Raw genomic sequence first — 57,671 nt, forward strand, 5'->3', positions numbered from 1 at the left:
AAAAAAATCCTCCACCCATATAGGGCGAAGGATTCGCGGTACCACCTAAATTCGAAATATAAATATTTCCTCTTTAAAGATCTAACAATCTCTAGTCTATGGTAACGGAGACTTCCGTGAAGATCTACTATCATTCAATCTTCATGCTTTAGAGTGAATATTACATATAAGCTAATCTGCGGGCTCTCACCATTTCCCACTCTCTTTAAGACTCACTTGATATCTTTCTCTCTTTCATGGCATTTATTATTTTATTAAATGAGATTATATTCTCTTAAAATTTTTTTGTCAAGAAGAATTTTAATTTTATTTTTTAATTTTTTTGAACAATTTTAAAATCTATGTCGATTTCTCCACCTTCAGTAGGACTAGCTAAAAATTTATAATCAACTTTATCTTTTTTTATTGGAGCAGAAGTCTCTCCATCTTTTCCAGCTTCAACAATTACAGGGTATTCTCCATTAATTTTAATTTCCACTGGATATTCACCCTTGTTTTTTATCCAAAAATTCACTTCACTTCCATTGGACTTTTCTAAAGAGCGCTCTTGTTGGAAAGCAGAACCTTTTTGACTTCCATTGTCAACAATGTATAGCTCATTAGATTTTTTGTCAGCTTCTTTACTTTGATTGATGTTTTTCGCAATTTCTTTTTTATTTTTTTCTTCTGCATCCTTTGGATTTTTTGTGCATGCTGATAAGCTTATAAAAGCTAAAGCAACAGCAATAACAGTTAAAATTTTTTTCTTCATTTTAAACCTCCAAATCTTAATTACAAAAAATGCTACAAAAATAATACTTTGTAGCATTAAAAAACAGATATAGAAATTTTAAATTACAAGATTCTTAGAACTTTTAAAGTTAGTCTCTTTGAGCAATTCTATAATCTATGTCTACATTTCCGCCTTCAGTGCAGCTGGCTGTAAACCTATAATTTGAACTAAACCATCCTACTGATGCAGAAGTATGCCCTTGTCCTCCTGGTCCTATAATATCCGCATTACTTCCATTAATTTTTATTACAACAGGATACCTTCCGTTGTTTCTAATCCAAAAATTCACAGTTGAACCATTAGATTTTTTTAAAGAGTATGTTTGAGCAAATGCAGTGCCTATATGATGTCCTGAATCAATAAACATATCGTAAGGTACAATTTCTCTGTTTCCTTGATTATTATATTGTACAATTTTTTCTTTATCTTGATAATTAACTGTGCAAGATTCTTTTGCAAATACAGGGACTGTAAGTAAAATACAACCTAATACTATTGTTGGAACTATAGATTTCTTCATTTTATCCTCATAAAAATATATCTGTTTTTAAACAAATTATATAAATAGTTTATTTATTACCTGTAAAAATATTGTGATGTTTTTGTAAATTTTAAATTTATTTTATTCATTTCTTCTTGATATTACATAAACAATAAAGCAAGTTATTAAAAATACCCCAATGACAAAAATATACTTGTAAATTAAATCTGAAATTATAATCTCAGAAGTAAAGTATCTGTAGACATCAAAGGCCCCCATAATAACTAGTAAGATAAACAAATTTCTAAGTTGATGATTTCCCATAAACAATCTCCCTTATAAAATTTTTAAAATTTAAAACTTGGAGCCATAGATCTTTTGTGAGCTGAATTTTTGTGCATTCTGTCAATTTTTTCTTTGACTTCTTTTTCTGGAACTTTTTCTCCCCTTATATAGGAATCGAGAACATCATAAGAAAAGCCCATTTCATCTTCGTCAGTTTGTCCCACCCAAAGACCTGCTGATGGTTTTTTATTTATTATAAAATCAGGAAGTCCAAGTTCTTTTGCAACTTCAAAAATATCTGTCTTTAAAATATTTACTATTGGCATTAAATCTGCACCAGAGTCGCCATACTTTGTGGAATAACCAAGATACCACTCGCTGGCATTTGATGGACCAAGGACTAAGTAACCCAAGTCTTGTGCATAATAATATAGGGTTGTCATCCTAAGTCTTGGTTTGATATTTGACCTTGCCATCCTATTATCTGAAGTAAAAGATGCTTTCATAAGTTCTTCAAAGGTGCTTGTAAGATCAATTGTCTTTGTTTCAAGATCAAGAGATTCTGCAACTTTTAGGGCATCTTCTCTATCTTTATCTATGCTGTCACAAGGCATAATTAGTCCAAGAGAATTTTCTGGGAAAACTCTTTTTGCAATAGCAGCAACTACTGCTGAATCAATTCCTCCAGATAGTCCAAAGATAAATCCCTTGGCACCAACTTTTTTTGCATAATCTTCTACCCATTTTACTAAATCTTCTGTAACTTTTTTATAATCCATAATATCTCCTAAATTTAATAAATTATTTTTCCATCAATTGTTGGAAGTTCAATCTCTTCTAAGCCTTTACTTTCAAAATTTGCAGATGTAAGGTCCCTAATTTTATCTAAAATAGATTTGTCCTCGCCAATATCAATTGTGACTTCAACCTTATCTGTATAATTTTCTTCTATGATTTTAAAATTTTCATTGGCAAGAAGATTTACAAGAGCACCATGAAAAGTGTAGTCGTAAATTATTTTTGTCCTCATGAAATTTTTCATCACAACTCTTTTTGCATCATCAAGTGCCCTTACAACTGCATCAGTATAAGCACGAACAAGTCCTCCTGCACCTAGTTTTGTCCCCCCAAAGTAACGAGTGACAATGACAAGTATATTTCTCATCTCTTCTTTTTTAAGACTTCAAGCATGGGGATGCCTGCTGTGCCAGAGGGCTCACCATCATCAGAATATCTTTGAGTTAGTCCGTCTTCTCCAATGATATAGGCGTGGCAATTGTGAGTGGCTGATTTCTCTTCTTCTTTTACCTTATCAAGAAAATCAAGGGCTTCTTCTTCGCTTTTTACGAAAATAGCCCTGCCAATGAAAATAGATTTTTTTATCTCAATTTCAGCTTTTCCATTTTTTAAAATCGCCTTATACATTTACAACATAATCCTTTACTTTTTCATATTCCTTTTCTTCAAGTTTAAGGTCTAAATAAATTCCATCATCTTCATAAATGGGCTTTGCATCAAATTTTTCCACTAATTTGTAGAGAAGATCTGTGTCATCATAAGCAAATTTTAATTTCACATCAAAATATTTTTCTTCAAGATTATCTTCTATGATTTTTAAAAGTGCATCCATATTTTTATCATTTTTTGCAGAAATATAAACTTTTTTATCTGGAAGAACTTTTAAAGGTAAATTTATATCGTACAAATTGACCTTGTCCACCTTGTTAAAGACAGTGATAATATTTTTGTCCAAGACATCAATATCTTTTAAAATTGCCATTGTCGTTTTGTACTGAATTTCTAAATCTTCACTTGATGCGTCTATTACGTGAAGAATTAAATCAGAATATTTTATCTCTTCAAGGGTAGACTTAAAGGCTTCGACAATTTTAGTTGGAAGTTTTGAAACAAATCCTACTGTGTCGGAAATTATAAACTCACGACCAGATAATAGTCTTGCCTTTCTTGAAGATGGGTCAAGAGTTTCAAAAAGCATATTTTTTACAGAAACTTCTCCCGAATCTTCTTCCTTTAACCTATTTAAAATCGTGGACTTGCCTGCATTTGTGTATCCAACAAGGGAAACAATGGGAATATTATTATTTATTCTTTTATTTCTCGTTGTATCTCTTGTCTTTTTTGCCTTATCAAGTTTTTCCTTAATCTTGTCGATTTCTCTTTTTAACCTTCTCCTGTCGGTTTCAATAATTTGTTCACCTGGTCCTCTTGTACCAATTCCACCACCAGTTCTTGACCAACCATCAATACCAAGTAGCCTTGGAAGTTGATACTCAAGTCTTGCAAGTTCAACTTGTAACTTAGCCTCATAAGTTGTGGCACGAAGTCCAAAAATATCTAAAATTAAATTTGTCCTGTCAATTACCTTTTTCTTTATTCTTTTCTCCAAGTTTCTCACTTGAATACCAGAAAGCTCGTCATTAAAGACAACAGCATCAACTTCCAAAAGTTTTACCATTTCTTTAATTTCATCAACCTTACCTGATCCAATTAAATATTTTGGATTAAACTTATAAAGATTTTGTGTGACTTCTCCCACGACTTCTGCCCCATCTGCATAGACAAGTTCAGATAACTCTTTCATAGAAGTTTCTAAGCTGTGAGGGTAAGCACCGAGGTTTGTTCCTACAGTTATAACTCTCTCTAATTTTTTATTTGAATTTAAATTCTCTAAATAAACATTATCCATGACTACATTATACTACATATCTAGTGGATAAAAAAATCAGTCTAATAGTATTTAGCTTATTAAAATGTTATAATTGTACAAAGGAGAAAGTATGGAAAACTTAGGAGAATTAAAAAGAAATATTAAAAATTTAGACAAGAAAAACAAAATAAAAATCGGACTTTTAATTTTACTATTGATTTTTGTTTTAATAATTTCATTTTTTTCTGCACTTATTGTTTCAATAATTTCAAAAACTCCTGCCACAGACTTAAATAATTTGAGCTCATCCTTTAATCAAAGCTCCTATATTTATTCTAATGATGGAAATTTAATCGAAAAAATTGAATCTCTTGAGTACAGAAGTCTTATTGACATTGACGACATACCAGAGGACATAAAAAATTCCTTTGTCGCCATTGAAGACCACAGATTTTATAAACACAAAGGTCTAGATCCCATTGGAATTATGTCTTCCATTGCTGCAAATATAAAATCAAGATCTTTAATGCGTGGTGGCTCTACAATTACGCAACAGCTAGTTCGCTCAGTTTATCTTACAAATCAAAAAACTCTTGGCAGAAAAATCCAAGAAGCTTATTTGTCCCTTCGAGTTGAAGAAGCTTTGAATAAAGAAGAAATCCTCGAAGCTTATTTAAACAGAATTAATTTAGGCCAAGGATCTTACGGAATTGAAGCAGCTGCTCAAACTTATTTTTCAAAAAGTGCAGTAGATTTAAATGTAGCAGAAGCGGCTCTATTGGCATCAATCCCAAAATCTCCAGCAAACTATTCACCTTTTAAGTCAGTTCCTGCCGAATATCTTGAAGATGATTTTAGAGTAATAGGAACTCGTGAAGTTGATGGAAAAGACCTTTATATGGTCTTAAATGATGATGCTTTCAAAAGACAAAAAACTGTTTTGATGAGGATGCACGAACTTGGCTACATTGACGATTTAGAATATGAAAGAGCAAAAAACTATGACATTGTGAGTGCTCTTAATCCTCGCAATTTCAAAAACCACACTATGTCTACCTATTCAACTGACTACATAAAAAAAGAAGCTTCAAAATATCTTGCTGATTTTTATAAGATAAGTCTTGATGAGGGTGAACACAAACTATTTACTGGTGGCTACAAGGTTTATTCTACAATTGATGAAGAAATGCAAAAGGATTTAGAAGACAAATATGAAAATTTTCAAAAACTTCTTTTAAATTATTCTGCATCTTCTGGTTCAAGAATGCTGGACTTAAATTTCGATGAATCTAATAATATTATTTTTGGAGATGAAATTTTATATTTTGAAAAAAATAATATTTTAGATGAAAAATTTAATTTTGTTATTCCAAAGTCTGCCTACAATATATCATCTCATGGCGACCTCAAAATTAGGCGTGCCTACTTTAAAGACACAGGTCAAAAAATTGATATAATTGACGCTTATAAAATTTTTGACGACAAAATTTTACGAACTTATGAAATTGGTGGACTAAAAATTGAAGATGGTGCAGCTGAACTCAAAAATAATTATTTAATTATTGACGGTCATTATTTAAAGAACTATCCAGATTTTTATAAAATTGAAAATGATAATTTAATTATTTCAAATAAATATTTTGACTATAATAAGGATCCTGTAATTCAACCTCAATCTGCCATGATTTCTGTAGATAATGAAAGTGGTTTTGTGGATGCAATAATTGGCGGTTTAGATGTTAGAACAAAAAATGCAAAGATTTTAAATCGTGCAACAGACTCTTATAGACAAGCAGGATCTGCCCTCACACCTTTTACTGTCTATCTTCCAGCCCTTGAATCTGGAAAAAAATTATCTGATGTCTACGACGATGTTCCAATGACTGTTGACGGAAACTTTTGGCCACAAAATTACTACGATTCTTTTAAGGGACTTATGACTCTTAGACTGTCTATGGAAAATTCTTCCAATGTCATTGCAGCAAAGCTTCTTCAAGAAATTGGCAAGGAAAATGCCATAGAAGTTTTAAAAAATTTGATGTAATTGATGAAAATAATGAGGATTATTTTATCACTCATGAAGATAATAAAAGAAAAATGATGAAAATTTAGAATCACTTGCCCTTGGAAATATGCAAGTTGGTTTAAGATTGTCTGATTTATCAAAGATGTATCAAACTATTGCCAATGACGGTTTATACAAAGAGGAAACAGCAATTTTAAAAATTGAAGATCCAAGTGGAAATATAATTATAGATAACTCAAACAAAAATAAAAGACTCTTTGACGAAAAGAGTTCCCATCTTTTAAAAGATGTTTTTATAAAAAATACTGATCGTGGAAATGCCAAGAAAGTTCGCATAGGATTAGCTGAAACTGCAGGATATCTTGGACAAAATAAAACTAATTCAGATTATTTTGTAAATGCTTTTACTAAATCTCACACAGTTTCTTTTTGGATTGGAGCTGATTCTCCAAAGATTTCTCTTGCAGCAGATAAATCTCAAGCCATTGATATCTTTAACAAGATGTCAAAAAATTTAGCTGGCAAAGAAAACTTTGATGAAGATCCATCTTATATTGTTACAAGATCTATTTCATCAAAAAGCGGAAAGCTTGCCACAAAAATGAGCGACTATGCTGGAGCATCATACAAGGAAAAATTTATTTCTGGAACTGAACCAAAGGACCACGATGATTTATTTAAAAAATATTTAATTTGTAAGGACTCAAATAAACTTGCAAACCAATATTGTCCAAGCGAATCTGTCCTATACACTGTTCTCTTTGAGAGAAAGGAAGGATATAATGCAAAAGACCATTATGGAATTTATCCTGAGGACTACATGACTATTCCAAAGTCTTACTGTAATATCCACACAAGAGAATGGTATAATGAAAATGGAATGAATGATGAGGATGAAGATGATAATTCTTCAAATAATAGGGATAAAGATAGAATAAAGAAAACAAGTAAAAGAAATAATTAAAATTATTTCAAGGAGGAAATATGAAAAAATTATCTAGTTTAATTAAATTAATTGCATTTTTTAAAGTTTTAAGACCTATAAGAATTAGAAAGAGAAGAAGAAGGAGAAAATTAAGAATGTTATCCTTATTAAATCCAAAAAGAGCTGGAAAAGTTGCCTTTCATGCTGGCAAAATAAGAATGAGACATGAAATAAAAAGATTATTTTATTAATAATAAAAGATAGCCTGTCTACTTTGACGAGCTATCTTTTTTCTTTTTCTTAAATTTTAAAAATTATTTAATCTTTTAAGTATTTCGTATTTCATAAGTGCAAATCTTTTAATAAAATATTAGAACTTTTTCAAAAAATCACAAATTACTTTTCAATCCACTCTTTATTTTTTTCTTTTAATATTTTAAGTATGTTGTCATTTAAAACAGAAATTGTAACATCAATATCATGTTCTTTGACAAAATCTCTAATGGTAAATACAGCAACTTCTGCTGCTTCATCTATTGGATAACCATAGATGCCTGATGATAATAAAGGAAAAACTAGGCTCTTAAAATTATTTTCAACTGCTAAATTTAGTGCAGACTTATATGCTTTTTCAAGAGTTTCCCTTTCAGCTTGGTTTCCATCAAAGTAAATTGGTCCAACTGCGTGAATAATATTTTTAGCCTTTAAATTATATCCCTTTGTTACAACAGATTCACCAGCTTTTATTGGGGCAAGTTTTTTACATTCTTCTTCCAATCTATTGTCGGCTGCTCCTGCAAAAATTTGTCCACAAACTCCTCCGCCTCTTCTAAGATCCTTATTGGCAGCATTAACAATAGCGTCAACTTGGTAATCTAGAATATTTTTCTTTTCAACTTGAAAGCTCATAATACCCCCCTTTCACTTCCTAATTACTATATACCACATTAGATTATTTTTAAAGTAGTTAAGTAAAGTTTTTATAAAAATTTTTAAATAAAATTGCAAAAAAAAGGCCAACATAAGTTAGCCTTAAAATTATTTTGCCTGATTTTTTATATATTTATTTACTGTGTATCTTCTCATGAAAAATACAACTACTGCCAAAATTACAATCCCTATTGGAAGTGTAAGGCTAGGTTTTTCAAGTATGCCTGATATTAAAAAGGCAAGGGCTGATGAAGATCCAACGCTAATTGCATAAGGAAGCTGACTTGAAACGTGAGAAATGTGATCGCATCCTGCTCCTGCTGATGACAAAATTGTTGTATCAGAAATTGGTGAACAGTGATCCCCAAATACTGAGCCAGAGAAAATTGCGGCAAGGACAACTTCAAGATAGTGCATGTGATTTGTGTGCATCAAAATTGGCACCATTATTGGAATTAAAATTCCAAAAGTTCCCCAAGCAGTTCCTGTTGAGAAGGATAGGAAAGCTCCCACTACAAAAATTATTGCAGGTAAAAGCCACATTGGCATTGTTGAGTTAGAAATAAGTGATGCAATGTAAGATCCTGTATTTAAATATTCATCACTTGTTATTCCACCAATAGTCCATGCAAGAGATAAGATTACAATTGCAGATACCATTGTTTTCATACCTTCCACTATTCCCTTCATAAAGTCATCAAATTTTAGAAGTTTTCTTGGAATATAAAGGATAAAAGAAATTAAAATTGCAAAAAATGCTCCAATAACAAGGGACAAGTTTACATTTGCATCTCCAAAGGCTGCAGCTGCACCTATATCCTCAGCGAAAAATCCTCCAGTCTTTAACATCATCATTATAGTCACAAAAATTAAAACTACAATTGGCACTACTAAATCAAAAACTCGTCCATTTTTAGAATATTCATAACCAACATCTTCTTTTTCTATAACTCTTGATGTGTCATTTAGTTCATATTTTTCCATTACTCCTATTTCAATTTCACTTGTACTGAAATACAAAATCATAAGTAGAGTTAAGATTGGATAGGCATTCATTGGTATTGTTGATAAAAATACCCTCATTGGGTTTTCAACACCAGTATCACCAATAACTGCAACAACAGATGCTGCCCAAGATGAAACAGGTGCTAAGATACAAACTGGAGCTGCACATGAGTCAATTATGTGAGCAAGTTTTGCCCTAGATACCTTATTTTCATCTGTTATAGGTTTCATTACTGCACCAACTGTTAGACAGTTAAAATAATCATCAATAAAAATTAAAATACCCAAAAAAGCTGTGGCAAGTTTTGCCATTTTTTTACTCTTTATTTTTGTACTTGCCCATTTACCATAGGCAAAAGAACCGCCTGCCATATTCATTACCATAACAAGAGATCCCAACATTGCTAAGAATACAAGCATAAGTGCGTTGTCACCAAGCTTTGTTCCCATTAAATCAAAAACTGTTTCTAAGGCGACAATAATATTTCCGCCAGCGTAGATAAGTCCTCCAGATATAATTCCAATTAAAAGGGAGGTTATAACTTCCTTTGTTATAAGTGCCAGAGCAATGGCAACTATTGGAGGAATTATCGATAAAATTCCAAATTCCATTTTTTCTCCTTCTTTTATTTATCTTTTTCTCTCATATTTTTCCTGTAAACATCCATTACTTCAGAAAAAATATCTGAGCTTGACTGTGGTGTATAAGTGATAGCATTTGCGCCTGCTTCAATTGTTTCTAGTATATGCTCATCACTATGACCACCAGTTGCGATAATTGGAAACTCATCTCCAAGTATCTTTCTTGTATATTTTACTAGTTCCGCAGTATTTTTGCCACCAGCAATATTTAAAACTCTTGCACCTGCGTCAACTTTTCCCTTTATGTCATCATATTTTGTAATAACAGTGGCAATAACGGCAATATCCAAAACATCAGATATTTGCTTAATATTTTCATTTGTCATAGGTGCATTAACTACAACACCACTTGCTCCCATTAGCTCTGCTTGCATGCCAATGTTTACTGCTCTAAGTCCAGAAGTAGTTCCTCCACCTATTCCAACAAATACTGGAACTGATGCAACTTCCATTATAGCAGAAACAATTTTTAATTGTGGCGTAAAGGGATAAACTGACATAATTGCCTGAGCATTATTGTTTACAATTATGGGAATGTCATTGGTAAACATTAGAGATTTTATTCTCTTTCCCATGAAATTTATTCCACTGGCCCTATAAGTTACTTCAGGAACAGAAACTTGTCTTCTTCTAAGTTCAGTTTCAATTGATGGTACAAATTTCTTTTTCTTATCTATATTTTATTTTCAAAATTTTTTCAATATTTTCCATATTTCCTCCAAAATAATAATATTTATATTAATTTAAAAGTATTTTTGCAAGAATGTCAATTCAAATTTTACTTTATATAAAAATTATGATTATGTGCTATACTTTTCTTAGAAGAACTTTGAAAGGAGTTATAAATTGTCTGGCAAATTAAAAATCCCTGGATTTGAATTTGAAAATTGTAAAAACAAAGTTTCCTATTCAATTTATCATGAAAATAAACCCATAAGATTGACAGAAGAAATGACAAAAAATCTTGAATACTTACTTTGGTATGTACCAAATATAAATTCAACTCAGTCACAAGAAAATGAACTAACCTCTTCTCTTTCTTTTGAAAATTTTGTCTTTGGAATAATAAAAAATTATATGGCTCTAGAAAATAAGGATGTGGCTTTTTTAAATTCCATTGACGATGAAATAGTAAAATTTTATGGCAAAAAAATCTGTCCTCATTCACAAAAAATTATCCTTACGAAACAAGATAACGAATCAAAGACAGACTCTCTTTTGCGTCATATAAGAAATTCACTAGCACATGGGACTTTTAATATAGTTGATGGAATGTTAGTGGGATTTGATTACAAATTTGGAGCCCATGGCAAAAATATTTGTACGGGTATATTTAAAATATTTCCAAAAAATTTATTGAAAGGTCTTTCTAGTTTAGATGAAGAAGTCACAACAGAGAGTCTTGCCCAAATTGCCCTACAAAGAACAGGATACACCCTAGAGCGTTTTAGAAATGAAAGAGAAGATATTTCCTTTGACTTTTATGTAAAGAAGGGCAAAAAGAGATATGCTCTTGAAATAAAAAAATATAAAGATATTGAAGTTTTGCCTGAAGAAGAAGTTAAAAAATTGTTAAATAAATTTTCAAATTTATATGAAAATATAATTCCAGTTTTATTTATCAACACTTCTTTCTTGAAAAAGGAAACTAAGGAAAAATTGAAAAATGAAAAAGTTATAATTTTGGACATAAAAAATATTTTAAAAATGTTAGATGGAAGAGATATTCTAGCTGAAATAGATGAATTAAAATAGGATGCCGAGTAAATCAGCATCCTTAATTTTTTATAAAATAAATTGTAACAAATATGCCAATAATGTTGGCAAGGTAAAATTTCTTCTCACGAGTCTTGTGATGAAAAATTTTCATTCCAATAAGTCCACCAAATCCTGCCATGATTGAAAGGGTCAAGAGAGTTTTTTCACTTATTCTCCACAAATCGTGCTTTGCCTTGTACTTGTCTATGCCGTACAAAATAAAGTTTATTAGGTTTAAAATTAAAAATATATAATTATTTTCCAAACAAATCATCCTCAACTCATAATCTATAATTTTATAATATCACAAATTGAGAATTAAAAATAAACTATTTTATGTGAAACTTCATTCCATCATTTCAAATTTAGCAGCACCTCCTTCAAATTTTTCATTTTTTAGTTTTTCAATTAAGTTGTCAAAGTCTTCTTGGCTCTTCTTATAATCATCTACTTCTTTCCCATACTTGATTTTCAAAGCTTCATTGGCAAGGTCCTTGTCAATGAAACGAAAGTATAAGTCTTCTCCTGAATACCTAACTTCTTCTGCATCAGTTAAGATAAGTAGGATCACTCCATTTATAAATCCTGTCTTGAAGGACTCATCTTTGCTTATATCCGACTCTCCACTTACTTTAATTTCTAGATTCTTATTTCTTACCTTATAATCTTCAAGCTTATAAGGTCTCCAGTCAATGCTTCCAACTAATTTATTTAGTCCCCCTTCATCAGATAAATCTGTCTTCATAGAGTAGAGAGATCTATTCTCGCAAGCAGTAAGGAAAAGCATCAAAGCTACTAAGACAAATAAAAATTTAAAATATTTTTTCATAAATATCGCTCCCTATTTATTACTTTATCTAATTATATAACAAAATTATTTTTTTTCAAAAAATTTCATAAAAAATCTGCCAAGTTTCCCTGGCAGATAAATAAATTTTATTAAAATACAGAAACGTAAGAATCTTTTTTATCTAAGATAAGCATGTGACCAGGTGCGTGAGTAATCATAATTTCTGGTTTAGACGCCATAGCAACAGCTTGAGGTGTTACTCCACAAGCCCAAAATACTGGCACTTCTCCTTCTTTAATTTCACTTCTTTCGCCAAAATCTGGTTTGTCTATATCTTTTATTCCAATAACTGATGGGTCACCAATATGAATTGGAGCACCATGTGTTGCTGGGAATCTTGCAGTAACAGTTGTCGCCCTTACAATATCCTTATATGGAATTGGTCTCATTGATACAACTGTATTTCCATGGAAAATTCCAGCAGATTCTGTTTCTATGTTTGTTATATACATTGGAACGTTGTGCTCGTCTTCAATGTGTCTTACTGGCACATCTGCTTCAAGCATTGCCTTTTCAAAAGAGAAAGAACATCCTATGACAAAAGTAACAAAGTCATCTTGCCATACATCTTTTAGGTCCTTAACTTCTTCTACAAATTCACCATTTTTATAAATCCTATATCTTGGCACATCAGTCCTAATATCAGCTCCATCAGCCATAATTTTTGTTAAAGGACTTCCTTCGTCTAAAACTTCAAGAATTGGACATGGTTTTGGATTTCTTTGTGCAAAAAGTAAGAAGTCATAGGCATATTTTTTTGGAAGAATTGCAAGATTTGCTTGTAAATATCCTTCACTCATACCTGAAGTTGGAAGGTCAACTTCTCCCTTTCTAATGAGTTCTCTAACTTCTTTGGGATGCATTTTTCCTAGTTCACTTAATTTCATATTACAGACTCCTTCTTTATTGTTTCAAATTTATTCCTGTAATCTAAAGTTAATTTTTGAGCCTCTTCTATTGTAACTTCTTGGAAAAGAATCTTATCCAAGAAAGACACTTGTGCAAGCTTTGGAAGGTCTGGAGTTATTACATTTGCAATTTTTGTATAACCTCCAGTAGTTTGTCTATCTGCAACAAGAATAATTGGTTGACCATTAGCTGGAACTTGAATTGAGCCAAAGTTAGTACCATCAGAAATAATATCTGCAGTTTCTTTGTGTTCTATTGCAGTTCCTTTAAGTCTAATTCCCATTCTGTCAAAATCTTTAGTCACTTGGTAACCACCTGATCTACATAGATCGTGGATTCCCTTTTCTGTAAAGTAGTCATCTTGAGGTCCAAGAACAACTCTTAAAACATTACAGTGATTAAACTTAGGAAGATACTTTTCTGGTATTCTTCTCATTGTTTTTTCTTTGGACTTTTTAATATCAAGAGTATCTTTTGCCTTTAAAGCTCTACCACTAATTCCACCCATCTTTGTCTTTATGTGAGTTGACTTAGATCCATTTACTAGTGGAACATCAATAGATCCACCAAAAGCAATATATCCCCTTACACCTTCATTTACTTTTCCAAATTGTAGAGTGTCTCCAGCCTTAACCTTAATTGTTTCAAACATTGGAGCTGGTGTGCCATTTATCTTTGGATTCATATCTGAACCTGTTATTGCAAGTGTCAAATCTTCGTTAAACTTTAAAGTTGGTCCAAAATATGTCATTTCAAGAACAGCTTCATCAAGATTATTTCCAACTAATATATTTGCAAGTCTAAAGTTGTAATCATCCATGACACCTGATGTAGGAATACCTAATTCTTGATAGCCATATCTACCAGAATCTTGAATTGTTGTGAGAATTCCACCATTCATTACATCGATACTACTCATGAAGATCACCTCTCTTTACTTTCTTAATTGAAACTTTAAATGTGTCATTTTCCACTTCTTTTTTAATTCTGTCATATTCTTTTTGGTCAATTGGGACATATCTAATATAGTCACCAGCTTGTATAAATACAGGTGGTTCCTTAGTGTCATCAAAAAGTTTAAGTGGAGTTCTTCCTATTAGTTGCCATCCTCCAGGAGATTCTAGTGGATACATACCAGTTTGAGAGCCTGCTATACCTACAGAACCTGGATCAATTTTAAGTCTAGGACTTTTTAATCTTGGAGTTGCAATTCTTTCGTCAAGTCCACCAAGATAAGTAAATCCTGGGATAAAGCCCATCATGTAAACTAAATAATCTGTTCCAGAGTGAATTTTTATAACTTCTTCTTCTGATAATTTTGCATTTTTAGCAACAAAATCAATATCTGGACCATATTCTCCACCATAAAGTGTAGGGATTTCAATTAGTCTAACTTCATCACTTTGTTTATTTGAATCAGCCTTGCTAAGTCCCTTTAGGATATCCATCATTTCACCATAGGAAATTTTTACAGGGTCATAGTTAATTAAGATAGACCTATAAGTTGGTAAAATATCTAGGATTCCATCAATATTTTTTTTCTTTAAATTTTCTACAACTGCTGCAATTCTGGCATTAATTTCTTTTTCAATAGTGTCGCCAAATTCCATAACTATGGCAGAATCACCAGCAGTTAGAAATTTTATTTTATCATACATTTTTTGCTCCTAACGTCATCTCTTTACTTAACCAAATAGTTTTCCAACGTTTGCTATTACAGTTTGAATTCCCATGAAAGCAGTTACTGCTACTACGATCCATCCTAGAATGTATAATACATTTGAGTGTACATAATCGCCAACGATTTTCTTCTTCTTAGAAGCAAGTAGAATTACTGCAAGTGTGATTGGAAGGATAAATCCGTTAAGTGTACCAACAACTACTAGTAGTGTTTGAGGTTGTCCAATAAAGATAAACATAATTGTAGATAGTACGATAAAGGCAATTGTAACCATGTTTTCGTGATCAGCTACAAATTTAAATAAAGTCTTTAGGAAAGATACAGATGTATAAGCTGCACCTACTACAGAAGTGAAGGCTGCTGCTGCAAATACAAAACCAAATATCTTATAACCAACAACACCTGAAGCAGCTAAGAAAGAAGATGCTGCAATATTGTCAGGATCTATTTGAGCGTTTGTCATCTTAGTAACACCAAGAATAGCAAGGAATAATAAAACTCTTACTATAAAAGCAACACCAATACCAAGTGATGCTGATTTATTTACTTCTGAAAGATTTTCTTCTCCTGTGATTCCAGCGTCAATAAGTCTGTGTCCACCTGAGAATATAATATAGCCACCAACAGTTCCACCTATAAGTGTAAGAGTTGGAGAAACAATGCTATTAAATCCACCAACAGGGTTAACTGAAGCTTTAAGAGCTTCTCCAACAGGAGGTTGTGTTTTAATTGCTACAAAGGCAATTAAGATAATCATAAGTGCTCCAAGCACTTGAGTTACTCTATCCATAATTGAAGATGCAGATTTTGATGAGAATAAAATAATACCGATAACACCACCAATTGCTGCTCCAATTTTTACATCAATGCCAAAGATAACATTAAGTCCAAGTCCAGCTCCACCAACGTTACCAATGTTAAATGCCAAGCCACCTAGGGCTACAAGAAAGGCAATTACATAACCAAGTCCTGGCAAAACATTGTTGGCAATGTCTTGACCTCTCATCTTAGAAACTGCTATAACTCTCCAAACATTAAGTTGTGCTATATAAGAGAATATAATTGAAATTAAAATTACTGCTGCAAAGTCTGCTCCAATATTTGTAGTAAATGTAGCAGTTTGAGTCATAAATCCTGGTCCTACGGCAGAAGTTGCCATTAGGAATGCCGCACCTAAAAGAACGGACATATTAGTTTTATTTTTACTCATTTTGTCCTCCTAATATTATAAGAAACTAATTAAAGGTTTTATTTCAATACCTTCAGCCTTTAAACCTTCGCGGATATTTTTAACAAATTCTAGAGCTTCTGGATTATCTCCGTGAACACAAATTGAATCTGCAACTATATCGATTTCCTTACCATTTGCAGTTACAACTTTGTTTTCTTTTATCATTTTTACCACTCTAGGAATTGCTTCCTTTGGATCTTTTACAAAAGCTCCTGGTAGAGATCTATTTACTAAAGTTCCGTCTTCGTTGTATCCCCTGTCAGCGAAAACTTCTTGAGCAACTCTAAGTCCTCTTCTCTTACCTTCTTTAGCTATGTATGAACCACTTAGAACCATTAAAATTAAGTCCTTATCGAATTCTTCAACTGCATCTAAGATTGCGTTTGCAAGCTCTTCGTCATTACAAGCTGTGTTGTAAAATGCACCGTGAAGTTTCATATGTTGAAGTTTTTTTCCATGAGCTTTGGCAAAGGCACTAAGAGCTCCAACTTGATAAAGCATATATGCTCTTGCTTCTTCAGGCTTTACTGCCATTTTTCTTCTACCAAATCCCATTAAATCTGGGTATCCTGGGTGAGCGCCAATTTCAACACCATTATCAGCAGCTGCCTTGCATGTTGCATCCATAATTAGTGGATCTCCAGCGTGGTAGCCACAAGCGCAGTTAATACTAGTAACATATTTTACAATCTCTTGGTCCATTCCCATCTTATAGGCACCAAATGATTCACCGATGTCACTGTTTAAATCTACAAAGTATTGCATCTATTTCCTCCTTTTTCTAAATAAACTATTGCAATAACGTATTTAAATTATAATCTAAAAAATACAATTATGCAAACATTTTCTTTTCTAAAAGTTCTGTATTTTGTGTAGATTTTCTATAAAAAAAGAGGCTTAAAGCCTCTTTTACACAATTTCATCTAGTATCTTGATAATGTGTTTTTTATATTCAATAAATTTTTTATCTTCAAAAAAATTCTCATCAAAATTTTCTTGTACTTCAATTTCATCAACTATTGTTCCTGGATTTTTGCCTAAAATATAAATTCTATCTGATATCTTTATTGCTTCTTCTATATCATGGCTTATAAAAATTGTGGAAATTCCCATTTCACTAATAATATTTTTGTACCACTTGTGTATTGACGCCTTAGTTATTGCATCTAGGGCAGAAAAAGGTTCATCCAGTAAAGCAACTTCTTTTGAAAAAACATAAGTCCTAAGAAGAGCTGCACGCTGAGCCATTCCACCAGATAGCTGAGCAGGATATTTTTCTTCATATCCATTAAGTCCAAAGTCTTTAAAGAGGCCACGAACTTTTTCACGAGCAACTTTTTTCTTCTCTCCCCTTAAAACTAGAGGCAGCGATACATTGTCAATTATTGTCATGTAGGGAAGAAGCATGTCCTTTTGAAGCATATAGGAAATTCTTCCTGCACTAGATGTCACATCTTCTCCCTTTAAATAAACTTTGCCAGAGTCAGCTTTTAATAGACCAGCAATTATATTAAATAAAGTTGTCTTTCCACTTCCAGAAACTCCAACAAGAGAGACTAATTCCCCCTTATTTAATTTTATATTGATGTCTTTTAGGACCTCTTTTCCATTAAAAGATTTATTGATATTTTCAACTCTTAAAATTTCTAATTTTTCGCTCATTTTAATTTTTCTGGATTTGCAAAATCGTTAGTGAAGCCAAAGTCCTTTGGAATTTCTCTATCAATTAATTTATTTTCCCACAACCATTGGTAGAAATTATTCCATCTTTCTGCATCAATCTCACCAAAGTATTTGGCATCATCTTGATATTTATCTGCAAGATATTCCATTCCTTGTTGTACAAGATCTTTATCTAGTTCTGGATTAATTTTAACTAAAATTTCTGCTGCTTCTTTTGGATTTTCCTTTGCATAATCATAGCCCTTTGTAAAAGCACGCATAAATCTCTTTGCCACATCTTCCTTATCCTTTAAGAAGTCATTATTTGTAATTAGAATTGGTGTGTAATAGTCAAAAACTGGACTGATATCTCTAAAGGCAAAATAATTTATTGGCACATTGTCCTTTGCTGCAAGAACTCCATCAACTTGATAGAAAACCCAAACAGATTCGATTTTTCCGCTAATTGCTTGAACTGCATTTACAACATTTTCTGGTAGAAGTTCAACTTTTGAAAAGTCTCCGCCATCATCTGTTATAACTTGTCTTAAAATTGCTTGTTCAATTGGAAGTCTCCAAGTCGCATAATTGTGTCCCTCCATGTCCTTTGGTCTTTCTATTCCAGTTTCTTTAAGAGAAATAATACCAGAAGTGTTGTGATTAATGATAGCAGCTACAGCTGTAACTGGAAGCGGCTCTTCGCTGGCAAAAGCTGGTGCAATTGTATCTTGGTAAGATACACCAAAGTCAGCCTTTCCTGATGCAACAAGAGCTTCTGCACCATTTGCTGGTGGTTGATTTACTTCAACTTCTATTCCTTCTTCTTCAAAAAGTCCCTTGTCCATGGCAACATAAAGACCTGCGTGATTTACATTTGGTTCCCAATCTAGCAGGAAGCTCACTTTTTCTTTTGGAAGATCTTTTGCATCTTCTGCTTTTTTATCTTCCTTCTTTCCACATCCTGTTAAAGCTATTCCCACTAAAAATAAAATTAATAATTTTCTTAAATTTTTCATTCTTCCTCCGTCCACGGCATGACTTTTCTTTGAATAAAAGTAACTAGCTTCATCAAAAAAAGTGAAATTGCCGAAATTAAAAAAATAACTGCAAACATCTTGTCAAAGGAGTAATTTTTTTGAACCCTGATCATATATACTCCAAGTCCCTTGTAACCACCTAGCCATTCAGCTATCACAGCTCCTACCACTGAATAAGATACAGCAATTTTAAGAGCAGCAAAAAAATTCGTCAGGCTCTCAGGAAATTTAATGTACTTGTAAATTTCATACTTGCCTGCTCCCATGGCCTTTAAAAGATTAATCTTATCTGGGTCAACTTGTTTAAAGGCTTCTAAAAGAGAAACTGCTATGGGAAAGAAAGTTCCAATGACTATTAGGGCAATTTTTGGTTTTACACCATAGCCCATCCAGAGAACAAGCAGTGGTGCAATGGCAACTGTGGGAACAGTTTGACTAATTACTAAAATTGGATAAAAGGCAGCATACATTGTGTCCGATAAATCCATTAATAGCGCAACTATAAATCCCAAGCTAAGTCCCACAAAAAGTCCCAAAAAAGCTTCAGTAAGTGTAGTAGTCATGTGAGAAGAAATTGTTGGAAAGTCTGTCACAAAGGCCTTTATAACATCAAAAGGCTTTGGAAGCATAAACCTTGAGACAATTTCTCTACTTGTGACAAAGTGCCAAAGGACTAAAATAATTACTATCAAAGAAGCTGCTGAGATATTATCCTTGATACTTGCCTGTTTTTTCTTCAATTGTCAAAATCCCTTTCTCAGAATAAAAAGTCTTAGAATAACAAGCTACTTGTTCTGAAATTTCTCCTGATAATTTTACACAGTTTTTTAAAATTTCAAAGGCCTTGTCAAAGTCATCGAGTTCTATAACTGTTTCAAAGGGAGTAACTACATAAGTTACATTTTCACTTTGGATATATTCTATAACCTTATCTACTACTTCAACAATAGATTCTGATGTTCCTTCTTTTGTAGTAGGTAAAATTTGTATTGCTATTGAAATTTTCATATTAACCTCCTTGTTAAAAAATACAATAAAAAAAGCCTCCACAAATAGAGGCAGCTTTCCCTAGACAGCATTACCTGTCCCGGTTCAAAGGGTTTAAGGATAAACCTAATCTCAGCATGCGCTCCCCTGACAAGTTAATTATAGACATATAAGTTATTTATTACAAGCTAATTGAAATTTCATAAAAAAAGTAGGCAAAATGCCTACCTAAAATTATAATTTATTCAAAAACCTTTAAAATTTCTTCAATTGCTTTTTTTTCTTTTGCTTCTGCTTCTTCTTCAATTTTGCCAAAAGGCATTTCTGCAATAAGTTCCCAAGAAGCAGGAAGATTATAATCTTCTTTTACCCAAGAATCTATAACTGGATTGTAGTGTTGATTGCTTGCTCCAATATTTTCATCACGAAGGGCTTGCCATAGATTTAATTCAAGCATAGCAGCTGAATGATGACCCCAAGTTTCAAAATATTCTTTATAGGATGGAATATCTTTTTCTTGCTTTTTTATTTCATCAGTATCAATGAAAAATAGGGCAGTTCCCTTGGCGTGATAAAAACCGTGAAACTTTTCTTCTTTAATTTTGTTGTCAAAAGTTTCATTTACCTTATTCCAAAATTCCTTAGATTTTTCATCGAATAATAAAACAATTCTTGTCGTTTGAGAATTCATGTGGGAAGGAGTTACATTCATTACATCTTCCACAAGATATTTTATTTCTTCGTTGGAAAGGTCTACATCTTCTGACAAGTTGTAATAAGACCTTCTCTTTTTAATTATTTCTATATAGTTTTTCATAATTCACCTCTTGCTAAATTAATAACTTAATATGATGATACCCTAAACTAGATTATTCTAACCTGCCACCCTTGGTGTATAGATTGTAATAGTAGCCTTTTTTATCCATTAGCTCTTTATGAGAACCTCTTTCCACAATACCTTCCTTTGTCATCACAAGGATTAAATCTGCATTTTGAACAGTAGTAAGTCTATGGGCAATAGTAAGTGTTGTCCTTCCCTTTGATAATTTTTCTATAGAATCTTGAACAACAACTTCACTTTTATTGTCAAGAGCTGAAGTTGCTTCATCCAAAATTAAGATTGGAGGATTTTTTAAGAAAACCCTAGCTATAGAAATTCTTTGTTTTTGTCCTCCAGAAAGTTTAACTCCCCTTTCACCAACATAGGTGTCAAATCCATCTGGCAAGTTTTTTATAAATTCATAAGCACCAGCAAGTTTTGCAGCTTTTACAACTTCTCTATCACTAGCGCCTTCTTTTCCATAGGCAATATTATCTCTAACAGATCCAGAAAATAAATAAACATCTTGTTGGACTATTCCAATATTTTCTCTAAGAGATTTTATTTTTACATCACGAACATCAAATCCGTCCACTTTCACTGATCCCTTATCCACATCATAAAATCTTGGTATCAAATTGCAAATAGTAGTCTTACCTGCACCACTAGGTCCAACTATGGCAAGTTTTTGACCTGGAGAAATTCTAACTGAAAAATCATTTAGGACTTTTTCTTCTCCCTTACCATAAGAAAAGTCTACATGATCAAAGGAAATTTCACCTCTTAAACTTTTTATTTCAAGAGCGTCACTATTATCTTTTATGTCAGATTCTATTGCCATAATTTCTGTAAATCTTTCTATACCTGTCATTCCCTTTTGGAATTGTTCAGTAAACTCAATAATTCTTCTAACAGTGGCAATAAGAGATTGGACATACATTACATAGACAATCAAATCTTCTGGACCAATTTCTCCCTTCATTAAGAAATATCCACCAGAAATTATTAAAATGAGATACATTAGCCCGTCAAAAATCCTGTTTACCGTGTTAAATCCAGCCATAGACTTGTAATATCTCTTTTTAATGCCCAAAAATTTGTTGTTTTCTTTATTGAATTTTTCATTTTCCAAATCTTCTTTAGCAAAAGATTTTACAACTCTTATACCTAGAAGAGAGTCTTCTATACTAGAGTTTAAATTTCCTACGTGAACTCTTTGATCTTTTTGAGCTTTTCTCATTTTATTTCTAAAATGACCAGAAAAATATATCATAAGTGGAATCATAATATAAATAAGAAGAGTCATTTTTACATTGAAGTTTAGGAGAATAATAAGTGAAATAATTATCTTAATGGCTCCAATAAAATATTCTTCTGGACAGTGATGGGCAAATTCTGTTATATCAAATAAATCGTTGGTGATTCTTGACATAATAACTCCAACCTTGGTTTCATTGTAAAAAGTATCTGATAGACTTTGAAGATGGGAATACAAGTCCTTTCTCATATCAGTTTCTATTTTGGCACCCATAATGTGTCCAATACTTGTCATAAAATATTGAGCAATTACTTCCACAATTTTTATTCCTACATATATAAGTGATAATTTTAGGATAAAATCAAATGTGATGGAAAGAATGTCTTCCATACCTCTATTTGTCAAAGCTCTTAATATCAGTGGCAAGATCATTTCACTTGCAGTTGTAAGTCCTGCACACAATAAATCTAAAAAAAGAGTAAATCTATATTTATAAAAATAGGGCAAAACTTTTTTTATTAAATTTTTATTTTTCATATTTCCTCCCCTTAATCTTATTTTTTCTATTGCACTATACATAATAACACAAAAACTAAATTCTTTGGAATACTAGAAATCAAGCTTACTTGACATAAAATTTCAAACAAATTATAATTTGATAAGACTTATAAAGGAGATTTTAAATTGGAAAATAAAAGTAGCGAAAGCAGCACAGGTTCAAGAATTGCAAAGTCAACTCTTGCCATCACAGGCTTTCTTTTAATAGGAAAAATTTTCGGCTTTTTTAGAGAATCACTGACAGCCTATGTCTTTGGTGCCGGCACTGAAATGGATGCCTTTTCTCTTGCACAAGCTGCGACAGCAATGATTGCAGGTTTTGTAACACAAGCAATAGCCACAACTTATATACCTTCTGCCCAAAAAGCAGAAAGCGACCATGGACCAAGTAGAAAAAATTATTTCACAAATAACTTATTGATGGTTACATCTCTTGTTTCCTTTGTCCTAATAATTCTTGGAATTCTTTTTCCAAATCAAATTGCACTTTTAACTGCATCACAAGCTGATCCAGAAACTTACGCCATTGTAGTAAAATTAATCCAAGTTGGAATGCCAGTGGTTTTATTTTCATCTTGGGTCGGTGTAATGGAAGGCTACCTTCAACACGGTGGCAAATTTGCCGCAACAGGTGCCATTGCCATTCCACTTAATTTAACTTATATAATTTATCTTGCAATTTTCTCCCATCACGTTGGCATAATGGGACTAACAATTGCATCAGTCCTTGGAATACTTGCACAATTTTTATTTTTGCTTCCAAACGCAATGAAAATCGGTTACAGACCAAAATTGGTCGCAGACTTTAAGGACGAGTATGTTAGAGAAGCAATAGTCCTTGCCCTTCCAGTTTTCGTTTCTGTATCAGTTAATGACATAAACACAATTGTTAATAGAAACCTTGCATCGGGAATGGGCGAAGGTGCAGCCTCAATTTTATATTATTCAAACAAAATGAATACCATGATAATTGGAATTTTTATAACAGCAATAACTGCCATAGTTTTCCCTATCCTCACAAGAACTTTGGGATCAGGCGACATGAAACTTGGTAAAAAAGTTATGAATGCATCAATAAAAACTGTTTTATTTATAACAGTTCCAGCAACTGTGGGACTAATAATACTTGCAAGACCAATAATAGAAATTGCCTTTGTCCGTGGATATTTTACTGCAGCAGATGGTATTGCAGCAACATCAACACTTAGATGTTATTCTCTATCCTTAATTTCAATTTCTGTTATCAATGTTTTAAATAGAATTTACTATTCTATCGAGGATACAAAGACGCCTTTTTATGTTGGAATAACAAATGTAGCAATTAATGTTGGCCTTAATCTCTTGGTTGCAAGACATTATGGCACTAATGGACTTGCAGCATCTGTTTCCATTGCTACAACAATTGCAGTTTTTATTTCCTTTATCTTGCTGAAAAGAAAAATTGGAAATCTTGGAACAAAATCCTACATCAAAGCCTTGATTAAAACATTTATGGCTTCAATAGCAATGGGTCTTGTGGCACTTTCCTACTTCCCTTACGAAAAGCTTATAATGTCTTTGACATCAGGAGGACTTCAAACTCTATTAAGACTAATATTTTTAATGATAGTAGTATTTATTGCAGCAACAGTTTATGTATTTTTCCTTTACAAATTAGGAGTTCGCGAAGTTCGCGATGTTGTTAATATTGTTAGAGAAAAATTAGAAAATAAAAAGTTAAAAATTTAGAAAATTAATTTAAAAGACTCAAATTTGAAATGCTAATCAATTGTAAATAAAAAATTGATAGCTTCTATTTCAAATTTGAGTCTTTTTTTAAAATTTTTTAGAATTTATTTAATTAAAGTAGTTATTTACTATTTAAGTGGTATAATATAAATAAATTGGAGGTGTTATTATGGGTGGCGTAATTTTTGTTCTTGCCATTGTTGTAATCGTTTGCTTTATTTATTGGAAAAAATCACAAAATAAGAGAATTCCTGAAGGTAAAAAATCAATTGAAAAAGTCAATGAAGCTAATAATTCTAAAAGGGAAAATCTACATAAGACAAGTGATAATTCCAATGGACTTTCTAATAATGAAGATTTAGAAAGAAAAAATAAGAAGGAAGTTTATGATGCTTCAAGAAAAAAAGATCGTGGTAAGAAAAGACGTGAAAAGAAAAAATCTAATGAAATAAAATCTGAAGTTAAGGCTGAAGAAGTAAAAGAAGAAAAACTAAGGCTTATGAAAGTAAAAAAGAAACTAAGATTGAAAATCAAGATATTGATGTAAAAGTTTCTCATGAAGCCGATAAAGTTAAAGAAGATGCTCAAGCTTCAAAAGAAAATTCTGAAGACTTAGGAAAAAATCTTAAAAAAGAAAATCAAATTAAGGCTAAAGAAGTAAAAGAAGAAAAAACTAAGGCTGATGAAAGTAAAAAAGAAACTAGACTCTATAATCAAGATATTGATGTAAAAGTTTCTCATGAAGCCGATAAAGTTAAGGAAGATGCTCAAGCTTCAAAAGAAAATTCTGAAGACTTAGCTAAAGATCTTAATGAAGAAAATCAAGTTAAATCTCAAGAAGTAAAAGAAGAAAAAGTTAAGACCGAAGAAATTAAAAAAGAAAAGATATCCGAGCCAGAAGAAATTAAAAGAGAAAAAGAAAACTTAAAAATTACTAATGAAAAATATTCTGATTTAATATCTTCTCTTAAAAGTAATCCTTGGAAAAAGGAAGACTTAAATACAAAAGTTAAACTAGAAAATACTAGAACTAAAAAAACCATTTCTGAAGAAGAAATAGATAATCTTCCACTAGACAAGATAAAGTCTTCCCTAAGTCCAGAATCTGTATCAGAATTTTTAAATGCAGTTAAAACAAATCCTACAATCTTAAAGAGAAAAGATGACACAGCTTACGAATTTACAAGTAAAGATAAGGATGAAATCGAACTAATTAAAAAGAGATATAATCTTCTTGATAGAGATATTGACAAAATTACTTCTGTCCTCATTTTCGACAAGGACAATTTAAAAGTCAAAGAAGTAAAAGATATTTTAGCTGAAGGAAAAAATAGAATTTACATGGAAACAAAATTTTAGTAGAATATAAAAGTCATAGAAATATGGCTTTTATTTTTTTGCCAAAAATAAATAAAAAATTACAAAGATCCTATTTTTTACTCAAAAATTTAATAAAATTTTTGAATTTTTTTTACTTTTCTAGTTTACAATAGGTCTTGGGAGGAAAAAAATGCATAATAAAAAAAGATTAGAAGAAATAGTGAAATTCTTAAATGAAAACACTAGATTTTTAGAAACTAAAAACTTTATACAACACGGCGACACCACTGTCTATTCCCACCAAATTTCTGTGGCAAAAAAGTCAATTGAGCTAGCAGAAAAATATAATCTTGATGTGGACATGGACTCTATGATAAGGGGAGCTCTTCTTCACGATTACTTCCTCTATGATTGGCACGATGGCAAAAGAGAAAGAATGATTCACGGCTTTACCCATCCCATGAAGGCATATCTAAATGCAAAATCAGAACTAGGCCTTAATAAAATTGAGAGAGATATAATTGTAAAGCACATGTTTCCCCTAACACCGCTCCCTCCAAAATATTTGGAATCTTGGATTGTAACTTACTCTGACAAGTATGTATCCCTTGTTGAAACTCTAAGGGGAATACCTGTAAAAGTTGGACTGGTTCGCCTATGAGAAATCAAGAATTTTATTTAATATTTTTTATTTATTCTTTTATAGGTTGGTGCTGGGAGACTTTTCCTTGCTCTGCTATTGAGCTTAACAAAATTCATAACAGAGGTTTTTTACTCGGTCCTTCATGTCCTATTTATGGAATTGGAGCTAGCCTTTCCTTTGCTTTTTTAAAAAATTTTGAATCAAATCTTACAATTTTTCTGTATTCAGCTTTTTTATCTTGCCTAATTGAATATATAATTGGATATCTTTTGGAAAAGTTTTTTAACAAGAGATGGTGGGATTACAGCAACTATCCCTTCCAAATCAAGAGCAGGGTTTGCCTATATGGACTTTTGATTTTTGGTCTTGCAAATATTTTTATAGTAAAGAAATTAACACCAATACTTGTGTTTTTCTTATCCCTTGCAAGTGATAAGCTTGTAGATTACCTACTTATTTTCTTCTCACTCTTATTTATTTCAGATTTAATTTTAACTTTAAATCATCTCTTAAAGATATTTGAAAGTTTAGACAAAATTTATCTGGCAATTGACAAGAATATAAATGCTTATTTTTCTGAAATAAATGAATCCGAGAGAATTGCAAATCACAAATTATTAGAAGAATCAAAAAAATTCAAGCTAAAACTAATTGATTTAAATTCAAATCTAAAAGAAAGAGAAGAAAATATAAAAAAATTAATTACACAAAAATAAAGACCTCTTTAGTAAAAAATACTTTTTGAGGTCTTTTTCATTACATATAAATTTTTCAAAGTAAAAATTCTATCTTCTAACTGTTCCATCTGTTCCATCAATAGTTATTATATCGCCAGTTTTTATTAGCTCTGTAATGTCCTTTACTCCAACTATGGCAGTTTTATTTAAAGATATAGCAGCCACAGCTCCATTTGATGTAAAACCTGCCTCTTCTGTTACAAATCCTGAAGATTTTTCCATGTAAGGAATCATCCTTCCATCTGTTCCCTTGCAGATAATTATGTCCTTTGTCTTAAAGTTTTCTTTTAACTCTTCAAAAGTATTTGCAACCACTGCCCTCGCCTTTTTCTTCTTCTTGCCAATGGCAGTTCCTCTTCCAAGAATTTCTGAAACATTTTCTATTTTTAGAAGATTTGTAGAACCAGCAATGCCAGTTGGAACTCCTGCTGTTAAAACAACTAGATCTCCCGATTTTAAAAATCCCTTTTTAACGGCAACTTCCATAGATGCATCAATTAAATTATCTGTATCTTTAAAATTTAAAACTTTAACTGGTCTTACTCCCCAAACCAAGCTCAGTTGATTTTTAATTTTTTCAAAGGGAGTTGAAGCAATAATTGGAGTTTCAGGTCTAAATTTTGCAATTGCCCTTGAAGTGTTGCCTGAAGTTGTGGCAGTTATAATTGCATTTGCAGCTAAGTCTCTTGCGATTACACAGGCAGATCTTCCAATAGAATTGGTCATGGAATTTTCCACATCTTTAATTCTATTTTCCAAAATTTCATTGTGATCCACTGTTGATTCTGTGTATTCACAAATTTTTCTCATAGTCACCACTGCTTTTAAAGGATATTTCCCACTTGCAGTTTCTCCAGACAACATCACTGCACTTGTCCCATCAAGGACTGCATTGGCAACGTCATTTGTCTCTGCACGAGTAGGTCTTGGATTTCTTATCATGGAGTCTAACATTTGTGTAGCTGTAATTACAGTCTTGCCAGCAATATTACATTTTTTTATAATTTTCTTTTGAATTATTGGAACAGCTTCTGTTTCTATCTCAACTCCAAGATCTCCTCTTGCCACCATTATTCCATCAGAAACTTCTATTATTTCGTCAATTAATTCAACAGCCTTTTGAGATTCAATTTTGGAAATAATTTTAGTCGTGTAATCTTTTTCTTCTTCAAGAACTTTTCTTATAGCTAAAACATCTTCTCTTGATCTTATAAAAGAGGCAGCTATAAAGTCCACATCTTCTTTTATTCCAAATTTAATATCTTCAATATCTCTTTCTGTTAGGGCTGGAAGTTTTATATCAACTCCAGGTACATTAACTCCCTTGTGAGATGAAATTGTGCCAGAATTTTTCACTTCTGTTATTATTTCTTCTCCTTCAATAGATTTGACAAGAAGTTCCACAAGTCCATCGTCAATTAAAATTTTGTCCCCAATTTTTAAATCCTTGTATAGATCTTTATAGGAAACACTGGCAATTTGCTTGTTGCCAATTAAATCTTTGCTTGTCAAAATAAACTTCTGACCAATTTCTAAGAGAACTTCCCCTTCAATATCTCCAAGTCTTATTTCTGGTCCCTTGGTGTCAAGCATAATTCCAATGGGAAGATCCATTTCACGCCTAATTTTTTAATTCTGTCAATTTTTATCTTGTGTTCTTCATGACTTCCATGAGAAAAATTTAATCTGGCAACATTGACCCCTTCTTCGAAAAGAGCCCTTAAAACTTCTTCACTCTCACTTGCAGGTCCTATTGTCGCTACCATTTTTGTATTTTTCATAATTCACCTCATATAGAAACAGTTTTTAGAATATCTAATAAATCTTGTCTAAAAACTTTTTTCACTTCAAAAATTTCATCAAAAGTCATGGTCATTGCCCTTCCATCTTTAAATCCAAGAGCTAAAGAATTTCCCTTCTTAGCTTCTTTTACTGCAAGATATCCAAGTTGAGATGCCAAAATTCTATCAAAGATAGCTGGCGCACCACCCCTTTGGATATAACCGAGGACAGTTACCTTTGTGTCAATGCCCGTCAGTTCTTGAAAGTCCTTGGCAAATTCAAAGGCAGACCCACAACCTTCAGCCATGATAATTATGTGATGTCTTTTGCCACGATTTTTTCCCATAATTGCCTTTTCTGCAATTTCATTTATATTTGTTTCGATTTCTGGAACAATTATTGACTCTGCACCAGAAGAAACTCCTGCATAAAGGGCAATATCGCCGCACTCACGACCCATTACTTCCACAACATTTGCACGACCATGAGCTTCAGTTGTATCTCTTATATGACTTATAGCTTCTGTGACAGTTTCAACAGCTGTCATAAATCCAATAGTAAAATCTGTATAGGCAAGATCATTATCTATGGAGCAAGGAATCCCAATTACATTTATTCCACAATCCTTTAATTTTTTTGCACCCCTTAGGCTTCCATCTCCTCCAAGGACAATTAGTGCATCAATTTCAAAAATTTTTAGAGAATTTATTGCCTTTTCAAGTCCCTCTTCTGTCATAAATCTATCTGATCTTGAAGTTGATAAAATTGTTCCTCCTCTTTGGATAATATCAGCGACAGATGAAACTTCTAATTTTTCAAATTTTGCATCAATAAGCCCTTCATAGCCACCACTTATTCCATAAACCTCTATCCCTTCAAATATGCAAGTTCTAGTAACTGCTCTTATTGTGGCATTCATGCCAGGAGCATCTCCGCCACTTGTTAAAATTGCAACTCTCATATCCACCTACTTTAAAATAATTTTTTCTCTAGTTTTTGTAAATTCTATTAATTCATTTTGTATTTCATCAAAGGACTTGTCGTCAATCCAAAGATTTGATTCTGTGCCAAAGGCTCTCCTAGTTTCCTCTTCAAAAAATACAACAGGAGTGTTGCCTTCATAGTCCCTTAAAATTCTCTTTATCTTATTTACATTTTCACTTTTCATGGAATTAACTGAAATATATAATTTATTTTTTGTTGGCATCTTCAATCTTGAAATTGTATCCACTAAAATTTTAGGTTCTTCAACTTCAGACTCTTGGAAGTGGCCTTCTACTATAACTATATTTTCATCTTCAATTAAGTCCTTATATCTGGAATAAACATTTGGAAAAATAACAAGTTCAATTGTGCCAAATAAATCTTCTAGAGCTGCAAATGCCATCATTTTATTTGTCTTTGTTATCATTGTCTTCTTGGATTTTAAAATTCCTGCAACTCTTACCCTAGACCTTCTCAAAAGATTTTCCCTATATTTTTCAAAAATTTGATTTGTATTAATGCTTGAATTTTTTTCAATTGCTTCTCTATAAGGATCAAGAGGATGTCCAGATATATACATTCCTATAACTTCTTTTTCCATGTCTAATTTATCTTTTTGTGGGAAATCACGAAGCCTTGGCAAATCTTCTTGAAGGTCTTGATCTTCAAAAAGAGAAAATTGTCCCATCACATTATTTTTTGCAGTATTGGATGAAGATGATAAAATTCCTTCATAAATTGCCAGGTATTGAGCTCTATTTCCCCTAAAATCATCCATAGCACCACATCTTATTAAGGATTCCACAGCTCTTTTATTTATAGCAGACTTATCAATGGCATTAATCCTATCAACAAAATCTTTTAAAGATTTATAGGTTCCCTTTTCTCTTCCCTTAACAATGACATCGATTAAGTTGTCCCCAACATTTTTAACTGCCTTTAAACCAAATCTTATTTTTTTATCTTCAACAGTGAAGTTTTTAAAAGAATAATTAATATTTGGTGGCAAAATTTCTATTCCAAGTCTTTTTATCTCCTCAATATAAAGGCTAACTTGCTTAATGTCATTTGTATAAGTGGAAATCTGTGCTGCCATAAATTCTCTTGGATAATAATATTTTAACCAAGCTGTCCTATAAGCAACTACTGAATAAGCAACAGAGTGGGATTTGTTAAAGGCATAATCTGCAAAATCTATTATCAAATCATAAATTTCATTGGCAGACTTTTCGTCAACTCCATTTGCAATAGCTCCACAAACTCCTTCAGCTGCATTTCCATAAATGAAATTCTGCCTTTCTTCTTCCATTACCTTCATTTTTTTCTTTGATATGGCACGTCTTACTATGTCCGCCCTGCCAAGAGAGTAACCACCAATTTGTTGAACAATTTGCATAACTTGTTCTTGGTAGACTATACAACCATAAGTAGATTTAAGTATTGGTTCAAGTTTTGGATGAATGTAAGAAATTTTACTTTTGTCGTGTTTTGAAGCTACAAATTTTGGAATTTGCTTCATTGGGCCCGGTCTAAAGAGGGCGTTGGCTGCAACAAGATCTGAAAATTCATCTGGTTTTAATTCCTTTAAAAAGGCCCTCATGCCAGAAGATTCAAATTGAAAAACTCCAAGAGTTTCTGATCTTGCAAACATCTTTAAAACGTCTTTATCATCGTAATTAAAATTGTCAAAATTTATAATTTTGCCTTGATTTTCTTTAATTAAATTTATGGCATCTCTTATGACTGTAAGAGTTCTAAGTCCCAAAAAATCCATTTTAAGTAGGCCCAACTCTTCAAGTTCAATCATATTAAATTGAGTGGCAATAATTTTATCATTCCTAGTAAGTGGAACATATTCTGTAAGTTCGTCCTTAGAAATAACTACTCCAGCAGCGTGCGTTGAAGTGTGTCTTGGAAGACCTTCAAGCTTTAGAGCCATGTCAATTAAAAGTTTTGAGTCCTCTTCACTTTCATAAATTCCCCTAAAAGTTTCAGAAACTTCTAGAGCTTTTTCAAGAGTCATATTTAGAGCTTGTGGCACTTGTTTTGCAATATAATCAACTTTTGCATAGGACATATCAAGAGCACGACCCACATCTCTTATGGCATTTCGAGCAGCCATAGTTCCAAAGGTAACAATTTGTGCAACGTGAGAATCTCCATATTTTCTATTTACATATTCTATTACTTCTTCACGTCTTTCATAGCAAAAATCTATATCAATATCGGGCATAGAAACTCTCTCTGGATTTAAAAATCTTTCAAAAAGAAGATCAAATTCAAGAGGATCAACATCAGTTATGCCAAGACAATAGGAAAATAAAGATCCAGCAGCAGAGCCCCTTCCAGGTCCAACTTGAATCTCATGTTTTCTTGCATATCTTATAAAATCCCATACTATTAAAAAGTAATCCACATAGCCCATATTTTTTATGGTATTAAATTCAAATTCAAATCTATTTTTTATTTCATCACTTACATTTTCATAGCGGCTATACATTCCATCTATGGCAAGTTTTTTTAGGATTCTTCGTGAGTATATCCTTCTGGAACAGTGAATTCTGGCAAATGAAGATCGTGAAAAGTTATTTCCACATTACATCTTTTGGCAATTTTTACTGTGTTTTCTAAAGCTTCTTTATTTTCTGGAAAAAGAGCTGCCATTTCATCTGGCGATTTTAAATAAAATTCATCAGATGGGAATTTCATCCTAGATTCATCATTTACAGTCTTGCCTGTTTGGATTGAGAGAAGTACGTCGTGACTTTTTGCGTCTTCCTTATTTAAATAGTGCACATCATTTGAAGCAGTAAGATCTATGGATAATTCCTCTGAAAGTAAAACTAATTCACGATTAACTCTAGCTTGCTCAGGCATACCGTGATCCTGAAGTTCCAAATAAAAATTATCTTCTCCAAAAATTTCTTTATATTCAAGAGCAGCAGCCTTTGCAGCTTCAATATCTCTATTTAAAATTAAATTTTGAACCTCGCCTCCAAGACAGGCAGAAGTTGCAATTACACCCTTTGAATATTTTCTCAAAACATCCTTATCGACTCTTGGCTTATAATAATAACCATCCACATATCCAATGGAAACTATTTTCATAATATTTTTAAAGCCCTCATTATTTTCTGCTAGGAGAATGAGGTGGTATCTCTTATTGGACTTGTCCTTTATTGACATATCCTTTTCAGAAATATAAACCTCACAGCCAAGTATTGGTTTTATTCCAATATCCTTGCAAGCCTTATAAAATGCAATAGCCCCATACATATTTCCATGGTCTGTAAGAGCGACAGCCTCCATGCCAAGTTCTTTAACTCTTTGTGGCAAAAGATTTATTCTTGTAGATCCATCTAAAAGAGAATATTCACTGTGCAAATGTAGGTGGACAAAATTATTCATACAATCATCCTTAATTTATAAAAAGTTTTTAACTCTATATTTTAAAAAACAAAATTCTATTACTAATCTTTAATATATTTTATCAAAGCCCATGGACAAATAAAAGGACATGAAAAAAGAGTTTTGACTAAGCAAAACTCCAATAAATAACATTTTATTTAAATTATAGATTAATAAATTCTTTTTCAACTAATCTGGCAAGTCTTTCCACAGCTTCTTCTTCATCTACCCCATCAGCTTCAATGGAAATTTCTTCGCCTATAAAAGCTCCCAGTGACATTATACCAATAATAGATTTACCATTTACCTTGTCATCGTGAGCTTCAAGATTTATATCAGAAGCAAATTTATTAGCTTCTCTTACAAAAAGTGCAGCGGCTCTAGCATGTAGTCCGTCAGCATTATTAAGCACAACTTTTTTACTTATCATTTCATACACCCCTCAACTTGTTAGCAATTTTCCTAAGTTTTTTAAATCTATAATTAACAGTGGATTTTGAAACCTTTGGATCTAGAGAGTTTGCAATATCATTTAAACTCATAGACCTATTTTCTAGTCTAATCCTAGCAATAGATTTCAAATCATCATCCAAGTTTTCTATCCCTATCTCCCTATCGATGAGCTTAATATCTTCCACTTGATCGTAAGATGACTTAACTGTTTTATTTAAGTTAGCCGTCTCACAATTTACAATTCTGTTTACATTATTTCTCATATCTTTTATAACTCTTATATTTTCGTACTTCAAAACAGAGTTATAGGCACCAATAAGAGATAGAAAATCAGAAATTTGTTCTGAATCTTTAATGTAAACTATGTATTTTTCCTTTCTCATAATAAGCTTGGAATTGAGACCAAATTCATTAATTGTCTCCATCAAAAAATTTGCATTGGATTCGTTTTCAGAAACAAATTCTAAATGATATCCTTTTTGTGGATCTGTAATAGAACCTGAACCCATAAAGGCACCACGTATGTAGGCCTTTTTCTCATTCTTACTTTTTATGAGTAAAGTAGGTGCATAATTTATCATAAATACGCTTGCACCCTTTATATATTTTAACTCATCAAGTAGTAACCTGCAAGACTCATCTTGAGATATATAGATAATAAATATATTTTTTTTAAGTTGCGTGGACTTTACATTTTTTACTTCAACATCAAATCCAAAATATCTTCTTAAAAATGTAAAAATTCTTCTCGCCACAGGAGCATTTTCAGTAATGTACTCCATGGAAATTTTATTATTTTTAAAATTTAAAATCCCACACATGGGTGTGATTCCTGCAAGTTCAGACAAAATTAATTTATAATCAGAAACTTTTATCTTTGCAACTTCATCCTTAACCTCAGATGAAAAACTCATTTCTTCACCCCATTACCAATAAGTTTACTTTATTATACCAGAATTTACTATAATTTGTTTATTTAATTAGATATTTATCTAATATAGGAAATTTATTTTACATAAATCTCAAATTACAAAAATATAAACCTGTGAGCTAAGAGAAGGAGCTAAATTATTTTGCCCTTAACTCTTTTATCACAGGCTTAAAATCTACTTTAAATTATTTTGTTTCTTTTTTATCTTCTACTTTTGTATTTTTATCTGCATTAGCTTTTTTTGCATTTTTGTTATTTTCTGCAGCCTTAGTATTTGATTCTTTAACTTCTTGACCTTCTTTTTCTACTTTACCAAAATTTTGGTATTCTTCTGGAAGTTCAACATCTTTTGAAGTGTCAACGTAAGTTTTTATTTTTGCATCTTTCTTAACTTTGTCAAGATAGTCTTTGAATTTTTCTTGTTGTAGTTCAGCCTTAATTTGATCTTTTATTGCATCAAATTCTAGAGGAGTTTTTTCATCAAGTTTAATTACGTGATATCCAAATTGTGTGTTAACTGGTTCAGAAATGTCTCCTGCCTTCATCTTAGCAACTTCTTGATCAAAAGCTTCTACCATTTGACCAGATGTAAATTCTCCAAGAGAACCACCATTTTGTGCACTTCCTGTATCTTTAGAATTTTCTTTTGCAAGTTTAGCAAAATCTTCGCCCTTTAAAGCTTTCTTTCTCAATACATTAGCTTCTTTTAAATCAGATACTAAAATGTGAGATGCTTTAGCCTTGTAGTAGCTATCTTTATTGTCTTCGTAATGCTTTTTAACTTCTTCTTCTGTTGGTTCAAGATCTTTTAATTTTTCTTGAGTATATTTTCCAACAAGCATTTGATTTTTCATATTTTCAGTTACATATTCCTTTGGAAGACCATTTTCTTCTAAGAATTTGTTGAAGTTTTCTTCTCCACCAAGTTGCATTTGAATTTCTTCAATCTTTTTATTTACTTCTTCATCAGTAACTGTGATTTTAGACTTTTCTGCATCTTGTTTTAAAGCTTCAGTTGTTGTCAAATCATTTATTGCTTGTTCTCTTAGAAGTTCTTCAGTTGTTTTTTTGCCGTCTTCTTGATTTTTAAGAACATCTTCACCATACATTGAAGTTAGTTGATTTACTCTTGCTGCATAAGATTTATAATAATCTTCCATTGGTATGTCAACTCCACCAACTGTTGCAGCTACTCCTTCTTTTTTTCCATTACAAGCAACTAGTGTCCCAGCTAGGGCAATAGCTACTGCTAATTTACCAAATTTTTTAAATTTCATAATTCTCTCCTTATTCTAATTTATTTTTCTCATATAATAATTCCATTATACACTACTTTTTGGAAGTTTTTGTGTCCTTTTTGTGTAAATACAAAATAGTAACTAGTTTTTTCAACTCATCTAGAGGATATTTTAACTTTGTAAGAACAATTTCATTGTCTTCTCCCATGGAATAAGAAATATTTTCAAATTCATTATTTAATTCCATTATGGCATTAAGAGAAACTTCTCCCAGAACTTTAATTCTGTATTCTCCCTTTCTCTCAACAATTGATGACACTTTAGCCTTTTGTGCCTTGTTCTTTAAAAGGGCAATATCCATTAGATTAGAAACTTCATCAGGAAAATCTGAGAACCTGTCAATTAATTCTTCTACAAGATCAGAATAATCTTCTTCGCTTGAAATTACAGAAATCTTTTTATAAATTTCAAGTCTTGTCTTGTCATCTCCTATATAATCTTTTGGTATAAAGGAATCTAATTTTAAATCAATTGTTGTGTCAATTTCTTCTTCCACTTCTATTCCCTTTAGTTTCATGACAGCATCTTTTAGATATTTCATATACAAGTCATAACCAATTTTTTCAATATGACCTGACTGTCTTGAACCAAGTATAGAACCAGACCCTCTTATTTCAAGATCTCTTTCTGCAATTTTGTGACCTGAACCAAACTCTGTGAATTCTTTTATTGCTTGAAGTCTTTTTTGAGCAACTTCAGAAATTGACGTTGACCTGTCATAGGTGAAATAAGCGTAGGCAATTCTTGAGGACCTTCCTATCCTTCCACGAAGCTGATAAAGTTGTGAAAGACCAAGTCTATTTGAATCTGTTATTATCATTGTGTTTGCATTAGGTACATCCATTCCAGTTTCAATAATCGTTGAACAAACTAAGACGTCTATATTTCCCTCTATAAATTCAATCATAGTGTCTTCTAGAGCTTTTTCAGTCATTTGTCCATTTGCCATTGAAAAACTTGCTTCTGGCACAAGTTTTCTAAGTTCCAAAAGTTTATTTTCCATATTGGAAACCTTGTTATAGAGGAAGTAAACTTGTCCGCCTCTCTCAATTTCTTTTAAAATTGCCTCACGAACCATTAAATTGTTGTATTCCAAGACATAAGTTTCAACGGGAAATCTCTCTTCAGGAGGCTCGTCTATTACTGACATATCTCTTATGCCAATCATTGACATTTGTAAAGTTCTTGGGATTGGCGTTGCTGTTAGAGTTAATGTATCTACATTTTCCTTTAACATCCTAAGTTTTTCCTTGTGGCGAACTCCAAATCTTTGCTCTTCATCTATAATTAAAAGTCCCAAGTCCTTAAATTTTACGTCCTTTGAAAGTAGTCTATGAGTCCCAACAATTATGTCAATATTTCCATCTTTTAGACCTTCTAGATCCATTTTTTGGTCCTTCTTGCTTCTGAATCTAGATAAAAGTCCTACACCAACTGGGAAATTTTTAAATCTTTCTTTTATTGTATTGTAATGTTGTTGGGCAAGAATTGTTGTTGGAACTAAAATCGCAACTTGCTTTCCATCAAGAATTGCCTTAAAGGCAGCACGAAGAGCAACTTCTGTCTTTCCATAACCAACATCGGCACATAAAAGTCTATCCATTGGAGATGGTTTTTCCATGTCTTCTTTTATTTCTTCAGCAGACTTCAATTGTCCTGAAGTTTCTTCATAAATAAAAGCGTCTTCAAATTCCCTTTGATATTGAGTGTCCTCGCTAAAGGCAAAGCCCTTTGTATTTTCACGAGTTGCATAAAGTTTTATTAGCTCATCTGCCATATCGTCAATAGATTTTTTTGCTCGAGCCTTTTTCTTTTTCCAGTCAAGAGAATTTAATTTATTTACCTTTGGAGCTCTCTTACCTTCTTGAACATATTTGTAAATTGAATCCAAAGCCTCAATAGGAAGAAATAGTTTATCTTCTCCACCATATTCTATTACAATGTAATCCTTTTTGGATTCCAGAAACTTCAAGTCTTGTTGTTCCAACATATTTTCCAACTCCATGAGCTTCATGGACAACATAATCCCCAATTTTTAAATCTTCAAAATTCAAAGACTTTTTCTTAGAAGTTTTTTTCTTTTTCTTCTTTTTAGAAAAAGATCCATAAATCTCAGAATAATTTATAAAAACTGTCTTCGAATCAGAAAATTCAATTCCATCATTTAAGGCTCCAGTAGTCACTACAATATTCGAAGAAATTTTTTCATTTTTAGTGTTTTTTGCCAAGTGTGGAGAATATCCAAGTTCCACTAAGTGATCAAATAATCTCTTTGATCTTTTTTCCGTTGCACCAAGAAGAATAACTTTAAAATTATTTTTTCCATAATAATCTAAATCTTCTTTAAATAATTTTATCTTGGACATATAATTTGTGACACTTTTTACCTTGATGTTCACAATATCTTGTGGCTTAAACATTTTAGGCGGTTTTAAAAGAGCATTAAAAGTTATTAAAGTCTTTTCATTTAGCCTGTCGACTATGTCCTTATAATTATAAAAAGTATTTTCGTGTGCTTTTGTAACTTCTCCATTTTCTATTAATATAGAAATTTTTTCTCCATTTGCAAGTTCAATTTCATCTTCTCTTTCAAGAATCCTAGTAGGCTCTTCAATTAAAAATAAAAAATCATCTAAGTAGTCCAAGAAAGATCCTACTTCATCTTCATCAATATAAGGAAGGATTAAATCTTTATTTAAAATAGCTTCCTTATTTTCAAGTCTATCCACATATCTAAGGAATTTTTCATTAAGCCTATCCTTTTCCTTGCCAACTAATTTTGTCTTGGAAATATCTTTTTTTATTCTCTCTGCAATTTTTCCCTTGTCCCCACTCTTTAAAATTAAATCTTCTATGGGATAGATTAAAATTTCATCCATCTTTTCTACGGATCTTTGACTTTCTATTTCAAAGGACCTAATAGAGTCAACCTCATCATCAAAGAGTTCTATTCTGTAATTTGCATCTTGTGTTCCAATATCAATTATCGAACCCCTAATAGAAAATTGACCAAGACCTTCAACACTTGGAAATCTTTCGTAACCCATATCTAAAAGTTTATTTGGAAGATCTTCAAGAGATAAAACTTGTCCTTCTCTTATACTTATCTTGTAGCTTGAAAAAATTTCTGGCTTAGATATTTTTGCTGTTAGAGCATTTAAAGTTGTAACAACAATATTTGCCCTTCCGCTTGAAATTTCTGCCATAGCTTCAAGTCTTTTTTTTGTATTTTCTTTTGATTTTGAATCCCTATCATAGAAGAATACATCTTTTTCTGGATAATATACACAGTTTTCATCAGAAATACTTTCTATATCCTCATAAGCCTTTCTAGCAGTCATCCTGTTTTGTGAAATAAGACAAACTTTTTTCCCTTCATCACAAAATGCAGGCGCAAAAAGAGAGAGCACTGCCTCCTCTGAACCAAAGACTGCAGTGTTCCTTGAATTTTTTATTGATTTATCTACTTCTTTAAAAGATTTTAGATTTTTTACACTATTGATTAAAAAATTCAATTTTCACCTCAATAAATGTTGTTGTTATATGAATTCATAGACTTGTCGATACCTGAATCAACTGCTTCTATTATGGCGTCGGCACAGGCATCTATGGCATCTTCTATATGTTTTCTATCCTTTGAAGGAAAATTTGACAGCACAAAACTTGCCAAATCTTCATTTGGGTGTTTCTTTCCAACACCAACTTTAAACCTGGCAAAATCTTTACTTCCTGTTAAATTTACAATTGACTTTAGCCCATTGTGAGTTCCAGCTGAACCATTTTTCTTTATCTTTAGCTGTGCAAAGTCAATGTCTATGTCATCTACTACTACCATTAAATCTTCTGGATTTAACTTATAAAAATTTAAAATTTCTACAATTGACTCTCCGGAATTATTCATAAAAGTATGGGGCTTTAGGAGAATAACCTTCTCACCAGCTATTCTCCCTTCACCTACAAGCCCCTTAAATTTAATCTTATTAACTTTTATATTTAGCTTATCCGCAAGAACATCAATTGTCTTAAACCCCACATTGTGTCTAGTATCTTCATACTTTTTACCGGGATTACCTAGTCCTGCAATTATATACACATAATCACCTTATTCAAACATTTCGCTAACTGATGTTGATGTGTTGATCCTTCTAATTGCTGATGCAAAAATTGGAGCAACAGACACAATATCAATTTTATCTATTTTCTTTTCTTCTGGAAGTTCAATTGTATCAGTGATTACAAATTTTTCAAGAGATGATTTTTCTAATCTTTCAATAGCTGGTCCTGATAAAACTCCGTGAGTTGCAGCACCATAAACATATTTTGCTCCCCTTGCCTTTAAAGCATCAGCAGCCTTAGTAATTGTTCCTGCTGTATCTGCAATGTCATCAACAAGAATTACTGACTTGCCATCAACATCACCAATAATATTCATTACTTCAGATACATTTGCCTTTGGTCTTCTCTTTTCAATAATAGCTATAGGAAGATTTAATTCGTTGGCAAATTTTCTTGTTCTTGTAACTCCACCTAAGTCTGGAGAAACAACAACAAAATCATCTTCATTTACAATATCTTTAAAATATCTTGCAAGATAAGGAACTGCAGTAAGATGGTCAACTGGAATATCAAAATAACCTTGAATTTGTCCTGCGTGAAGATCCATTGCAACAACTCTATCTGCTCCAGCCTTAGTTAAAAGATCAGCAACAAGTTTTGAAGTAATAGGTTCTCTTGCCTTAGTCTTTCTATCTTGTCTTGCATATCCATAATAAGGAATAACTGCATTAATTCTACCAGCAGAAGCTCTTTTTAGTGCATCAATTAAAATTAAAAGTTCCATTAAATTGTCATTAACTGGTGAAGAAGTAGATTGGATAACAAAAAACATCCTTACCTCTTACAGAAACTCCAATATCAATTGAAATTTCTCCATCAGAAAAAGTTGAAACGCTGCAAGCTCCCTTTTCAATTCCCAAGTTTTCACAAATCTTATCTACAAGACTTAAATTGGAATTTCCTGTAAATACTACAATATCTCCATTTACTACTGTACTCATTTTACACTGTCCTCCTATTTGACAAATCCTTTTCTCTCAACCCATCCATCTATATTTTTTTGAGGTGCTCTCTCAAGAGAAAGTTGACCCTTCAAAACATTTTTAGTAATAGTAGAACCTGCAGCAATATAAGCCTCATCTTCTACTTCAATTGGAGCAACTAAATTGGAATTAGAACCAATAAAGGCATTATCCCCAACTTTTGCCCTGAACTTTTCTCTTCCATTGTAGTTTACAAAAACTACTCCACAACCGATGTTGACACCAGATCCCACATCAGCATCACCAATATAAGCAAGATGACTCATCTTGGAACCATCTCCCACATTGGAATTTTTAACTTCAACAAAATTTCCAATCTTACAATTTTCCCCAACTTTAGAATTTGGTCTAAGGTGAGCGAAAGGTCCAACTGTAGTTCCCTTTCCTATGGAAGAATCCTCAATTTCAGATGATCTAATAATTACATATTCTCCAATTGTTGAATTTTTAATTGTGGAAGAATAAATTTCTGTGCCTTCTTTTATTACAGAATTTCTGTCAATGCGAGTGCCAGGATAAATCATGACATCTCTATCTATTTTTGCGCCATATTCAATATAAGTGGACTTAGGATCAATTATCCCAACACCATTTATCATATACTCTTTATTTATTTTCTTTTGCAAAATTTCTGCTGCAACAGATAATTCATATCTAGAATTGACACCTAGAATTTCTCTAGTATCTCTAAGTTTAAAGGAATCAACCTTTTTGCCTTCCTGAACTAGTATACCAAGAGTATCAGTTATATACATTTCATTTGCCGCATTGTCTGTATCAATTTTTGAAAGAGCTGACTTCAGAGAAGAACCCTTGAAAGCAAAAATACCAGAATTAATTTCACGAATTAACTTTTGTTTTTCGCTGGCATCCTTTTCTTCTACTATTGCAACTACATTTGCATTTTCATCCCTTACAATTCGTCCATAATTTGTAGGGTCTTTCATATCAGCAGATAAAACTGTTATATCATTATTTCTCTCTTCGTGATATTTCAAAAAGCAAGAAATAGTTGAGCTAGAAATAATTGGAGTATCTCCATTTAAAATTATAACTGTATCTTCATCTTCTATTTTATCAAGAGCATTCATAACAGCATAGCCAGTACCATAAGGTACATTATCGCCAATTGGTTGCTCAATAAACTCTACATCTTTTTCTTCTTTAAAGGACTCACGAACTTTTTCCTTGTTGTGTCCCACAACCACAAGATTTTTCTCAACTTGAGAATGCTTGCAAGAATTTAGGACATAAAAAAGCATGGGTCTTCCAAGAATTTCATGAAGTACCTTTGGTTTTTTGGACTTCATTCTCGTTCCCTCTCCTGCTGCCAGGATAACTGAAACTTTCATAAAACACCTCTTTTTATTTACTTCTTACATTATAACTAAGATTCACACTTATATTCAAGAATATTTCACAATTAATTTATTTTTAAGTAATAGTTTATATAATTTTTTTACTATCTATATACATTAGCTATTTTTTCTAATATAAAATTCTTTTAAAATTATTTAATTTTTATATTGGAGTGGATGAGAGTCGTCTTAATGCCTCTTCTTTAAAAATTTCCTTTTACTTTTCTAAAAACAAAATTTTTCTTTCCCCTTGACAAACAAAATTTTAAATAGTATAGTCGAAACATATTGATGAGGCGATAAAAATGAAAAACCTAAATAACTTTAAAAATTTCACAAGCCAAGCATTCTGTTGTTGTTCTATAAAAAATTTTATAGGACTTATTTGAATGTGAATCAATATTTTAAACCTTTTATAAAATTTTAAGAAAGCTTTAAGAGTATATGATTTCATATACTCTTTTTTTATTATCTATTTATTTAGAATTACTCAGGAGGAAAAAATGACAAAATTATTAGAAACAGTTGGAAAATCAAAATTAGTGCAATTAGAAAATATTGGAAATGGAAAAATCTTCGTAAAAGTAGAAAAATCTAATCCAGCAGGATCTGTTAAAGATAGAGCTGCCCTTTACATGATAAAAGGAGCAATAGAAGACGGATCCTTAAAAGAAGGTATGGAAATAGTTGAACCTACAAGTGGTAACACAGGTATTGCTATTGCCATGATTGGTCGTGCTCTAGGATATAAGGTTAATATTGTAATGCCTTCTTCAATGTCAATTGAAAGAAGAAATTTAATCGAAGCCTTTGGTGCAAACTTAATATTAACTGGTGAAGGTGGAATGCAAGCTGCTGTAGATAAAGCTAAAGAACTTGTAGCTACAGGAAACTATTTTATGCCAAACCAATTTGAAAATAAATACAATGCCCTTGCTCACGAAGAGACAACTGGTCCAGAAATCTATGAAAATCTTAAAGAAATCTCTGGATTTATTGCAGGAATTGGAACTGGTGGAACTGTAAGTGGTGTTGGAAGATATCTAAAATCTCAAGATGAAAAAATAAAAGTTTGGGGACTTGAACCAGATGAATCAGCTCTCCTTACAAGAGGAGAAGCTGGAATCCACAAGATTCAAGGAATCGGCGCAAACTTTATTCCTGGAGCTTTAGACACAAAAATTCTTGATAAAACAATAACTGTAAAATCAGATGAAGCTATCGAAATGGCTAAAAGACTTTCAAGAGAAGAAGGACTTCTTCTTGGTATATCTGCTGGTGCCAATGTTGTCGGTGCACTTAAAATGCAAGAGGAAATTGGTGGAAATATTGTAACAGTTGCACCTGACACAGCAGAAAGGTATATGTCCACTGAATTATTTAAAAATGAATAATTTTTTTAAAAGATTAAAAGAATACGGGGAATTTATATTAAAAAAAGACCCTGCCTGTAAAAGTTTATTTGAAGCAATTTTCATGTATCCTATTGTTTCTTGCATGATTAGGCACAGAATTGCTCACTACTTTTACGAAAAAAATCACACAAGTCTTGCCAGGTGGATTTCTCAGAGAGCTCGCAAAAAAACTGGAATTGAAATCCATCCTGGTGCAAAAATTGGCAAAAATCTCTTTATTGACCACGGCATGGCTGTGGTCATTGGAGAAACTGCCGAAGTTGGAGACAACTGTCATATGTACCACAACATAACACTAGGTGGAACTGGAAATGAAAAAGAAAAGAAAAGACATCCCACAGTTGGAAACAACGTAATAATTGGAACTGGTGCAACAGTTCTTGGTCCAGTAGTAATTGGTGAAGGAGCAAAAATAGGAGCAGGTGCTCTTGTCTTAACAGATATCCCTGCGAATTCAACTGCTGTTGGAGTCCCAGCTAAAGTCGTAAAATTTCACGATCCAAGTGAAAATAAGTTCCACTAAAAATTTTTAAAAAGTTTTATAAAATTAATAATTTTTTTATTTTTTTAATATGTTTTTATAAGGAGGTAATATGTTTAAAATAGGTCCCCATCTTTCTACATCAAAGGGCTTTGCAAATATGGGAAAAGATGCTCTCAAAATTTCTGCCACAACATTTCAATTTTTTTCACGAAACCCGAGAGGTTCCAAAATGAAAAAGTTAGATGAAAAAGACATAAAAGACTTGATGAAAATAGCAAGAGAAAATAAATTTGGACCACTTTTGGCACACGCACCCTACACCCTAAATCCTTGTTCTTCAACAGAGAGCGTGAGAGAATTTGCAAATTTAGTCCTTGCATAAGACCTTGAAAGACTAAAATACTTTAAGAACACTTACTACAATCTCCATCCCGGTTCTCACACAGGTCTTGGAACACAGACTGCCATAGAAATTATTTCTCAACAACTAAATTTAGTTTTAAGAGAAGAACAAGATACCATAGTCCTTTTAGAAACCATGGCTGGCAAAGGCACAGAAGTGGGATCAAGATTTGAAGAAATTGGAAAAATAATAGAGAAAGTTAACTTAAAAGAAAAAGTTGGAGTCTGCCTAGATACTTGTCACGTCCACGAAGCAGGTTACGACATAGTAAATGACTTAGAGGTTGTTCTTGAAGAATTTGATGAATTTATAGGTCTTGATAAACTCTATGCCATTCACTTAAATGACAGCAAAAATGAAAGAGGTGCTCACAAGGACAGACATGAAGTTATCGGTCAAGGTAAAATTGGACTTAATGCAATAGAAAGAATTATAAATCATGAAAAATTAAAAGACCTTCCCTTTTACCTAGAAACACCACAAGACTTAGAAGGTCACAAAAAAGAAATAGAACTATTAAAAAAACTCCGCAAATAATTAGTATTAATTACAAAAATATAAATGCCTTTATAATAAAAAGTAGAACTCAATAGTATATCTGAGTTCTACTTTATATCTTTAAAACATATTCATTATTTTAGGAATTAAACTTTTTAGTGATGAGAAAGTCATAATTAATACAAAAACATAACTTATTGTCATAGCTATTCTTAATAAAGTTGGATTTTTATATCCTTCGTTTACATCTTTTCTCCATATTAAAAGAGTTACAAAGAAACCGCCTACTGGTGTCGCAATAGAAGTAGCCAAATTTGCTATAAAGATTAACTGTATTGGAGATCCGTTAAAAACATAAGCCACTAACATACTAAAAATCAAAGCTGCTAAACAACCATTTCTGACTATTTTTGATTCTAGTTTTACTTCTTTTTGCATTCCCGCATTTAATAAAACTATTCCTCTTTGTGTATTGCCTATTAATGAAGAAAAACCTGCACCTAATAGAGCTGCACCCATTATATAATTTGCTGCTTTACCCATCATTGGAACTAATAAGGCTGCTAGTTGTGCCGGAGCTTTTATTTTTTCCCCACTTGGATGAAGCACAATTGCTCCTACCAAAATTATAGCACCTGAAATTAAAACAACACTTATTACATGAACAAGAGCATCTGTAAACATAACTCCATTAAATAAATCTTCCTTATTCCATTCTTTTTCCTTCCCCAAATAAGTGTTATAAATTCCTGCTGTAATTGCTGCATTAGTAGAAATAAAAGCAAGAGCTGTTCCAAAACTACCTTCAGGAATTTTAAAAGATGTCATCCCATTAGCTAAACTTTTTGGATCAGGTCCACCAACACCAAATAAAGTGATGTAAAATGCTGCAATCATTCCAATTATACAGAATGTGATAACCTTTTCAACTTTATTATAAACATTTTTACTAAAATAGCAATAAATTACTATTGCAACCATAATAGCAGAACCGATTTTCCAGTCTATCCCAAAAATCAGATTCATTCCTGCTCCTGTTCCCGATATGTTACCCATAGTAAAAAATAAACAGGCTATAAAAGTTGCCGTTCCTACTATACCTGAAGCTATTGGTCCATAATACTTGTGAATTGTATGTATGGTTGGAAAACCTGTTGTAATTGCTAGTCTATTTGTAACCATCATAAAAGTAATTCCCATAAATATAATTGGTATTAAAAGCCAGATTAAATCATAACCATAATTTCCACCAAGCATGGCTGCTGTTGTCACTGCCCCTGGTCCGATTACTATTCCTGTAGCTATAAGTCCTGGACCTATTCTCTTAATGAGTTCTTTAAATGGAAGCTTTTTTATATCTTCACCATAGAGTTTCTTATTATCCATACTTGCTCCTTTATGTGCAAAAAATCCTCTGCTCTGCCATAGAGTCAGAGGATTTTAAGAATTTTCTTATTTTTTAAACTCAGTCATATCAACTTTTTCTACACCGCTCTTTTTAAGGCCTTCAGCAATCCAATCTTTTTCTTCTTGATTTAATGGAAGAACTGGTTTTCTCATAAGACCACTAGTGAAAATTCCTCTTTGAACAAGAGCTTCTTTAAGTCTTGCATGAGCTTCACCAGAAGGTTGTCCTCCACCGTAAATAGCTTGACTAATTGGATAAATCTTATCAGATGCTTCTTGAGCTTCTTTTAGAGTATGTTTTTCAGGATTTTTAAATACATCCCAAGCTTCGCAGATAATTTCAGGAACGCAACCAGCAAATCCTATAAGAGCACCATCTACTCCAGTAAACATTGTTACACATAGAGTTTCATCGTGACAAGTGATAAGAGATATATCTGGACATTCTTCTCTAAGAAGTCTAATATCGTGTTCGTAAATTGAAGTAACTCTAGTACCAACTTTGATTGATTTAACATGATCAATTTCTTTACACATTTTAATAAGAGTTTCAACTGGATAAAATGCTTTAGAAGTAGCTGGGTATAGGTGAATTATAATATCTATGTCTGCTCCTTCAGCTACATCTTTTACAAATTCAAATGGAGCATCTTTGTGCATACCAAATCTTAACCACATATGTGGTGGCATTAATAGAATTCCATCAGCTCCAGCTGTCTTAGCATCTTTTGCCATTTTAATTGCACCATTTGTGCTTTCACAGTTTATTCCTGATATTATTGTCATAATATCTCCACATTCTTCAGCTGCGATTTCAATTGTTCTAATTCTTTCTTCTTCAGTTAATCCTGTAACTTCTCCAGTGTGACCGTTTACAACTAGTCCTTGGATTCCTTTATCATAAAAAGTTTTTAACCATCTTAAATATTCTCTAAATTCTTCTTCATTAATAGTATCATCGTCATTTAGTGGTACAGAAACTGCTGGAAATATAGTTTTAAAAGTTTTTTCTTTAGTCATTTTAATTACTCCTTAATTTTTATTTTTACTTAATGATTTATACGCTGCAACGTTTTCTAACTAATTTATATCATCTATTCCCAAACATGGTCAACGAAATCAATACCTTGTGCAATATTTTGCAGAAATTAAATATTCTATGCAATACTATTGCATTATTTGAGTAAATTGTTAGTATTGAAATAAATTCAAATAAAATATATCATTGTATTATAACTTATAAGAATGGAGGGCTTTATGACAACATTAAAGGATGTTGCTAAACTAGCAAACGTTGATGTCAGTACTGTGTCTAGAGCTTTAAATAATAGTGGGTATGTTCATCCACAAACTAAGAAAAGAATAATGGAAGCTGTAGAAGAATTGAGCTACAAACCCAATTTATTAATCAAGGGTGTTAAAAAGGGTAAAAGAAAAAATATTTGCGTAATGATACCATCTTTGTTCTTATCCATGTTTGGAGAGTTAGTTCAACTTATCGAAGAGAAAGCAAGAGAATATGAATATGAAATAGTAATAATAAATACAAATGATGATCCAAACGTAGAAGAAATATCATTAAAAAAAGTTAGGGATAGTTATACAGATGGTTTGTTGATAGTATCAACAGGACAAAATAAAAGACTTATTAGAGATATAAATTCATCTGACTTACCTGTAGTACAGTTGGTTAGAAATCAAACTGATCACTTAAGCTCAGTTGATGTAAATTATTTTAATTGTGCTCATGAAGGAGTCCATTTTTTGCACAAATGTGGTTAGTAAAAAAATTGCACTAATAAATGGAATCTTAGAAATTCGTCCTTTTGCAGAAAGATATAAAGGTTATTTAAAAGCTATATCTGAAATAGGACAAGAAGACTTATCAATAAGCCATGATTATTACAATATGGATTTTTTTAAGACTGGTTACAATAAATCTAAAGAACTATATGACAATTACGAAAATATTGATGGAATATTGACAGGAAATGATCTCCAAGCAATGGGAGTTTTAAGATCTTTAAAAGATATGGGATTTGAAATACCAAACGATGTGAAAATATTAAGTTTAACAGGACACTCAATAGGCGATTTATTAGAGACAAAAATTACTTCCATGGAAATGCCGCTTGATCTAATTGCAAATAAATCAGTAGAACTCTTAATAAATAAAATCAACTCAAAATCGGACTATTCCCAAGTAGAACATATTACATTTAATACATTTTTGTCTGTTAGAGAAACAACTTAATAATATGTATTTTTATGCACAACAAAAAACATTGTTGAAGGTAAAAAATCAGCACTATTTTTTATCAATATGTAAAAATAAGCACAAAAAAACCGCAAGATAACTTGCGGCCTTTTTAAGCATTTATTTACTTATAGGGATTAATACCATCCTCTAAGTTTCATTGCTTTGTCAATTGATTGAATAGCGTACATGTAAACTCCTTCTCTAGGAACTACATCATATTCGTCACAAACGCCGAATACGCCCTCGATAGCTTTCATCATGTCAGCTTCTTGTTTTTCTTCTACTTCAGCTTCTGTCCAGTACATTCCGTATTGGTTTTGAACCCATTCGTAGTAAGAAACTAGAACTCCACCAGAGTTAGTTAGGATATCTGGAGTTAGAGGAATTCCTCTTTCCATAAGAGCCTTATCTCCTTCTGGAGTAGTAGGACCATTAGCTGCTTCACAAACTAATTTAACATTAAGTTTTTTAGCAACTTCGCCAGTGATTACATTTTCAAGAGCTGCTGGAATTAAGATATCCCATTCGCCAGTCCAGAAATCTTCATCTGTGATTTGTTTTGCATCTGGGTAACCAATTAATGTGTGGTGTTCGTTCTTGTATTCAAGAAGTTTTTTGAAGTCTAGTCCATTTTCATTGTATAGAGCGTAGTTTCCTTCTTTTTTGTCCCATTCAGCTAGAGCGTAAACTTTTCCGCCTTGTCTTTCAATGTTTTTAACAGTGAAAGATCCAACATTACCGAAACCTTGAACTGCAATCTTAGCTTTTGCGAAGTCAATTCCTTCACGTTTTGCAGCTTCTCTAGTTACTACAGCAACACCAAATCCTGTTGCTTCGTTTCTTCCTTCAGATCCACCAAGTCCAACTGGTTTACCTGTGAAAGATCCAACATCTTGTCTGTCTCCATTTAATTTGATGTATTCATCTAAAAACCAAGACATAATTTGTCCGTTAGTATTAACGTCTGGAGCTGGAATATCAATTCTTTCTCCAAGATATTTATGAAGTCCTCTTACCCAACCTCTTGCAAGTTGTTCTAATTCTCTATCAGAAAGCTCAGAAGGATCTACACAAATTCCGCCTTTTGATCCACCATATGGAAGACCAAGTGCGCCACCTTTGAAAGTCATCCAAAGTGAAAGAGCCTTAACTTCGTCAAGGTTTACATTTGGATGGAATCTACATCCACCTTTAGCAGGACCAACTGCTGTTGAGTGAGCTGATCTCCAACCTTTGAAAACTTTAACTGAACCATCATCCATTTTAACTGGAATAGAAATTTCAATTACTCTTTCAGGTTCTTTTAGAATTTCATAAACTGCTGGGTCACAACCTAGCTTGTCACATGCAGCTTTAACTTTTTGTTGAGCTGCTACTAACGGATTTAAAGTATCTGTCATTATTAACACTCTCCTTTATGTATAATCATGATAACCATTTCTTACAGTCATAATTATAACAAATAGAAATATTAAGTTCAAGTTGACCCATCAATTTTAACTAATTGTTTGTATTTATAATTTAAGCTTTATCATTTTATTCTTTTTAGCTTATATTAATTCAATTCGTAAACAATAGTAAGCTACTTTTATAATTTATGTCATTAATTTTTTCTAATTTCTCACTTAGCATTTTTCTAAATAAATAAAAATTCAAATTCTGTAATCATTTTCACAAATCTTTGGCAAAAGCTTTAGTTTTAGCTTTTATCTCTTTATAATTTTTCCTATTTTATATTTTTTATCTTATATATATCAAATTTATCACTTAATATTTTTTCTAATTTGGTGTATCATACAAATTGAGGTGATAAAGTGAATTCACATAAGACTAGTTTTAAGAACTGGGTTTTTTCGAAAACTTTCGGCAGGAAATTACTTTCTGTAATTATTTGCAACTTGATAACTGCCTTTTCAATTACATATATTATTAAACCAAATTTACTTATATCAGGAGGTTTGACAGGTCTTAGTATTTTGACATCCAATGTAACAGGAATTAGCCTTCCTTTACTTGTCTTCTTTTTAAATATTCCAACTTCCTTTTTGAGTTTATTTTTTCTTGATAGGGATTTTACATTTTTTTCTACACTTGCAATTTTTCTTCTATCACTTTTTATTTCTTTTTACGAAAAACTTATGCCAGGATTTTTCCTGACAAAGGAACCTATCCTTGCTTGTATCTTTGGTGGGCTCTTAAATGGAATTGGAGCTGGCATTGCTTTTAGAAGTGGAACTTCTACTGGTGGCCTTGATATTATCGCAGCTATTTTAAAAAAGAATTTTAATATTACTATAGGCAATGTCTTAATGGGAATTAATTTTATTATTGTATCTTGCCTCGGTTACTTGTACTCAATAGACAAGGTTCTTTTTACTTTAATTTTAATGTTTATAAGTTATAGCGTAATTGATAGGATTCAACTTGGTGTTGGAAAACAAAAACAAGTCCTAATAATTTCTGACTGCAATGAAGAAATTGCAAGAGAAATTCACGAAGAAACAAATAGAGGTGCAACTTACATAAAGGGAATTACTTCTTATATGAAAAAAGATGTTCACATACTCTATGTTGTCTGCTCTTCAAGACAACTGGTTAAAGTTAGACAAATCATAAAAAGAAAAGATCCTGGTGCCTTTGTAACTGTGTCTGAAACTTCAGAAATTTTGGGCAATGGATTTAAAGAACTTTCAATTTAAAAATCTTGCCACAAAAAATAGTGCAAGATAGAATTTACTTTCTTTCTTACACTATTTATGGTACAAAAAAGCCCCTCAATCCACTTTCAGGATTGTGGGGCTTTATTTTTTTAAGCTTTTAAATCATTTGTCCTGCTGTCAAATATATTCCAATAAGGGTCCAATCATAAATTATGTGAATCAAATAAGTTACAGTCAAATTTTTTGAAATAACATAGGACATTGAAAGACCTGTCCTTATTATAGATATCACAAGAACTGCTTGCAAAATATTAAAATTATAAGTTGAAATGTGCATAGCACCAAAAATTACTGATGAAACAAGTATTGCCACAATAGTTTTTAAAAGTTCATTTTTTGTCTTAAATTTATTTATCACAAATAAAAAGGGAATTATAAAAATTATTTCTTCTGCAATAAATTGAATCAAAGTTGAGGCAAAAAAGCTCTTAATGTTATCTTCTGTCAAGACATCAAAAATTGGATTTGCACTGCCTTCTATTCCCATTTTTTCTACAACAATAGATGACACTATAACTGCCACTAAAGAAAATCCAAGGCCTATTAAAATATAGAGAAGGTCCTTCATTTTTAGGGGCAAAAATATTTTAAAAATAAAATCCCTATCAACTACAAGAAGGGACAAGAGAGCACAAATACTTATTCCTGTCGCCAATAAAACTTCATTTTTCAAATTCAAAAGTCCAAATATAAGGCTAATTCCAAAGAAGGATGCAATTGATAGAAAAAGTGCCAAGACCCATTTCCAAGTTTTAGCTTCTATTTCTGGATAAGATCTTTTCATTTTTGATCAAACTCTACTAAACCTTCATCTGTCAAAAGATATTCTAAAGGCTTGTCATATTCTTCGTGAACTATACTTTCCACAAATTGGTCTGAATATCCAATGCCCAATCTTATAGTGTCAACTTTGGCAAAAAATTTGTCATAAAATCCTCCACCATAGCCAAGGCGATAACCATCTTTGTCAAAGGCAAGACCTGGAGTAATAGTTAAGTCCACATCTTTTACTTCTTCTCCATCTTTTGGTTCTAAAATGCCCATTTTATTTTCTTCAAGATCATCAATTCCCTTTACTTCCACTGCTATCATTTCCTTGCCCTTAACAAGTGGAACTAAAAGTTTTTTACCATCTTCAAGTATATTTTCAATTATTTCTCTTGTATCAACTTCAGATTTATAAGATATAAAAACAAAAACTGATTTTGCCTTTTTATAAATTTCAAGTTCTCTTAATTTTTCTCTAATTAACTTGTCTTTTTCCTCTTTATTTTTTACTTCCGCTCTTATTTTTGTATATTTTTTCCTAAGTTCTTTTTTATCCATTAAATTTCTCCTTATTTTCGCAAATTTCTAAATAATCACAATTTTTGCAATCACTAGTAGATTCATAATTACCATTTTTTATGCTGTCAGTTATGGAAATTATCTCATCTTCAACTCTATTTAAAAGTTCTTGAATTTCCTCTTCTGTGAAATAATATCTCCCCCTGTCATCTTTTGGCAAGATATCAGAATTTTTTATAACTGTGGAAATTTCTCCCCTTTTAATAGAACCATAATTCGCCATCGATAACTTCTTACCCACTTTTCTTCTTGCTATAGCATAAAGTGGCATTTGGAAAGATTTTAAATCTACAATTTCTTTTTTTGTCTTTACAGATGACCTCTTGTAGTCCATTAAAATTTCTTCATCATGACGAGCATCAATTCTGTCGATTCTTCCCCTGATTTTTAGTCCCCTCACGTCAGTCATAAAACTTTCTTCAAAATATTTTGGCTTAAATCCATATTTTTCTTGAACTTCCAAATCTTTTTTTATATATTCTCCCAAAATTTTTTGAGAATTTAGGACAGAAATTTTATTGAGAAAAGATAAATTTTCAAAATCGCCAAGATTTTCTTCCTCCAAAATCAATTGCCTTAACTTATCTTCATTAAATCCACTTTCAGCTTTAAAATATTTTTCCAAAATATGATGGTACTTGTCCCCCATATTTATATAAAATTTTTCATCATAGTCCTTTTCCAGTTTACCTAGTCCATAAACTCTTTCAAAGAGAAATCTCCTTGGGCAGTCCTTTAAAACATCAAAATCTGTCACAGAATAAGATCTTTCAGAAATTTTTTTATTAATCTCTGTCAAATTTAGAAAATCAAGGAGATAATTTTCTTCCTCAACTTCTTCTCTTTTATAGAGTTTAGAAGTTTCATAAATTTTTTCTTTTTCTTGAACTTCAAGATCCAAATCATAAATGAGAGAATTTAAAAGTTTTGAAAAGCCCTTTTCCCTATCTCCACAAAGAATTAAAATATTTTTTGCTGTGAAAAAATCATAAAGTAAATAAATATAATCTCTCTTAAAATTATCCTTTATTATTCCCAATTTCTCCATGATCGCTTGACTTTCTCTCTTGTAGATAAAATTTGATTTTTTATTATTTTCATAATTTTCATCAAATCCAATTAAGATTAAATTTTTAAAACTTCTATAATAATTGGAACTAAGCTTTAAAATTTCAAGGGCATCAAGATTTTGCACTTGAGAAATCTTCGCCATTTCCATATATTTATTCAAAATCAAAATAAATTCATCTAGATCAATAATTTCGTAAAAGTCCAAAAGATTATCCATCTTCAAAAATATTTCATCAAGTTTTTCCAAAAATCTAAGTTCTCGCCTTATTATGTTCTCTGGATTTTTTTCAAGTTCACTTTCTATTATTTCCCTAGCTTTTTCTAAATATTCTCCAAAAAATTTCCTATAATAATCAAGACTGTCACTTTTATTTATTTTTTCATCTTGAAGAATTTTACTGCCAAGGAGAAAATCTTTTAAGTCCCCATCATTTATCCTAAATTCCCTTATATTTGAAAAATCTATATCATATAAATCTTTAAAATCGTAGGACATCAAAGCTGATTCCAGTTTTATTTCGTCAATATCTAGTGGAAAAAAGGATAATCTCACTCTTTTTAAAGTATTTTCCTTAGACCTGTCACTAAAATAATCTAAAAGAGATAAAAACTCACTTTCAAGAAGAGAATTTTCATATCTCGGCAAATTAAATTCTAGACCCTCAAATTTTTCTCTACTTCTAATTTTCTCTGAAAGACTAGATGAAGCACTTAAAATTGAAATACTATTTGGACCTTCATCTTTTAAAAGCAATTTTAATTCTGAAAAAAACAAATTGTAAAAATTATTCTTTGAAGAAAAAACTTTTATATTATCTTTTTTTATTTCTTCTTTATAATCTAAAAATTCTCCTCTTTCCAATTCAAAAGAAAATTTCAACAAACTTTTTATAGTATCTTCAATTAAGTCAGAATTTATAAAATTAAAGGGCATGTCTATGTAGATATTTTTGTCTTCTATTTCTGATAAAATTCTAATTATTTCTTCTTCAGTTTTTCCAAATTCTAAAAATCCAGAAATTATTATAGAGTCAAATTTGCTTGATTTTATGGAAGATTTCTTTACTTTTCCATAAATATCATAGGACCTAGCCTTAAAATATCCCTCATAGATTTCAAAAACTTTTGACAAAATTTTAAAAATCTCACCAGGAATTTCTCTTATATCACAAACACTTAAATTGTTTTCACAAATTTCATCAAAAAAATCCAAAACAATATCCACAGTTTCTGGATAAACTGGAATATCCCCAAAATTTTTCTTCAAAATTTTTGACAAGACCAAATATTTTAAGATTTCATCAGGTCTTTTTTCCCTATTTTTCTTTCCAATGCCGTCAAAAGTTTCAAACTCAGTCTTACTTATGTCCAAACCCTTTTTTAACATTTCTCTTATGTAAAAATTTATAGCAGATTGAGAGGGCAAGATTATTAAAGTTTCCTTGCCCTTCAACTTTTCAAAATCAAAATTTTCTCTAGGATTTCTAAAAATTATTTTCTTCATTTAATAATTCACCTAAATTTATTTTAAATATGTCCTCTGCAATATCAGTCATCTTTTTGCCTGGCAGATAAATAAATTTTTTGCCCTTCAATTTATCAAATCTATCTGACTCAAAAACTAGGGCATAGTTGTGGAGGAACTGACTGTCAAGACCCTTGTCTCTAAAAATTTTATTTACCCTATTGTCTCCGTACTTCCTATCTCCAATTATACTCAAATTTTTTTCCTTTAGAGAAGCCCTAATTTGATGTGTCCTTCCAGTTATTAAATTTACAGAAAGAAGAGAATAGTCCTCATTTGATTTTAAGACTTTAAATTCTGTCAAAGATCTTTTCCCTTCCCTATCTGATGTCTTTTTCATGACATTGTTGCCAGTTTTTTTAAGATTAATATCCACATCAAAATCAGCTTTTACAAAACCTGAAACAATAGTTACATAAAGTTTTTTTATCTCCCTATTTTTTATAGCTTCATTTAAATCTTGCAGACTCTTTAAATTTTTTGCCCCAATTAAAATCCCAGAAGTATTTCTATCAAGCCTATTTACAAAGGCAGGTCTAAAAGATTTTTCCAATCTTGGATTGTAATCGCCCTTACTAATTAAATAATCTACCATCCTATCAAGGGCATTGTCCTTGTAGCCGTGACTGTCATTGTGAGTTAACATGTTCACAGGCTTTTTCACAAGTATTATGTCCTCATCTTCATATAAAATATCTGGTTTTTTTGAATTCTTTGATTTTTTTATATCTTTCTTAAATTTATTTATAGTATCTTCAGCCAAAAATAATTTTATCTCGTCGCCCTCACTAATTATGTCTTCTGGCTTTGCTTTTTTCCCATTTAAGACTATATTTTTCTTTCTCAAATTTTTATATATAAAGGAAAGTGGTGCTTTTTCAAAATAGATTTTTAAAAATCTATCTAATCTTCTTCCCTCATCATTTTTATTAACAATAATTTTTCGCATAATATCTCCAAACTTTTCATTTTTTAACTTTGCTGATATAATTATATCAAAACAAGATGAAAAGAGGTTTATTTTGAATAACTTTAACAAAGGCAAACTCTTTTTTATTAAATTCGCACAAGTTTTGTTATCAATTTTATTTTTCATATTTTTAGTTTTTGTAATTAAGTGGAGAATGGATTCTCTATATTTAAATTCTATATCAACTAAAGAAATAAATATTGGTCTAGTAGATGAACTAAAGAAAACTTATGGCGAAATTTTAGTTGCAACTGGCATAAAAGAAGAAAAAGCTGTTAAGCCTGTTGTCCTAATTGATGACGATAAAAAAGACGAAAATGAAAATGTAAATGAATTTACAGTTCCTGAAGGAACTGATGTAGATAGTCTTGGAGAACTTTTAATCTCTAAGGGACTAATAGCTGATATGGCAACTTACAAGGCCTTGGCCGATGATTTGCAAATCAAGGACAAGATTAATCCTGGTGCTTACAAATTTGATAAGGACCTTACAGTAAAAGAAATACTTGCTGAAATAGCTGGCATTGAATTTAAAACTTACACTGTAAACATAGAAGAAGGAGCAAGTCCACAAGATCTTGCAAAAACCTTAAAAGAAAAAGGCGTTATTGAATCTGAAAATGCCTTCGTAAGTGCTTGCAATAACCTTGGAGTTAATGCATTTGCTCCAGGTGAACACAAAATAGAAATGCCATCAAAGGTGGCAAATATAATTGAATCACTTGCACAAAAATAATCTGTAGGAAACTACAGATTTTTTTGTATAAAATTAGGGTAAAAGCTCTGCTTTTATATTTCTCTATAAAGAAGTTTTCTTAAAAATATTACTTAAAAGCGTCAGCTTTTAAAATAGTTTTAAAGATGAAATCTTTTATTAAATTATAAAAGCGATTTCTTTTCCCCATGGCTATATGGAGAAATTTGTGATATATTTTAAAAAAAGATTGGAGGACGCTATGCACAAAAATAGAATTAATAGACTAATAAAAAAAATGGAAGAAAATAATCTTTCCCACATGATAATAACTGATCCCTATGCAATTTTTTATCTTCTAGATAGGATGATTAGCTCAGGAGAAAGAGCTCTTGCCCTTTATATCCACAAGGATGGAGATTTAAAACTTCTTATAAATGAATTATTCCCTCAAGAAGAAATAGCTGGAGTTGACTTTATCTGGTATAACGATGTTGAAGATGGCATTGAAAAACTCTCAAAATTTATAAAAGACGATGATTTAATTGGAATTGATAAATTTTGGTCCGCAAAATTCTTGCTTAGACTTCAAGAAATCTTCCCAGATAAAAAATATATAAATGGATCCACAATTGTAGATGGAGTTAGAAG

51 protein-coding genes, 6 pseudogenes and 1 other annotated feature (1 of these 58 cut by a window edge) are annotated in these 57,671 nt (G+C 31.7%); of the genes and pseudogenes, 17 read left to right on the forward strand and 40 right to left on the reverse strand.

The genetic code is table 11. The annotated features are described in order from the left end of the window. Positions 1-17 precede the first annotated feature (17 nt). Positions 18-247, reverse strand: a binding site (T-box leader). A gap of 66 nt (positions 248-313) precedes the next feature. From HGPT_RS04080 to hflX, 7 genes and pseudogenes are all read right to left on the reverse strand, one after another. Next, entirely contained in the window at positions 314-751 is a 438-nt protein-coding gene (locus tag HGPT_RS04080; protein ID WP_019138592.1) for a hypothetical protein, read from the reverse strand. Between the two features lie 109 nt (positions 752-860). After that, the gene (locus tag HGPT_RS04085; RefSeq protein WP_019138593.1) at positions 861-1,292 is read right to left on the reverse strand and encodes a hypothetical protein; all 432 of its coding nucleotides are present in this window, start codon (positions 1,290-1,292) and stop codon (positions 861-863) included. A 102-nt stretch (positions 1,293-1,394) separates the two neighbouring features. Beyond that, positions 1,395-1,577, reverse strand: coding sequence for a hypothetical protein (locus tag HGPT_RS04090; protein WP_019138594.1), 183 nt, complete (start codon positions 1,575-1,577; stop codon positions 1,395-1,397). 23 nt (positions 1,578-1,600) lie between these two features. Beyond that, the gene (gene nadE / locus HGPT_RS04095) at positions 1,601-2,317 is read right to left on the reverse strand and encodes an NAD(+) synthase (protein ID WP_019138595.1); all 717 of its coding nucleotides are present in this window, start codon (positions 2,315-2,317) and stop codon (positions 1,601-1,603) included. 14 nt (positions 2,318-2,331) lie between these two features. Further along, positions 2,332-2,580 (reverse strand): DUF1949 domain-containing protein, encoded by a 249-nt coding sequence (locus HGPT_RS09830; RefSeq protein WP_425357425.1) that lies wholly within the window; start codon positions 2,578-2,580, stop codon positions 2,332-2,334. 81 nt (positions 2,581-2,661) lie between these two features. Then, positions 2,662-2,963, reverse strand: a pseudogene (locus HGPT_RS09835) (IMPACT family protein); the annotation flags it as partial. After that, complete coding sequence (gene hflX / locus HGPT_RS04105) at positions 2,956-4,245, reverse strand: GTPase HflX (RefSeq protein ID WP_019138596.1); 1,290 nt, start codon at positions 4,243-4,245, stop codon at positions 2,956-2,958. The pseudogene HGPT_RS09835 and the gene hflX, both read right to left, overlap by 8 nt. A 91-nt stretch (positions 4,246-4,336) precedes the next feature. Here hflX and HGPT_RS04110 point away from each other — a divergent pair, with 91 nt between their 5' ends. The 3 genes from HGPT_RS04110 to HGPT_RS04115 all read left to right on the forward strand — a co-directional run bounded on the left by HGPT_RS04110 (position 4,337) and on the right by HGPT_RS04115 (position 7,408). Then, positions 4,337-6,250, forward strand: a complete 1,914-nt coding sequence (locus tag HGPT_RS04110; RefSeq protein ID WP_281032371.1) for a transglycosylase domain-containing protein — start codon at positions 4,337-4,339, stop codon at positions 6,248-6,250. Between the two features lie 106 nt (positions 6,251-6,356). After that, positions 6,357-7,196: a PBP1A family penicillin-binding protein gene (locus tag HGPT_RS10375; RefSeq protein ID WP_281032372.1), complete on the forward strand. Its 840-nt coding sequence runs from the start codon at positions 6,357-6,359 to the stop codon at positions 7,194-7,196. A gap of 20 nt (positions 7,197-7,216) precedes the next feature. Beyond that, positions 7,217-7,408 (forward strand): hypothetical protein, encoded by a 192-nt coding sequence (locus tag HGPT_RS04115; protein ID WP_019138597.1) that lies wholly within the window; start codon positions 7,217-7,219, stop codon positions 7,406-7,408. Between the two features lie 145 nt (positions 7,409-7,553). Here HGPT_RS04115 and HGPT_RS04120 read toward each other — a convergent pair whose 3' ends face one another. The 3 genes from HGPT_RS04120 to HGPT_RS04130 all read right to left on the reverse strand — a co-directional run bounded on the left by HGPT_RS04120 (position 7,554) and on the right by HGPT_RS04130 (position 10,309). Beyond that, complete coding sequence (locus HGPT_RS04120) at positions 7,554-8,066, reverse strand: macro domain-containing protein (protein WP_019138598.1); 513 nt, start codon at positions 8,064-8,066, stop codon at positions 7,554-7,556. A gap of 129 nt (positions 8,067-8,195) precedes the next feature. Next, on the reverse strand, positions 8,196-9,704 hold the full coding sequence (locus tag HGPT_RS04125; RefSeq protein WP_019138599.1) for a Na+/H+ antiporter NhaC family protein: 1,509 nt from the start codon (positions 9,702-9,704) through the stop codon (positions 8,196-8,198). Between the two features lie 14 nt (positions 9,705-9,718). Beyond that, entirely contained in the window at positions 9,719-10,309 is a 591-nt protein-coding gene (locus HGPT_RS04130; protein ID WP_019138600.1) for a beta/alpha barrel domain-containing protein, read from the reverse strand. A 271-nt stretch (positions 10,310-10,580) separates the two neighbouring features. On the opposite strand from HGPT_RS04130, the gene HGPT_RS04135 reads away from it, so the two are divergent. Then, positions 10,581-11,489, forward strand: coding sequence for a restriction endonuclease (locus HGPT_RS04135; protein WP_019138601.1), 909 nt, complete (start codon positions 10,581-10,583; stop codon positions 11,487-11,489). Positions 11,490-11,511: 22 nt separating this feature from the next. Here the strand turns inward: HGPT_RS04135 and HGPT_RS04140 are convergent, their stop codons facing one another. The 13 genes from HGPT_RS04140 to HGPT_RS04200 form a co-directional block, all read right to left on the reverse strand. Further along, the gene (locus HGPT_RS04140; protein WP_019138602.1) at positions 11,512-11,757 is read right to left on the reverse strand and encodes a DUF1294 domain-containing protein; all 246 of its coding nucleotides are present in this window, start codon (positions 11,755-11,757) and stop codon (positions 11,512-11,514) included. Positions 11,758-11,838: 81 nt separating this feature from the next. After that, positions 11,839-12,321 (reverse strand): hypothetical protein, encoded by a 483-nt coding sequence (locus tag HGPT_RS04145; protein ID WP_019138603.1) that lies wholly within the window; start codon positions 12,319-12,321, stop codon positions 11,839-11,841. 110 nt (positions 12,322-12,431) lie between these two features. Next, complete coding sequence (locus HGPT_RS04150) at positions 12,432-13,229, reverse strand: putative hydro-lyase (protein ID WP_019138604.1); 798 nt, start codon at positions 13,227-13,229, stop codon at positions 12,432-12,434. Further along, positions 13,226-14,170, reverse strand: a complete 945-nt coding sequence (locus tag HGPT_RS04155; RefSeq protein ID WP_019138605.1) for a 5-oxoprolinase subunit C family protein — start codon at positions 14,168-14,170, stop codon at positions 13,226-13,228. Before HGPT_RS04155 ends, HGPT_RS04150 begins: the two co-directional genes overlap by 4 nt. Continuing rightward, positions 14,163-14,909: a 5-oxoprolinase subunit PxpB gene (gene pxpB, locus HGPT_RS04160; RefSeq protein WP_019138606.1), complete on the reverse strand. Its 747-nt coding sequence runs from the start codon at positions 14,907-14,909 to the stop codon at positions 14,163-14,165. The genes HGPT_RS04155 and pxpB overlap by 8 nt, the downstream gene beginning before the upstream one ends. Before the next feature lie 27 nt (positions 14,910-14,936). Next, positions 14,937-16,142, reverse strand: a complete 1,206-nt coding sequence (locus HGPT_RS04165; protein WP_019138607.1) for an NRAMP family divalent metal transporter — start codon at positions 16,140-16,142, stop codon at positions 14,937-14,939. A gap of 15 nt (positions 16,143-16,157) precedes the next feature. Then, positions 16,158-16,928 (reverse strand): LamB/YcsF family protein, encoded by a 771-nt coding sequence (locus HGPT_RS04170; RefSeq protein WP_019138608.1) that lies wholly within the window; start codon positions 16,926-16,928, stop codon positions 16,158-16,160. 144 nt (positions 16,929-17,072) lie between these two features. Next, a complete protein-coding gene (locus HGPT_RS04175) occupies positions 17,073-17,825 on the reverse strand; it encodes an ABC transporter ATP-binding protein (protein WP_019138609.1) in 753 nt (250 codons plus the stop codon). Continuing rightward, complete coding sequence (locus HGPT_RS04180; RefSeq protein WP_019138610.1) at positions 17,822-18,841, reverse strand: ABC transporter substrate-binding protein; 1,020 nt, start codon at positions 18,839-18,841, stop codon at positions 17,822-17,824. Before HGPT_RS04180 ends, HGPT_RS04175 begins: the two co-directional genes overlap by 4 nt. Then, complete coding sequence (locus HGPT_RS04185) at positions 18,838-19,554, reverse strand: ABC transporter permease (RefSeq protein ID WP_245544125.1); 717 nt, start codon at positions 19,552-19,554, stop codon at positions 18,838-18,840. The genes HGPT_RS04180 and HGPT_RS04185 overlap by 4 nt, the downstream gene beginning before the upstream one ends. A gap of 16 nt (positions 19,555-19,570) precedes the next feature. Then, positions 19,571-19,870: a thiamine-binding protein gene (locus HGPT_RS04190; RefSeq protein WP_019138612.1), complete on the reverse strand. Its 300-nt coding sequence runs from the start codon at positions 19,868-19,870 to the stop codon at positions 19,571-19,573. A 220-nt stretch (positions 19,871-20,090) separates the two neighbouring features. Next, complete coding sequence (locus HGPT_RS04195; protein ID WP_019138613.1) at positions 20,091-20,666, reverse strand: nitroreductase family protein; 576 nt, start codon at positions 20,664-20,666, stop codon at positions 20,091-20,093. A 52-nt stretch (positions 20,667-20,718) separates the two neighbouring features. Next, the gene (locus tag HGPT_RS04200; protein ID WP_019138614.1) at positions 20,719-22,464 is read right to left on the reverse strand and encodes an ABC transporter ATP-binding protein; all 1,746 of its coding nucleotides are present in this window, start codon (positions 22,462-22,464) and stop codon (positions 20,719-20,721) included. Between the two features lie 147 nt (positions 22,465-22,611). Between HGPT_RS04200 and murJ the strand changes: the two genes are divergently transcribed. The 4 genes from murJ to HGPT_RS04225 all read left to right on the forward strand — a co-directional run bounded on the left by murJ (position 22,612) and on the right by HGPT_RS04225 (position 26,892). Further along, positions 22,612-24,213: a murein biosynthesis integral membrane protein MurJ gene (gene murJ / locus HGPT_RS04205; RefSeq protein WP_019138615.1), complete on the forward strand. Its 1,602-nt coding sequence runs from the start codon at positions 22,612-22,614 to the stop codon at positions 24,211-24,213. Between the two features lie 169 nt (positions 24,214-24,382). Next, positions 24,383-24,760 (forward strand): hypothetical protein, encoded by a 378-nt coding sequence (locus HGPT_RS04210; protein ID WP_019138616.1) that lies wholly within the window; start codon positions 24,383-24,385, stop codon positions 24,758-24,760. 963 nt (positions 24,761-25,723) lie between these two features. Continuing rightward, positions 25,724-26,194 (forward strand): HD domain-containing protein, encoded by a 471-nt coding sequence (locus tag HGPT_RS04220; protein WP_019138618.1) that lies wholly within the window; start codon positions 25,724-25,726, stop codon positions 26,192-26,194. Further along, positions 26,191-26,892 carry a putative ABC transporter permease gene (locus HGPT_RS04225; RefSeq protein WP_019138619.1) on the forward strand — a complete coding sequence of 234 codons (702 nt, stop codon included), beginning with the start codon at positions 26,191-26,193 and terminating at the stop codon, positions 26,890-26,892. Before HGPT_RS04220 ends, HGPT_RS04225 begins: the two co-directional genes overlap by 4 nt. Before the next feature lie 69 nt (positions 26,893-26,961). Here HGPT_RS04225 and pyk read toward each other — a convergent pair. From pyk to glmU, 10 genes and pseudogenes are all read right to left on the reverse strand, one after another. Continuing rightward, positions 26,962-28,694, reverse strand: a pseudogene (pyk, locus tag HGPT_RS04230) (pyruvate kinase). Positions 28,695-28,702: 8 nt separating this feature from the next. Further along, positions 28,703-29,656, reverse strand: coding sequence for an ATP-dependent 6-phosphofructokinase (locus tag HGPT_RS04235; protein ID WP_019138620.1), 954 nt, complete (start codon positions 29,654-29,656; stop codon positions 28,703-28,705). 6 nt (positions 29,657-29,662) lie between these two features. Next, positions 29,663-33,087, reverse strand: a pseudogene (locus tag HGPT_RS04240) (DNA polymerase III subunit alpha). Between the two features lie 163 nt (positions 33,088-33,250). Next, complete coding sequence (locus tag HGPT_RS04245) at positions 33,251-33,517, reverse strand: HPr family phosphocarrier protein (protein WP_019138621.1); 267 nt, start codon at positions 33,515-33,517, stop codon at positions 33,251-33,253. A 1-nt stretch (position 33,518) separates the two neighbouring features. Next, positions 33,519-34,454 (reverse strand): DNA-binding protein WhiA, encoded by a 936-nt coding sequence (whiA, locus tag HGPT_RS04250; RefSeq protein ID WP_019138622.1) that lies wholly within the window; start codon positions 34,452-34,454, stop codon positions 33,519-33,521. A 202-nt stretch (positions 34,455-34,656) separates the two neighbouring features. After that, positions 34,657-35,748 carry a peptidylprolyl isomerase gene (locus HGPT_RS04255; RefSeq protein WP_019138623.1) on the reverse strand — a complete coding sequence of 364 codons (1,092 nt, stop codon included), beginning with the start codon at positions 35,746-35,748 and terminating at the stop codon, positions 34,657-34,659. 52 nt (positions 35,749-35,800) lie between these two features. Beyond that, positions 35,801-39,284: pseudogene (gene mfd / locus HGPT_RS10605) on the reverse strand (transcription-repair coupling factor). Between the two features lie 8 nt (positions 39,285-39,292). Continuing rightward, a complete protein-coding gene (gene pth / locus HGPT_RS04265) occupies positions 39,293-39,862 on the reverse strand; it encodes an aminoacyl-tRNA hydrolase (protein ID WP_019138624.1) in 570 nt (189 codons plus the stop codon). A 9-nt stretch (positions 39,863-39,871) separates the two neighbouring features. Next, a pseudogene (locus HGPT_RS04270) lies at positions 39,872-40,826 on the reverse strand (ribose-phosphate diphosphokinase). A gap of 14 nt (positions 40,827-40,840) precedes the next feature. After that, positions 40,841-42,220 carry a bifunctional UDP-N-acetylglucosamine diphosphorylase/glucosamine-1-phosphate N-acetyltransferase GlmU gene (gene glmU / locus HGPT_RS04275; protein WP_019138625.1) on the reverse strand — a complete coding sequence of 460 codons (1,380 nt, stop codon included), beginning with the start codon at positions 42,218-42,220 and terminating at the stop codon, positions 40,841-40,843. Between the two features lie 509 nt (positions 42,221-42,729). Here glmU and cysK point away from each other — a divergent pair. The 4 genes and pseudogenes from cysK to HGPT_RS10380 all read left to right on the forward strand — a co-directional run. Beyond that, entirely contained in the window at positions 42,730-43,620 is an 891-nt protein-coding gene (gene cysK, locus HGPT_RS04280; protein ID WP_019138626.1) for a cysteine synthase A, read from the forward strand. Continuing rightward, complete coding sequence (gene epsC, locus HGPT_RS04285) at positions 43,613-44,164, forward strand: serine O-acetyltransferase EpsC (RefSeq protein ID WP_019138627.1); 552 nt, start codon at positions 43,613-43,615, stop codon at positions 44,162-44,164. The genes cysK and epsC overlap by 8 nt, the downstream gene beginning before the upstream one ends. Positions 44,165-44,234: 70 nt before the next feature. Next, positions 44,235-44,507, forward strand: coding sequence for a hypothetical protein (locus HGPT_RS10515; protein WP_019138628.1), 273 nt, complete (start codon positions 44,235-44,237; stop codon positions 44,505-44,507). A 15-nt stretch (positions 44,508-44,522) separates the two neighbouring features. Beyond that, positions 44,523-45,065 (forward strand): annotated as a pseudogene (locus HGPT_RS10380) (deoxyribonuclease IV); the annotation flags it as partial. Positions 45,066-45,146: 81 nt separating this feature from the next. Here HGPT_RS10380 and HGPT_RS04295 read toward each other — a convergent pair. After that, a complete protein-coding gene (locus HGPT_RS04295; protein WP_019138630.1) occupies positions 45,147-46,412 on the reverse strand; it encodes an Nramp family divalent metal transporter in 1,266 nt (421 codons plus the stop codon). Positions 46,413-46,478: 66 nt separating this feature from the next. Continuing rightward, positions 46,479-47,453, reverse strand: a complete 975-nt coding sequence (locus HGPT_RS04300) for a dihydrodipicolinate synthase family protein (RefSeq protein WP_019138631.1) — start codon at positions 47,451-47,453, stop codon at positions 46,479-46,481. A 237-nt stretch (positions 47,454-47,690) separates the two neighbouring features. Between HGPT_RS04300 and HGPT_RS10385 the strand changes: the two genes are divergently transcribed. After that, entirely contained in the window at positions 47,691-48,215 is a 525-nt protein-coding gene (locus tag HGPT_RS10385) for a LacI family DNA-binding transcriptional regulator (RefSeq protein ID WP_051007890.1), read from the forward strand. Next, the gene (locus HGPT_RS10390) at positions 48,208-48,687 is read left to right on the forward strand and encodes a substrate-binding domain-containing protein (protein ID WP_051007891.1); all 480 of its coding nucleotides are present in this window, start codon (positions 48,208-48,210) and stop codon (positions 48,685-48,687) included. The genes HGPT_RS10385 and HGPT_RS10390 overlap by 8 nt, the downstream gene beginning before the upstream one ends. Positions 48,688-48,827: 140 nt before the next feature. Here HGPT_RS10390 and HGPT_RS04310 read toward each other — a convergent pair whose 3' ends face one another. Beyond that, positions 48,828-50,093 (reverse strand): Glu/Leu/Phe/Val family dehydrogenase, encoded by a 1,266-nt coding sequence (locus HGPT_RS04310; RefSeq protein WP_019138632.1) that lies wholly within the window; start codon positions 50,091-50,093, stop codon positions 48,828-48,830. Between the two features lie 414 nt (positions 50,094-50,507). Between HGPT_RS04310 and HGPT_RS04315 the strand changes: the two genes are divergently transcribed. After that, the gene (locus HGPT_RS04315) at positions 50,508-51,392 is read left to right on the forward strand and encodes a YitT family protein (protein ID WP_040542520.1); all 885 of its coding nucleotides are present in this window, start codon (positions 50,508-50,510) and stop codon (positions 51,390-51,392) included. A gap of 118 nt (positions 51,393-51,510) precedes the next feature. Here the strand turns inward: HGPT_RS04315 and HGPT_RS04320 are convergent, their stop codons facing one another. The 4 genes from HGPT_RS04320 to HGPT_RS04335 are packed head-to-tail and all read right to left on the reverse strand — an operon-like array spanning position 51,511 to position 56,305. Continuing rightward, on the reverse strand, positions 51,511-52,197 hold the full coding sequence (locus HGPT_RS04320) for a CPBP family intramembrane glutamic endopeptidase (RefSeq protein WP_019138635.1): 687 nt from the start codon (positions 52,195-52,197) through the stop codon (positions 51,511-51,513). Then, positions 52,194-52,739 carry a 5-formyltetrahydrofolate cyclo-ligase gene (locus tag HGPT_RS04325; RefSeq protein WP_019138636.1) on the reverse strand — a complete coding sequence of 182 codons (546 nt, stop codon included), beginning with the start codon at positions 52,737-52,739 and terminating at the stop codon, positions 52,194-52,196. The genes HGPT_RS04320 and HGPT_RS04325 overlap by 4 nt, the downstream gene beginning before the upstream one ends. Next, a complete protein-coding gene (locus HGPT_RS04330) occupies positions 52,732-55,335 on the reverse strand; it encodes a PD-(D/E)XK nuclease family protein (RefSeq protein ID WP_019138637.1) in 2,604 nt (867 codons plus the stop codon). The genes HGPT_RS04325 and HGPT_RS04330 overlap by 8 nt, the downstream gene beginning before the upstream one ends. Further along, positions 55,316-56,305 (reverse strand): RluA family pseudouridine synthase, encoded by a 990-nt coding sequence (locus tag HGPT_RS04335; RefSeq protein WP_040542618.1) that lies wholly within the window; start codon positions 56,303-56,305, stop codon positions 55,316-55,318. Before HGPT_RS04335 ends, HGPT_RS04330 begins: the two co-directional genes overlap by 20 nt. A 73-nt stretch (positions 56,306-56,378) precedes the next feature. Here HGPT_RS04335 and HGPT_RS04340 point away from each other — a divergent pair, with 73 nt between their 5' ends. Further along, positions 56,379-57,062: an MltG/YceG/YrrL family protein gene (locus HGPT_RS04340; protein ID WP_019138639.1), complete on the forward strand. Its 684-nt coding sequence runs from the start codon at positions 56,379-56,381 to the stop codon at positions 57,060-57,062. 220 nt (positions 57,063-57,282) lie between these two features. After that, a protein-coding gene (locus HGPT_RS09865; RefSeq protein ID WP_245544128.1) for an aminopeptidase P family N-terminal domain-containing protein crosses the window boundary here: on the forward strand, positions 57,283-57,671 show its 5' portion. It continues 28 nt past the right edge of the window; only the first 389 of its 417 coding nucleotides appear in the window; its start codon is at positions 57,283-57,285; the stop codon falls past the right edge of the window.

Source organism: Peptoniphilus timonensis JC401 (genome assembly GCF_000312025.1).
GTDB lineage: Bacteria > Bacillota > Clostridia > Tissierellales > Peptoniphilaceae > Peptoniphilus_A > Peptoniphilus_A timonensis.

Excerpts from the sequence above, each read along its gene's own strand:
- hflX (WP_019138596.1), bottom strand. The coding sequence starts at position 4,245 with ATGGATAATGTTTATTTAGAGAATTTAAATTCAAATAAAAAATTAGAG.
- HGPT_RS04170 (WP_019138608.1), bottom strand. The coding sequence starts at position 16,928 with ATGCAATACTTTGTAGATTTAAACAGTGACATCGGTGAATCATTTGGT.
- HGPT_RS04180 (WP_019138610.1), bottom strand. The coding sequence starts at position 18,841 with ATGAAAAATTTAAGAAAATTATTAATTTTATTTTTAGTGGGAATAGCT.
- HGPT_RS04190 (WP_019138612.1), bottom strand. The coding sequence starts at position 19,870 with ATGAAAATTTCAATAGCAATACAAATTTTACCTACTACAAAAGAAGGA.
- HGPT_RS04210 (WP_019138616.1), top strand. The coding sequence starts at position 24,383 with ATGGGTGGCGTAATTTTTGTTCTTGCCATTGTTGTAATCGTTTGCTTT.
- HGPT_RS04080 (WP_019138592.1), bottom strand. The coding sequence starts at position 751 with ATGAAGAAAAAAATTTTAACTGTTATTGCTGTTGCTTTAGCTTTTATA.
- HGPT_RS04195 (WP_019138613.1), bottom strand. The coding sequence starts at position 20,666 with ATGAAAAACTATATAGAAATAATTAAAAAGAGAAGGTCTTATTACAAC.
- HGPT_RS04200 (WP_019138614.1), bottom strand. The coding sequence starts at position 22,464 with ATGAAAAATAAAAATTTAATAAAAAAAGTTTTGCCCTATTTTTATAAA.
- epsC (WP_019138627.1), top strand. The coding sequence starts at position 43,613 with ATGAATAATTTTTTTAAAAGATTAAAAGAATACGGGGAATTTATATTA.
- HGPT_RS04115 (WP_019138597.1), top strand. The coding sequence starts at position 7,217 with ATGAAAAAATTATCTAGTTTAATTAAATTAATTGCATTTTTTAAAGTT.
- HGPT_RS10515 (WP_019138628.1), top strand. The coding sequence starts at position 44,235 with ATGTTTAAAATAGGTCCCCATCTTTCTACATCAAAGGGCTTTGCAAAT.
- glmU (WP_019138625.1), bottom strand. The coding sequence starts at position 42,220 with ATGAAAGTTTCAGTTATCCTGGCAGCAGGAGAGGGAACGAGAATGAAG.
- cysK (WP_019138626.1), top strand. The coding sequence starts at position 42,730 with ATGACAAAATTATTAGAAACAGTTGGAAAATCAAAATTAGTGCAATTA.
- HGPT_RS04310 (WP_019138632.1), bottom strand. The coding sequence starts at position 50,093 with ATGACAGATACTTTAAATCCGTTAGTAGCAGCTCAACAAAAAGTTAAA.
- HGPT_RS04175 (WP_019138609.1), bottom strand. The coding sequence starts at position 17,825 with ATGAGCGAAAAATTAGAAATTTTAAGAGTTGAAAATATCAATAAATCT.
- pxpB (WP_019138606.1), bottom strand. The coding sequence starts at position 14,909 with ATGTATGATAAAATAAAATTTCTAACTGCTGGTGATTCTGCCATAGTT.
- HGPT_RS04090 (WP_019138594.1), bottom strand. The coding sequence starts at position 1,577 with ATGGGAAATCATCAACTTAGAAATTTGTTTATCTTACTAGTTATTATG.
- HGPT_RS04320 (WP_019138635.1), bottom strand. The coding sequence starts at position 52,197 with ATGAAAAGATCTTATCCAGAAATAGAAGCTAAAACTTGGAAATGGGTC.
- HGPT_RS04130 (WP_019138600.1), bottom strand. The coding sequence starts at position 10,309 with ATGGGAAAGAGAATAAAATCTCTAATGTTTACCAATGACATTCCCATA.
- HGPT_RS04120 (WP_019138598.1), bottom strand. The coding sequence starts at position 8,066 with ATGAGCTTTCAAGTTGAAAAGAAAAATATTCTAGATTACCAAGTTGAC.
- HGPT_RS04235 (WP_019138620.1), bottom strand. The coding sequence starts at position 29,656 with ATGAGAGTTGCAATTTTAACAAGTGGCGGAGATGCTCCTGGCATGAAT.
- HGPT_RS04225 (WP_019138619.1), top strand. The coding sequence starts at position 26,191 with ATGAGAAATCAAGAATTTTATTTAATATTTTTTATTTATTCTTTTATA.
- HGPT_RS04150 (WP_019138604.1), bottom strand. The coding sequence starts at position 13,229 with ATGAAATTAAGTGAACTAGGAAAAATGCATCCCAAAGAAGTTAGAGAA.
- HGPT_RS04125 (WP_019138599.1), bottom strand. The coding sequence starts at position 9,704 with ATGGAATTTGGAATTTTATCGATAATTCCTCCAATAGTTGCCATTGCT.
- whiA (WP_019138622.1), bottom strand. The coding sequence starts at position 34,454 with ATGAGTTTTTCATCTGAGGTTAAGGATGAAGTTGCAAAGATAAAAGTT.
- HGPT_RS04325 (WP_019138636.1), bottom strand. The coding sequence starts at position 52,739 with ATGGATAAAAAAGAACTTAGGAAAAAATATACAAAAATAAGAGCGGAA.
- HGPT_RS04110 (WP_281032371.1), top strand. The coding sequence starts at position 4,337 with ATGGAAAACTTAGGAGAATTAAAAAGAAATATTAAAAATTTAGACAAG.
- HGPT_RS04335 (WP_040542618.1), bottom strand. The coding sequence starts at position 56,305 with ATGCGAAAAATTATTGTTAATAAAAATGATGAGGGAAGAAGATTAGAT.
- HGPT_RS04255 (WP_019138623.1), bottom strand. The coding sequence starts at position 35,748 with ATGAAATTTAAAAAATTTGGTAAATTAGCAGTAGCTATTGCCCTAGCT.
- HGPT_RS04295 (WP_019138630.1), bottom strand. The coding sequence starts at position 46,412 with ATGGATAATAAGAAACTCTATGGTGAAGATATAAAAAAGCTTCCATTT.
- HGPT_RS04165 (WP_019138607.1), bottom strand. The coding sequence starts at position 16,142 with ATGAGTAAAAATAAAACTAATATGTCCGTTCTTTTAGGTGCGGCATTC.
- HGPT_RS04330 (WP_019138637.1), bottom strand. The coding sequence starts at position 55,335 with ATGAAGAAAATAATTTTTAGAAATCCTAGAGAAAATTTTGATTTTGAA.
- HGPT_RS04300 (WP_019138631.1), bottom strand. The coding sequence starts at position 47,453 with ATGACTAAAGAAAAAACTTTTAAAACTATATTTCCAGCAGTTTCTGTA.
- HGPT_RS09830 (WP_425357425.1), bottom strand. The coding sequence starts at position 2,580 with ATGAAAAATTTCATGAGGACAAAAATAATTTACGACTACACTTTTCAT.
- HGPT_RS04085 (WP_019138593.1), bottom strand. The coding sequence starts at position 1,292 with ATGAAGAAATCTATAGTTCCAACAATAGTATTAGGTTGTATTTTACTT.
- HGPT_RS04220 (WP_019138618.1), top strand. The coding sequence starts at position 25,724 with ATGCATAATAAAAAAAGATTAGAAGAAATAGTGAAATTCTTAAATGAA.
- HGPT_RS10385 (WP_051007890.1), top strand. The coding sequence starts at position 47,691 with ATGACAACATTAAAGGATGTTGCTAAACTAGCAAACGTTGATGTCAGT.
- HGPT_RS04145 (WP_019138603.1), bottom strand. The coding sequence starts at position 12,321 with ATGAAAAAATATTTTAAATTTTTATTTGTCTTAGTAGCTTTGATGCTT.
- HGPT_RS04155 (WP_019138605.1), bottom strand. The coding sequence starts at position 14,170 with ATGAGTAGTATCGATGTAATGAATGGTGGAATTCTCACAACAATTCAA.
- nadE (WP_019138595.1), bottom strand. The coding sequence starts at position 2,317 with ATGGATTATAAAAAAGTTACAGAAGATTTAGTAAAATGGGTAGAAGAT.
- HGPT_RS04245 (WP_019138621.1), bottom strand. The coding sequence starts at position 33,517 with ATGATAAGTAAAAAAGTTGTGCTTAATAATGCTGACGGACTACATGCT.